Origin of the sequence: Rhizocola hellebori (assembly GCF_016862955.1) — a bacterium.
GTDB classification, from domain to species: Bacteria; Actinomycetota; Actinomycetes; order Mycobacteriales; family Micromonosporaceae; genus Rhizocola; species Rhizocola hellebori.
The window spans coordinates 1-55,200 of sequence record NZ_BONY01000007.1; the positions used below are offsets into that span (position 1 = coordinate 1).

Annotated in this window: 59 protein-coding genes (1 of these 59 only partly in view); 31 read left to right on the plus strand and 28 right to left on the minus strand. The window is 68.2% G+C overall.

The genetic code is table 11. The features are described from left to right. The first annotated feature begins 658 nt into the window (after positions 1-658). Both scpB and Rhe02_RS06895 read left to right on the plus strand, forming a co-directional pair. On the plus strand, positions 659-1,321 hold the full coding sequence (gene scpB / locus Rhe02_RS06890; RefSeq protein WP_203907403.1) for an SMC-Scp complex subunit ScpB: 663 nt from the start codon (positions 659-661) through the stop codon (positions 1,319-1,321). Then, positions 1,314-2,069: a pseudouridine synthase gene (locus tag Rhe02_RS06895; protein WP_203907245.1), complete on the plus strand. Its 756-nt coding sequence runs from the start codon at positions 1,314-1,316 to the stop codon at positions 2,067-2,069. The genes scpB and Rhe02_RS06895 overlap by 8 nt, the downstream gene beginning before the upstream one ends. Here Rhe02_RS06895 and Rhe02_RS06900 read toward each other — a convergent pair. Beyond that, on the minus strand, positions 2,017-2,838 hold the full coding sequence (locus tag Rhe02_RS06900) for a GNAT family N-acetyltransferase (protein WP_203907246.1): 822 nt from the start codon (positions 2,836-2,838) through the stop codon (positions 2,017-2,019). The genes Rhe02_RS06895 and Rhe02_RS06900 overlap by 53 nt on opposite strands. 80 nt (positions 2,839-2,918) lie before the next feature. Here Rhe02_RS06900 and Rhe02_RS06905 point away from each other — a divergent pair, with 80 nt between their 5' ends. Further along, positions 2,919-3,929: an ArsR/SmtB family transcription factor gene (locus Rhe02_RS06905; RefSeq protein WP_203907247.1), complete on the plus strand. Its 1,011-nt coding sequence runs from the start codon at positions 2,919-2,921 to the stop codon at positions 3,927-3,929. A gap of 17 nt (positions 3,930-3,946) precedes the next feature. After that, the gene (locus Rhe02_RS06910; protein WP_203907248.1) at positions 3,947-6,418 is read left to right on the plus strand and encodes a DEAD/DEAH box helicase; all 2,472 of its coding nucleotides are present in this window, start codon (positions 3,947-3,949) and stop codon (positions 6,416-6,418) included. Here Rhe02_RS06910 and Rhe02_RS06915 read toward each other — a convergent pair. The 3 genes from Rhe02_RS06915 to Rhe02_RS06925 form a co-directional block, all read right to left on the minus strand. Then, positions 6,388-7,536, minus strand: a complete 1,149-nt coding sequence (locus Rhe02_RS06915; protein WP_203907249.1) for a cytochrome P450 — start codon at positions 7,534-7,536, stop codon at positions 6,388-6,390. The two genes, Rhe02_RS06910 and Rhe02_RS06915, sit on opposite strands and share 31 nt — an antisense overlap. Positions 7,537-7,700: 164 nt before the next feature. Beyond that, a complete protein-coding gene (locus Rhe02_RS06920) occupies positions 7,701-8,915 on the minus strand; it encodes a glutamate-cysteine ligase family protein (RefSeq protein ID WP_203907250.1) in 1,215 nt (404 codons plus the stop codon). Positions 8,916-8,997: 82 nt separating this feature from the next. Further along, entirely contained in the window at positions 8,998-10,287 is a 1,290-nt protein-coding gene (locus Rhe02_RS06925) for an NB-ARC domain-containing protein (protein ID WP_203907251.1), read from the minus strand. Positions 10,288-10,515: 228 nt separating this feature from the next. Here Rhe02_RS06925 and Rhe02_RS06930 point away from each other — a divergent pair, with 228 nt between their 5' ends. Further along, the gene (locus tag Rhe02_RS06930) at positions 10,516-11,106 is read left to right on the plus strand and encodes an RICIN domain-containing protein (RefSeq protein ID WP_203907252.1); all 591 of its coding nucleotides are present in this window, start codon (positions 10,516-10,518) and stop codon (positions 11,104-11,106) included. A gap of 59 nt (positions 11,107-11,165) precedes the next feature. Further along, complete coding sequence (locus Rhe02_RS06935) at positions 11,166-11,657, plus strand: aminoacyl-tRNA deacylase (protein WP_203907253.1); 492 nt, start codon at positions 11,166-11,168, stop codon at positions 11,655-11,657. Here Rhe02_RS06935 and Rhe02_RS06940 read toward each other — a convergent pair. After that, positions 11,623-12,504: an LLM class flavin-dependent oxidoreductase gene (locus tag Rhe02_RS06940; protein WP_203907254.1), complete on the minus strand. Its 882-nt coding sequence runs from the start codon at positions 12,502-12,504 to the stop codon at positions 11,623-11,625. The two genes, Rhe02_RS06935 and Rhe02_RS06940, sit on opposite strands and share 35 nt — an antisense overlap. Before the next feature lie 42 nt (positions 12,505-12,546). Next, positions 12,547-12,903, minus strand: a complete 357-nt coding sequence (locus tag Rhe02_RS06945; protein ID WP_203907255.1) for a hypothetical protein — start codon at positions 12,901-12,903, stop codon at positions 12,547-12,549. 149 nt (positions 12,904-13,052) lie between these two features. Between Rhe02_RS06945 and argS the strand changes: the two genes are divergently transcribed. From argS to Rhe02_RS06985, 8 genes are read left to right on the plus strand one after another with little or no spacing between them, the layout of a single operon-like run. Continuing rightward, entirely contained in the window at positions 13,053-14,762 is a 1,710-nt protein-coding gene (argS, locus tag Rhe02_RS06950; RefSeq protein ID WP_203907256.1) for an arginine--tRNA ligase, read from the plus strand. 10 nt (positions 14,763-14,772) lie between these two features. Next, the gene (locus tag Rhe02_RS06955; RefSeq protein WP_239123485.1) at positions 14,773-15,399 is read left to right on the plus strand and encodes a GNAT family N-acetyltransferase; all 627 of its coding nucleotides are present in this window, start codon (positions 14,773-14,775) and stop codon (positions 15,397-15,399) included. Between the two features lie 45 nt (positions 15,400-15,444). Beyond that, complete coding sequence (gene cmk, locus Rhe02_RS06960) at positions 15,445-16,101, plus strand: (d)CMP kinase (RefSeq protein WP_203907257.1); 657 nt, start codon at positions 15,445-15,447, stop codon at positions 16,099-16,101. Continuing rightward, positions 16,101-17,513, plus strand: a complete 1,413-nt coding sequence (gene der / locus Rhe02_RS06965; RefSeq protein WP_203907258.1) for a ribosome biogenesis GTPase Der — start codon at positions 16,101-16,103, stop codon at positions 17,511-17,513. The genes cmk and der overlap by 1 nt, the downstream gene beginning before the upstream one ends. A gap of 10 nt (positions 17,514-17,523) precedes the next feature. Continuing rightward, entirely contained in the window at positions 17,524-18,576 is a 1,053-nt protein-coding gene (locus tag Rhe02_RS06970) for a type III polyketide synthase (protein WP_203907259.1), read from the plus strand. Between the two features lie 3 nt (positions 18,577-18,579). Continuing rightward, the gene (locus Rhe02_RS06975; protein ID WP_203907260.1) at positions 18,580-19,092 is read left to right on the plus strand and encodes an isoprenylcysteine carboxyl methyltransferase family protein; all 513 of its coding nucleotides are present in this window, start codon (positions 18,580-18,582) and stop codon (positions 19,090-19,092) included. After that, positions 19,085-20,089, plus strand: coding sequence for an NAD(P)/FAD-dependent oxidoreductase (locus Rhe02_RS06980; RefSeq protein ID WP_203907261.1), 1,005 nt, complete (start codon positions 19,085-19,087; stop codon positions 20,087-20,089). The genes Rhe02_RS06975 and Rhe02_RS06980 overlap by 8 nt, the downstream gene beginning before the upstream one ends. A 7-nt stretch (positions 20,090-20,096) precedes the next feature. Next, positions 20,097-20,606: a nucleotidyltransferase domain-containing protein gene (locus Rhe02_RS06985; RefSeq protein ID WP_203907262.1), complete on the plus strand. Its 510-nt coding sequence runs from the start codon at positions 20,097-20,099 to the stop codon at positions 20,604-20,606. On the opposite strand, the gene Rhe02_RS06990 is transcribed toward Rhe02_RS06985, so the two are convergent. Genes Rhe02_RS06990 through Rhe02_RS07000 form a run of 3 tightly spaced genes read right to left on the minus strand, consistent with a single transcriptional unit; the run spans position 20,588 to position 22,512 of the window. Continuing rightward, entirely contained in the window at positions 20,588-21,193 is a 606-nt protein-coding gene (locus Rhe02_RS06990; protein ID WP_203907263.1) for a hypothetical protein, read from the minus strand. The two genes, Rhe02_RS06985 and Rhe02_RS06990, sit on opposite strands and share 19 nt — an antisense overlap. A gap of 16 nt (positions 21,194-21,209) precedes the next feature. Next, positions 21,210-21,590 carry an ester cyclase gene (locus tag Rhe02_RS06995; protein WP_203907264.1) on the minus strand — a complete coding sequence of 127 codons (381 nt, stop codon included), beginning with the start codon at positions 21,588-21,590 and terminating at the stop codon, positions 21,210-21,212. Between the two features lie 4 nt (positions 21,591-21,594). Beyond that, positions 21,595-22,512 (minus strand): aminoglycoside phosphotransferase family protein, encoded by a 918-nt coding sequence (locus tag Rhe02_RS07000; protein ID WP_239123486.1) that lies wholly within the window; start codon positions 22,510-22,512, stop codon positions 21,595-21,597. A 118-nt stretch (positions 22,513-22,630) separates the two neighbouring features. Here Rhe02_RS07000 and Rhe02_RS07005 point away from each other — a divergent pair, with 118 nt between their 5' ends. Together Rhe02_RS07005 and Rhe02_RS07010 are read left to right on the plus strand one after the other, a co-directional pair. After that, positions 22,631-23,140 (plus strand): SigE family RNA polymerase sigma factor, encoded by a 510-nt coding sequence (locus tag Rhe02_RS07005; protein ID WP_239123487.1) that lies wholly within the window; start codon positions 22,631-22,633, stop codon positions 23,138-23,140. Positions 23,141-23,222: 82 nt separating this feature from the next. Then, positions 23,223-24,542 (plus strand): hypothetical protein, encoded by a 1,320-nt coding sequence (locus Rhe02_RS07010; RefSeq protein WP_203907265.1) that lies wholly within the window; start codon positions 23,223-23,225, stop codon positions 24,540-24,542. A 55-nt stretch (positions 24,543-24,597) separates the two neighbouring features. On the opposite strand, the gene Rhe02_RS07015 is transcribed toward Rhe02_RS07010, so the two are convergent. Next, positions 24,598-25,653, minus strand: a complete 1,056-nt coding sequence (locus Rhe02_RS07015) for a hypothetical protein (RefSeq protein ID WP_203907266.1) — start codon at positions 25,651-25,653, stop codon at positions 24,598-24,600. 135 nt (positions 25,654-25,788) lie between these two features. Here Rhe02_RS07015 and Rhe02_RS07020 point away from each other — a divergent pair, with 135 nt between their 5' ends. Next, a complete protein-coding gene (locus tag Rhe02_RS07020; RefSeq protein ID WP_203907267.1) occupies positions 25,789-26,133 on the plus strand; it encodes an ArsR/SmtB family transcription factor in 345 nt (114 codons plus the stop codon). Between the two features lie 53 nt (positions 26,134-26,186). Continuing rightward, positions 26,187-26,876, plus strand: a complete 690-nt coding sequence (gene imuA', locus Rhe02_RS07025) for a DnaE2-dependent mutagenesis accessory factor ImuA' (RefSeq protein WP_203907268.1) — start codon at positions 26,187-26,189, stop codon at positions 26,874-26,876. Positions 26,877-26,878: 2 nt separating this feature from the next. On the opposite strand, the gene Rhe02_RS07030 is transcribed toward imuA', so the two are convergent. From Rhe02_RS07030 to Rhe02_RS07040, 3 genes are read right to left on the minus strand one after another with little or no spacing between them, the layout of a single operon-like run. Next, complete coding sequence (locus tag Rhe02_RS07030) at positions 26,879-27,604, minus strand: Type 1 glutamine amidotransferase-like domain-containing protein (RefSeq protein WP_203907269.1); 726 nt, start codon at positions 27,602-27,604, stop codon at positions 26,879-26,881. Between the two features lie 32 nt (positions 27,605-27,636). After that, positions 27,637-28,062 carry a PPOX class F420-dependent oxidoreductase gene (locus tag Rhe02_RS07035; protein WP_239123519.1) on the minus strand — a complete coding sequence of 142 codons (426 nt, stop codon included), beginning with the start codon at positions 28,060-28,062 and terminating at the stop codon, positions 27,637-27,639. Between the two features lie 14 nt (positions 28,063-28,076). Continuing rightward, on the minus strand, positions 28,077-28,538 hold the full coding sequence (locus Rhe02_RS07040) for a nitroreductase/quinone reductase family protein (RefSeq protein WP_239123488.1): 462 nt from the start codon (positions 28,536-28,538) through the stop codon (positions 28,077-28,079). Between the two features lie 86 nt (positions 28,539-28,624). On the opposite strand from Rhe02_RS07040, the gene Rhe02_RS07045 reads away from it, so the two are divergent. Beyond that, positions 28,625-29,095, plus strand: a complete 471-nt coding sequence (locus tag Rhe02_RS07045) for a MarR family winged helix-turn-helix transcriptional regulator (protein ID WP_203907271.1) — start codon at positions 28,625-28,627, stop codon at positions 29,093-29,095. Between the two features lie 20 nt (positions 29,096-29,115). Here the strand turns inward: Rhe02_RS07045 and Rhe02_RS51125 are convergent, their stop codons facing one another. From Rhe02_RS51125 to Rhe02_RS07055, 3 genes are all read right to left on the minus strand, one after another. Further along, positions 29,116-29,616: a DUF7668 domain-containing protein gene (locus tag Rhe02_RS51125; protein WP_444544523.1), complete on the minus strand. Its 501-nt coding sequence runs from the start codon at positions 29,614-29,616 to the stop codon at positions 29,116-29,118. Further along, entirely contained in the window at positions 29,516-30,040 is a 525-nt protein-coding gene (locus Rhe02_RS07050) for a hypothetical protein (protein WP_203907272.1), read from the minus strand. The genes Rhe02_RS51125 and Rhe02_RS07050 overlap by 101 nt, the downstream gene beginning before the upstream one ends. Positions 30,041-30,117: 77 nt before the next feature. Further along, entirely contained in the window at positions 30,118-30,870 is a 753-nt protein-coding gene (locus Rhe02_RS07055) for a GNAT family N-acetyltransferase (protein ID WP_239123490.1), read from the minus strand. A gap of 115 nt (positions 30,871-30,985) precedes the next feature. Between Rhe02_RS07055 and Rhe02_RS07060 the strand changes: the two genes are divergently transcribed. After that, positions 30,986-32,512, plus strand: a complete 1,527-nt coding sequence (locus tag Rhe02_RS07060; protein ID WP_203907273.1) for a DNA polymerase Y family protein — start codon at positions 30,986-30,988, stop codon at positions 32,510-32,512. A gap of 22 nt (positions 32,513-32,534) precedes the next feature. Beyond that, entirely contained in the window at positions 32,535-33,983 is a 1,449-nt protein-coding gene (locus Rhe02_RS07065) for an FG-GAP repeat domain-containing protein (RefSeq protein ID WP_203907274.1), read from the plus strand. A 94-nt stretch (positions 33,984-34,077) separates the two neighbouring features. On the opposite strand, the gene Rhe02_RS07070 is transcribed toward Rhe02_RS07065, so the two are convergent. From Rhe02_RS07070 to Rhe02_RS07085, 4 genes are all read right to left on the minus strand, one after another. Next, complete coding sequence (locus Rhe02_RS07070; protein ID WP_203907275.1) at positions 34,078-34,704, minus strand: LysE family translocator; 627 nt, start codon at positions 34,702-34,704, stop codon at positions 34,078-34,080. Positions 34,705-34,821: 117 nt separating this feature from the next. Next, positions 34,822-35,028: a S1 RNA-binding domain-containing protein gene (locus Rhe02_RS07075; protein ID WP_203907276.1), complete on the minus strand. Its 207-nt coding sequence runs from the start codon at positions 35,026-35,028 to the stop codon at positions 34,822-34,824. A 147-nt stretch (positions 35,029-35,175) separates the two neighbouring features. Then, positions 35,176-35,556 (minus strand): YrdB family protein, encoded by a 381-nt coding sequence (locus tag Rhe02_RS07080; RefSeq protein ID WP_203907277.1) that lies wholly within the window; start codon positions 35,554-35,556, stop codon positions 35,176-35,178. Between the two features lie 48 nt (positions 35,557-35,604). After that, complete coding sequence (locus Rhe02_RS07085; protein ID WP_203907278.1) at positions 35,605-36,597, minus strand: golvesin C-terminal-like domain-containing protein; 993 nt, start codon at positions 36,595-36,597, stop codon at positions 35,605-35,607. A 146-nt stretch (positions 36,598-36,743) separates the two neighbouring features. Between Rhe02_RS07085 and Rhe02_RS07090 the strand changes: the two genes are divergently transcribed. Then, entirely contained in the window at positions 36,744-37,655 is a 912-nt protein-coding gene (locus Rhe02_RS07090; RefSeq protein ID WP_203907279.1) for an NADP-dependent oxidoreductase, read from the plus strand. Positions 37,656-37,687: 32 nt separating this feature from the next. Here Rhe02_RS07090 and Rhe02_RS07095 read toward each other — a convergent pair whose 3' ends face one another. The 5 genes from Rhe02_RS07095 to Rhe02_RS07115 all read right to left on the minus strand — a co-directional run bounded on the left by Rhe02_RS07095 (position 37,688) and on the right by Rhe02_RS07115 (position 43,153). Beyond that, positions 37,688-38,347, minus strand: a complete 660-nt coding sequence (locus Rhe02_RS07095; RefSeq protein WP_239123492.1) for a hypothetical protein — start codon at positions 38,345-38,347, stop codon at positions 37,688-37,690. An 85-nt stretch (positions 38,348-38,432) separates the two neighbouring features. Then, the gene (locus Rhe02_RS07100) at positions 38,433-39,284 is read right to left on the minus strand and encodes a siderophore-interacting protein (protein WP_373320608.1); all 852 of its coding nucleotides are present in this window, start codon (positions 39,282-39,284) and stop codon (positions 38,433-38,435) included. A 20-nt stretch (positions 39,285-39,304) separates the two neighbouring features. Continuing rightward, positions 39,305-41,347: an iron ABC transporter permease gene (locus Rhe02_RS07105; RefSeq protein WP_239123494.1), complete on the minus strand. Its 2,043-nt coding sequence runs from the start codon at positions 41,345-41,347 to the stop codon at positions 39,305-39,307. Next, complete coding sequence (locus Rhe02_RS07110; protein ID WP_239123496.1) at positions 41,344-42,318, minus strand: ABC transporter substrate-binding protein; 975 nt, start codon at positions 42,316-42,318, stop codon at positions 41,344-41,346. Before Rhe02_RS07110 ends, Rhe02_RS07105 begins: the two co-directional genes overlap by 4 nt. 16 nt (positions 42,319-42,334) lie before the next feature. Continuing rightward, entirely contained in the window at positions 42,335-43,153 is an 819-nt protein-coding gene (locus Rhe02_RS07115; RefSeq protein WP_203907281.1) for an ABC transporter ATP-binding protein, read from the minus strand. Positions 43,154-43,214: 61 nt separating this feature from the next. Between Rhe02_RS07115 and Rhe02_RS07120 the strand changes: the two genes are divergently transcribed. Both Rhe02_RS07120 and Rhe02_RS07125 read left to right on the plus strand, forming a co-directional pair. After that, a complete protein-coding gene (locus tag Rhe02_RS07120; RefSeq protein ID WP_203907282.1) occupies positions 43,215-46,523 on the plus strand; it encodes an error-prone DNA polymerase in 3,309 nt (1,102 codons plus the stop codon). 102 nt (positions 46,524-46,625) lie between these two features. After that, on the plus strand, positions 46,626-47,399 hold the full coding sequence (locus tag Rhe02_RS07125; RefSeq protein ID WP_239123520.1) for a DUF6193 family natural product biosynthesis protein: 774 nt from the start codon (positions 46,626-46,628) through the stop codon (positions 47,397-47,399). A gap of 13 nt (positions 47,400-47,412) precedes the next feature. On the opposite strand, the gene Rhe02_RS07130 is transcribed toward Rhe02_RS07125, so the two are convergent. Next, the gene (locus Rhe02_RS07130) at positions 47,413-47,964 is read right to left on the minus strand and encodes a hypothetical protein (RefSeq protein WP_203907284.1); all 552 of its coding nucleotides are present in this window, start codon (positions 47,962-47,964) and stop codon (positions 47,413-47,415) included. A 94-nt stretch (positions 47,965-48,058) separates the two neighbouring features. On the opposite strand from Rhe02_RS07130, the gene Rhe02_RS07135 reads away from it, so the two are divergent. After that, positions 48,059-49,222, plus strand: a complete 1,164-nt coding sequence (locus tag Rhe02_RS07135) for an FAD-dependent monooxygenase (protein WP_203907285.1) — start codon at positions 48,059-48,061, stop codon at positions 49,220-49,222. Positions 49,223-49,565: 343 nt separating this feature from the next. Here Rhe02_RS07135 and Rhe02_RS07140 read toward each other — a convergent pair whose 3' ends face one another. Both Rhe02_RS07140 and Rhe02_RS07145 read right to left on the minus strand, forming a co-directional pair. After that, positions 49,566-50,123 carry an EF-hand domain-containing protein gene (locus Rhe02_RS07140; protein ID WP_203907286.1) on the minus strand — a complete coding sequence of 186 codons (558 nt, stop codon included), beginning with the start codon at positions 50,121-50,123 and terminating at the stop codon, positions 49,566-49,568. 71 nt (positions 50,124-50,194) lie between these two features. Continuing rightward, positions 50,195-50,821: an SRPBCC family protein gene (locus Rhe02_RS07145; protein ID WP_203907287.1), complete on the minus strand. Its 627-nt coding sequence runs from the start codon at positions 50,819-50,821 to the stop codon at positions 50,195-50,197. A gap of 79 nt (positions 50,822-50,900) precedes the next feature. Between Rhe02_RS07145 and Rhe02_RS07150 the strand changes: the two genes are divergently transcribed. The 6 genes in view from Rhe02_RS07150 to Rhe02_RS07175 are tightly spaced (at most 49 nt apart) and all read left to right on the plus strand, a layout consistent with a single transcriptional unit that may run on beyond the window. Beyond that, a complete protein-coding gene (locus Rhe02_RS07150; protein ID WP_203907288.1) occupies positions 50,901-51,590 on the plus strand; it encodes a hypothetical protein in 690 nt (229 codons plus the stop codon). Between the two features lie 49 nt (positions 51,591-51,639). Continuing rightward, on the plus strand, positions 51,640-52,230 hold the full coding sequence (locus Rhe02_RS07155; RefSeq protein WP_203907289.1) for a phosphatase PAP2 family protein: 591 nt from the start codon (positions 51,640-51,642) through the stop codon (positions 52,228-52,230). A 10-nt stretch (positions 52,231-52,240) separates the two neighbouring features. Then, on the plus strand, positions 52,241-52,774 hold the full coding sequence (locus Rhe02_RS07160) for a hypothetical protein (protein ID WP_203907290.1): 534 nt from the start codon (positions 52,241-52,243) through the stop codon (positions 52,772-52,774). A 10-nt stretch (positions 52,775-52,784) separates the two neighbouring features. Continuing rightward, positions 52,785-53,150 (plus strand): hotdog fold thioesterase, encoded by a 366-nt coding sequence (locus Rhe02_RS07165; RefSeq protein WP_239123499.1) that lies wholly within the window; start codon positions 52,785-52,787, stop codon positions 53,148-53,150. 5 nt (positions 53,151-53,155) lie between these two features. Further along, positions 53,156-54,325, plus strand: a complete 1,170-nt coding sequence (locus Rhe02_RS07170; protein WP_203907291.1) for a threonine synthase — start codon at positions 53,156-53,158, stop codon at positions 54,323-54,325. 45 nt (positions 54,326-54,370) lie between these two features. Further along, positions 54,371-55,200, plus strand: partial view of a S1C family serine protease gene (locus Rhe02_RS07175; RefSeq protein WP_203907292.1) — the 5' portion only. It continues 100 nt past the right edge of the window; the window shows 830 of its 930 coding nt (coding positions 1-830); it begins with the start codon at positions 54,371-54,373; its stop codon lies beyond the right edge, outside the window.

Here is a 55,200-nt window from a genome sequence, read left to right on the forward strand (position 1 = left end):
CTCTTCCGGGCGCTCCGACTCTTCCGGGCGCTCCGACTCTTCCGGGCGCTCCGACTCTTCCGGGCGCTCCGACTCTTCCGGGCGCTCCGGCTCGCCGAAAGCCGCGGCTGACGAGCAAGCGGCCACGGCAGGCGCGCCGGATTCGACTCGCTCAGCCGCCGACGCGCCAAGCGCCCGCGCCGCGACCGGCGGCCATGCAGGCACCGCGACCGGGGCCGGCGAAGGCCGCGCTGCGTCCGAGCCAGACGGCGCGCCCAGCGATACCTCCACGCCCAGCGGCGTGCCCGCGTCGAGTGGTGCCCCTGAGGCTGGCGGTGCGTCTGCGGCAGGGGATGACGGTGCTGGCACCGGCGGAAGATCGTCGCGAATTCCGGGAAGTCGTGGTGTCGAGCAAAACGGATCCCACGAATTCGGGGAAATCGCGGACTCCGTCGAAGGCGAGCGCGCCCACCGCCAGAGCGGCGACGGGCAGAGCGGCGACCGGCAGAGCGGCGAGCACGGCGGTCTGAGTGGCACGGCGGGCGGCGCGGCGGCTGGGGCTGGCGGCGACGGCGGGTCTGCGGCCGGTGGCGAGGGTGGGTCTGCGGCCAAGAAGGGGCGGAGCAAGCGGGCGACCGGCGAGGGGGCGTCGCTCAAGGACGGCCTGGCTGTGGCGGAGATGCTGGCGAAGGCGTTGCCGGAGCAGCGGTCGAAGCCGCGCAAGGCCGACGACGATGCTGACGCCGAGGCCGACCTGGAGGCCGAGGAGGATGACGAGCCGGAGAACTATCGCGAGTACGAGCCGGGCGAGTTCAAGGGCGCGCTTGAAGCGATCCTCATGGTGGTGGACGAGCCGGTCAGCGAGCTCGTGCTGGCGACCGTGCTGGAGGTGCGGGCCGAGGATGTGGCCAACGCGCTCATGGAACTTTCGGCCTCCTACACAAGCCAGGGGCGCGGGTTCGATCTGCGGCGCGCGGCGGGTGGGTGGCGCTACTACACGCGGGCGGAATATTCGTCCTTTGTGGAGAGATTCGTCCTGGATGGACAGCAGCTGCGGCTCACCCAGGCGTCGCTGGAAACGCTGGCGGTGGTGGCTTACAAGCAGCCGGTGACCCGGGCGCGCATCGCGGCGATCCGGGGAGTGAACGTCGATGGCGTCATCCGGACTTTGATCACCAGGGGTATGGTGGAGGAGTGCGGGTCGGACCCGGACTCCGGGGGCCATTTGTACAGAACGACCACGCTCTTCCTGGAAAAGATGGGCTTGGATTCCGTGGAGCAGCTGCCGCCGCTCGCGCCCTTCCTTCCGGACAATCTTGAGGAGCTGGCCAACGGTGAGTGAGGAACGGCTACAGAAGGTTCTCGCCGCCGCGGGGGTCGGATCGAGGCGGGCCTGTGAGGACCTGATCGATCGCCGCCGGGTCACCGTCGATGGCAAGGTCGCCAAACTGGGCGACAAGGTCGACGCGGAGACCGCGGTGATCCATGTCGACGGGCAGCGGGTCGTCACCGATACCAACCTTGTCTATCTGGCCATCAACAAGCCGCGTGGCGTGGTCTCGACCATGGCCGACGAGCGGGGCCGGGAGGCGATCGCCGACTACATCGGGGATCTGGGGGTGCGGGTCTATCACGTGGGCCGGCTCGACGCCGACACCGAGGGCCTGATGCTGCTGACCAACGACGGCTCGCTTGCCCACAAGCTGACCCACCCCTCCTACGAGGTGCCCAAGACGTATCTGGTGGAGGTGCCGGGGCCGTTGCCGCGTGCGGTGGGCCGTGCTCTGCTCTCCGGTGTCGAGCTCGACGACGGCCCGGCCCGGGTCGACGCCTTCAAACTGGTGCAGGCCATAGATAAGAGCGCCTTGGTCGAGGTGGTGTTGCACGAGGGGCGCAACCGGATTGTGCGCCGGCTCTTCGACGAGCTCGGCTTTCCGGTGCAGCGTCTGGTGCGCACCTCCATCGGGCCCATCAAACTGGGCGATCTGAAGGCGGGCCGGCATCGGCGGCTCAACCCTGGCGAGATAGCCGCGCTTTTCAAGCTGGTAGAGCGGGGCGATAAAGATCCCGCTGCTCGCCCACCACAGTGAACCCGGCGGACTTGTAGAGCGCCACAGCGGCCGTGTTGGTGGACGGGGTGATGACCGCGACGGCCGACGCGCCGCGTTCCACCAGACCTGAGCAGAGACGGGCGAGAGTCTGCCGCCCGTAGCCGTGACCGCGGTGGTCGCTATGGGTGGCCATCGGCTCGACCAGAGCACACCTGCCGGGACCGGCGAGCCAGCCCGTCGCGGCGGAGGCCGCCTCCCCGGCGGGGGTGCGCACGAGCACCTCGAAACAGCCCGCGCCCGCCGGTGAGCGCCGCATCGTTTGCCAGCGCTCAACGGTGAAGGTGGAATTCTCGAAACCGGAGCGCTGCACGGCAACCCGGTCGGCTACGTCGGCTGGGTCGAGGTCTGGGGTGGGGCCGTCGACCCTGATCGCGCTTGCCGCAATGACCATCCGCACCCACGGCTCGTCGTGGCGGGTCCAGCCGAGCTTTTCCAGCGCGTCCACCCCGTCGCACCACGCCTCGGCGGGGCCGACGAGTTTGTCGACATCGTCGGCCAGCAGACCCTGATCGGCTCCGGGCGCAACAGAAACACGCATCACTGGGCCGTCGAGAAAGCCGACCGCGATCGGGGTTTGACCATCGAGCCACAGGTGGGTGATCAGCTTGCCGTGGCGCAGCTCCCAGCCGAGGTCGCCGCTGTGCAGCGGGCCGGGCAGGGCGTCGGCCGGGGTCCAGGAGTCTAATGCTTGCAGCGCCTGGCCGACTTCGGCTGGGCTGAGATCGAGGCGGCGGGGCGTCGTGGTCACAACTGCGCACGGTAGGCGAACGAATGCGATGACGCCATCCAATTGCGGCAACACGTTCGGACCGCAATTATGGACCCATCATGCTGACGATTTCTTTCACCAGCGTTGATCTGATGAAGACGCGGCTGGCCAGTGCGCCCGACCCGATGTGGGAGCTGACGCTGAGCCTGCACCGGTTGCGCAGCCCTGGCCCACAGATTTTTCAGGAGTGGCGGCGCTCGACGTTGTCCCGGTTGCAGCACCCGTCGGGCATGCAGTCGTTACAGCTTCTCCTCGAGTTGGTACCAGTCACAGGTTATTTTCCCGACTTCCTCACCCCGGCCGAGGCCGAGCAAGGCTTCGAGGCCGGCGTGCAGGCCATCCTTTCCACTCCGGTGCAGCGGCTCGGCGCAGACATGGAAATCCTTGCGCAGCAACGCAAACTCCCGGCGTGGGCGGGTCAGCTGGCGCGCGGTGAGCCAGAGTTGCTGGAGCGGCTGGGCCTGGCGTTGCGCGACTATCACGCCGCGGCGATCGCCCCCTTCCAAACCGAGATCCGGGCGAGCGTCCACATTGACCGGTCGCGCCGGGCCCGGAGCCTGACCACCGGCGGCTACGAGCAGATGCTCGCCGGGATGCGTCCGGCGTTGCGATGGACCGATTCGGCGATCGAAGCGGACTATCCGCACCGGCATGTCTGTGAGCTCGACGGCCGGGGGCTGGTGATGGTGCCGTCGTTCTTCTGCTGGGGCAGGCCGATCGCGTTGAAGAACACCGAGTTGCCGCCGGTGCTCGTCTTCCCGATCGAGGGCGACGCCCGTTATTTGGCCCTGGGCAAGGCCATCCGCGAGAACGCCTCCAGCCGCAGCCTCGCCGCGCTGCTGGGCAAGACCCGCGCGGCGGTGCTGGAGACCATCGCCGACGGCTGCACCACCGGGGAGATAGCCCGGCGGCTGGATGTGTCGCTCGCCACTGCCAGCGAGCACGCCACCGTGCTGCGCCGGGCGGGTCTGGTGGTCAGCGTCCGGGACGGAAACTCGATGCTGCACGCGCTCACCCCGGTCGCCACCGCGTTGCTGGACAGCTCCGCTCAAGGGTTGCCCGCGATGTAAGGCATGATGGGGGCATCATGACGCTTACAGACCGCCTCCCCGACACCCATGACCCTGAGGTGTTGCTCGACCTTTTCTCAAGCTGGGCCAATGAGAAGGGCATTTCGCTCTACCCGGCACAGGAGGAGGCGCTGTTCGAGGTGGCCGTCGGCTCGAACGTGATCCTGAGCACGCCCACCGGTTCGGGTAAGAGCATGGTCGCGTTAGGCGCTCATTTCTTTGCAATGTCGGAAAATATTCGAACGTTCTACACGGCGCCCATCAAAGCGCTGGTGTCGGAAAAGTTTTTCGCACTGTGCGCGGCCTTCGGGCCGGAGAACGTCGGCATGATGACCGGTGACGCGAGCGTGAACTCCGACGCGCCGATCATCTGCTGCACGGCCGAGATCCTGGCCAACCTCGCACTGCGCGACGGCGCGGAGGCCGATGTGGGCCAGGTGGTCATGGACGAGTTCCACTTCTACGCCGAGCCCGACCGCGGCTGGGCGTGGCAGGTGCCGATTATCGAGCTGCCGAAGGCACAGTTCATCCTGATGTCGGCAACGCTGGGCGATGTCACCCGGTTCAAGGAGGACCTCGAGCGGCGCACCGGCCGGTCCACCGCGGTGATCAGCTCGGGCGAGCGCCCGGTGCCGCTGATTCACTCCTACGTGATGACTCCGCTGCACGAGACCATCGAAGAGCTGCTGTCCACCAAGCAGGCGCCCATCTATATCGTGCACTTCACGCAGGCCGCCGCGCTGGAACAGGCGAGCGCGCTGATGAGCATCAACATGTGCACCCGCGCGGAGAAGGATGCCATCGCCGAGCTGATCGGCAACTTCCGGTTCACGGCCGGCTTCGGCAAAGCGCTTTCACGTCTTGTCCGGCACGGCATCGGCGTGCATCACGCGGGCATGCTGCCGAAGTACCGCCGCTTGGTTGAGTTGCTCGCCCAGGCTGGCTTGCTCAAGGTGGTCTGTGGCACGGATACGCTCGGGGTGGGCATCAATCTTCCAATCCGGACGGTCCTGTTTACCGGGTTGAACAAGTTCGACGGCATCCGGATGCGTCTGCTCAAAGCGCGTGAGTTCCATCAGATCGCGGGAAGGGCCGGGCGGGCCGGTTTCGACACCCTCGGCACGGTCATCGTGCAAGCGCCAGATCACGTCATCGAAAACGAGAAGGCGGTCACCAAAGCGGCCGGTGACGCGAAGAAGTTGCGCAAACTGGTGAAGAAGAAACCTCCCGAGGGTTTCGTCGGCTGGGGTCAGCCCACCTTCGAGCGCCTGGTCGCCGCCGAGCCGGAGCCCCTGACGTCGAGCTTCAAGGTCAGTCATGCCATGGTGCTCAACGTTATCGAGCGCGGCGGGGACGCCTTCGGCCACATGCGGCATCTGCTCACCGACAACCACGAGTCGCCTTCCGCGCGCCGCGGCCACATCCGGCGTGCGATCGCTATCTATCGCGCGCTGCGCTCGGCGGGCATCGTGTCGCAGAGCGAAGACGGCCGGGTGGCGGTGACCGACGAGCTTCAGCTCGGCTTCGCTCTCAATCAGCCGCTGTCGCCCTTCGCCATCGCCGCGATCGAGTTGTTGTCGCCGCAGGAGCCCGACTATCTGCTCGACGTAGTCTCCATCATCGAGTCCACTTTGGAGGATCCACGCCAGATCCTCTACGCGCAGCAGGACAGGGCCAAAGGCGAAGCGGTGGCCCAGATGAAGGCCGACGGCATCGAATATGAAGAGCGCATGGCGCTGCTGGAGAACATCACCTATCCCAAGCCGCTGGCGGAACTGCTCGAGGTGGCCTTCGAGACCTACCGGCAGAGCCATCCGTGGGTCGAGGATCAGCGGCTGTCGCCCAAGTCGGTGGTGCGCGACATGTACTCCGGCGGCATGACCTTCACCGAATACGTCAGCTTCTACGGGCTGGCGCGCTCGGAAGGACTGGTGCTGCGCTACCTGGCCGATGCCTACAAGGCGCTCAAGCAGACGGTGCCCGACGACGCCAAGACCGAGGAGCTCAGCGATCTCATCGAGTGGCTGGGTGAGGTGGTGCGGCAGGTCGACTCCAGCCTGCTCGACGAGTGGGAGCAGCTGCAGAACCCGGGCGAAAAGGGCCTCGACGTCACGCCGCCCGCGATCACCCGCAACGTGCGGGCGCTGCGGGTGCAGGTGCGAAACGCTTTGTTCCGCCGGGTGGAGCTGGCCGCGCGCCGGCGGGTGGATCTGCTTTCCCAGCTCGATCCCGATATCGACTGGGCCGACGCGCTTGACGCGTATTTCGCCGACTACGACGAGATCGGCACCGACGCCGCCGCCCGCGGCCCGGCCATGTTCGTGCTCGAGGAGGGCAAGGAAATCTGGCGGGTCAGGCAGATCCTGGCCGATCCGGAGTCCAATCACGACTGGAACATCGGCGCCGAGGTCGACCTGGCCGCCTCCGACGAAGCGGGCGAAGCGGTGATTAAGGTGACCTACGTCCAGGTGATGGGCAGCGACTCGTAGCCGCGAAGCACCAACCTGTTGCGCCGCAACGGCTCTCCCGCTAGGGCCAGCTGCGGTAGGCGGCGCAGCAGAAGCGGGAAGGCGATCCGCGCTTCCAAGCGGGCCAGCGCCGCGCCCAGACAGAAATGCGCGCCCGCGCCGAAAGAGATCGAGGTGTTGCCGGGCCGCTCCGGGTGGAAATGGTCTGGGTGCACGAAACGATCCGGGTCGCGATTGGCCGAGCCGATGAGCGCCATCAGGTAGGTTCCGGCCTCGATGCGCTGTCCCTCCAGCACGGTGGTCTCCTTGGCCTCCCGTGAGGTCAGCTGAACCGGCGGATCGAAGCGAAGAAACTCCTCGACATAGACGTCGACCAGCTCGGGTGCGCCGGACAGCCGGGCCAGCTGCTCGGGGCGCTGCAGCAGCGTCATCACCCCGTTGCCGATGAGGTTGGTGGTCGTCTCGAATCCGGCGAGCAGAAGCAGCGCAAGGTTTCCCAGCAACTCAGACTCGGAAAGCTCCGCCGCGGAGACCAGCTCAGAGATCAGATCATTTTGGCGGGTACCACGCCTGCTGCGCACCAGATCGGAGAAGTAGGCCTCGAACAGCTCGGCCGCGGACTGCGCGGCAGCGGCCTCGTCCAGGGTGAAGGTGCCCTCCAGCGCGATGGCGAAATCGGCGGCCACCGGCCTGAACCAGGAGCGGTCCTTTTCCGGTACCCCCAAAAGCTCACAGATGACACCCAGAGGCAGGCGATAGGCGAAGTCGTCGATCAGGTCGGCGGGGGCACCCTTCTGGGTGATCTCGTCGATCAGGGCGTTGGCCTGGCTTTCGATCGCCACAGCCAGCTCGGCCACCCGCCTGGCCGTGAAAGCGCCACTCATCAGCCTGCGCACCCGCGTGTGCTCGGGCGGGTTGGTGCTCAGGATCGAGCTGGAAAGCAGCAGGAACGAGGCGTCCTGGGCAGCGAACGTGGGATCCCTGAGCAGCCCGTTGACCGCGTCGAACGAGGTGGCCACCAGGTATCCGGGCTCGACGGTCACCAGGGTGCCGTGCTCACGAAGCTCGGCATAGAGAGGATAGGGATCTTCCCGGCCCTCTTCGCTCAGCAACGTGGTGATCAGCTCCAGCGGCTTCATCGCCTCATCGTGCCAGGGCCGCGCCAGCGCGGGGTGGGCTGCGGGGTCGGGGTCGCGCCAGCGCGGTTGACTGCCGGGGGTGCAGGGTCGGGGTCGCGGTGGCGCGGGGTGGGTGCGGGGCTGCGTCGGGTGGGTGCAGGGGCGGGGTCGCGGCGATGCCGGGGTCAGGGCCAGTCGAGGGTCTGCGGATCGTCGGCGGGGCAGCGGCCGCGATAGGTGTAGGTGACCGCGAACCGTTCCACCGCTTCACAAACCCAGGGCGGGGCGCTCAGCCGGGCGAGCGCGTCGATCGCGATGCGCAGGCACTCGCGGGCCGCGGTGGCGAGCCTCGGATTGAGCAGCCCGCGCCGGGCGGCGGTGACCCAGATGTCACGCCGGTCGGGAATCGGTTGCCGCGAAACGAGTTCGAAGGTCTCGTCGGAGGCGCGGGCATCGTCGAGCAGCGCCGCCACCACGGCAAGGGGCACCACCCAGCCCTGGCCGGGCTGCGAGTCCACCATCCGGATCTCCAGATAGCCGCACGGGCGCACCGGCGGGATCACCGTTTTGACGTGGCGGACAAGGTCGTGGATCGTCGCCGTGCGCAGATCGGCGTCGCGCAGCCAGCCCCGCATGGTCAGCCCGCGCGGTGGGGGCGACCAGGGCCGCGGTGGGTGCTCCGGAATCCCGACCACCAGGGCGTCCATCGCGTACCGGGCCCACGCTCGGCGCGGATCGATGTCCAGGGCCATCGGGTCTGTCCGGGTCGGGTCGGTCTGGAACCGGATCACCTGACGCCGCGACCGGGCCGGGCTGCTGGGCGGTCCCGCCGAATTGGCGAAGATCGCCGTGAGCAGCGGGCCGAGACAGTTGGCAAGCAACCAGCGCCGAGAACGCCCGCGCCACCCGTCGGTGGCGTCGCCGGCGTCCACATTGATCTGTATCGAGGCGGAGTTGGCCAGCATCAGCCGCCCCATCGACCCGAAGTGGCTGTAATGCGATTCGAGCGCGGCGTGGCGGGGATGTTCGGTCATCATCTGCGGCTTGCGCGGGTCGAGCCCGGTGCCGTAGAGGATCAGGCCGGCCGAGGCCAAACGCGATTCGACGGCATGGGTGTCGGTGCGCGCGGCGTTGATGCAGTCGGCCAGATTGCCGAACGGCCGGGTGCTCAGCTCCAGCTGTCCGCCCGGCTGGAAGGAGATCAGGCTGCCGCCCGGCAGCGCGGCGCGCTCGGTGTCGAGCAGGCTCACCAGTTCCTTGACCGCTATGCGGCGATGGAGGTCCCGGGGATCGAGCACGATCCACTCCAGCTCGGTGCCGATCCGGCCGACCTGTTCCCGGTCGAAACCCGTACTGAAGATGATCTCTTCCGCCTCGGTTTCGGAGAGCGCCTTATTCACGCGCTACTCCTCCCCTGCGGGCACATCTAGCATTGTCAATAATTAAGCCAGATGACTACTCGCGGTGTCTAGTCACTCACTTTCAAGTGATCTGGCGGGCGGGTCGGCTGACCGCACGCCGATCGAGGTGCCGCCGGGCCTGTTCGACCGTGCTGTCGGTCAGCCCGGCGATCGCGTGCGTATCCAGGTCTGGGCCGGAGCGCACGCCGACCAGCCGGAAGATGTGGCCCATGGCGGCGGGCAGGTGCCGGTACGACCAGGACAACATGGCGCTCACCGCGGCGCGTTCGCCCGTGCCCGCGGCGAGAAGCCTGAGCACAGTGGACCCATCGAGCTCGGCGAGCAACTGGGCCAGGGTCCGCTCGGGCCGGCTGGCGACGTATTCGGCGACCACCCGCAGGGCGAGCGGCAACCGGGCGCACCGCTCGGCGAGCTGGCGCGCGGCACCGCTCTCGGCGTTAACGCGCTCGCCGATGAGTGCCGCCAACAGCTTGACGGCGTCTTCGAGCGGCAGCAGGTCCAGGTCGATACGGCGCGCGCCGTCGCGGGCGACCAGACCGACCAGGCTGTCGCGGCTGGTGACGATCACCAGACAGCTGGCGGTGCCGGGTAACAGCGGCCGGACCTGTTCCACCGAGCGCACGTTGTCGAGAACGACGAGCATGCGCCTTCCGGCCACCAGCGAGCGGTAGAGCGCCGCACGTTCGCCCACCTCCTTTGGGAGCTGCCGGTCCGGGCCTTCGATGAGGCGCAGCAGGGTCGCTGCCGCGTCGCCGGGCGACATCGGCTCCGCGGCGTCGTAGCCGTGCAGATCGAGGTAGAGCTGCCCATCGGGGAAGTGGCTCAGGTGTGAGTGTGCCCAGTGCAGAGCGAGCATCGTCTTGCCCACCCCGGACAGCCCGGCCACCACCCCGATCCTTAGATGGGTGGCCTGGTGGTCGCGGGTTTCCAGCAGCTTGTCCAGCTCGGCGAGCTCGCCTTCCCGCCCGGCGAAGGCGAACACGGCGGAGGGCAGCTGCCGCGGAATGTGACGAGGCGCCGGCGCTGGGTCGGCCGGCTGGCTGAACGCGTGCTCCACCATCGCGTAACGCGGCCGCCAGTACTCGTCGACCCCGGAACTGATTGACAGGCAAGGCAATCGGCCGCGCTGGCGGGCGTGCAGGTAGATCGCCTCGACCATGGCGCGCAGCACCTGCCAGTCAGGCGGCCGGCGGATGCGGCCACGCAGGATCGCTCCCACCTGACTCTTGCCGAGCCCGACCGCGATGGCCAGGCAGCGCACGCTGGGTCCGCCGGCCTGCTCCCACACCAGGCGAAGGTCGCGGCAAAGCGTGGCAAGCACGTCATGCGCGACGCTCGGGCCGATCGGCATGGGGTCAGACTACGAAGAAGCGGCCCCGGCCGGTGTCCGGGAATGGACGGACACCCATCGCCACCACGTTCCGGGCGTCCGGTGCTGTCCGGTACGGGTCCGCCCTTCCGGCGGGGTGACGAGCGCGTTGCGGGCGTGGGATCACCGGCTGTCCGGATTCGGGACAGCGGCAGGGCTGTGCGCTGCCACAGTGGCGGTCTCATCCACCCAGGTCGAATTGGAGGCAACATGCCACACCCGGAAATGTCGCGCGGCGGGGGCCGTGGGCGATGGCTCGCGGTACTCGTGCTGATCGGTGTCATGGTGGGCACCGGCGCCAGTGCGCAGGCGGTGGCGCAGCCGGTCGAGGTGAGCGCATTGCCCGCGCAGTGGAGCGATCTCGGCCAGCACATCGTGAGCTTCAGCTCGGGCAAGTGTCTGCAACCGCAGTCGTTCGCGTCGCAGGCTCGCATCGAGCAGCGCACCTGCTCCAGCCCATCGTCCCTGCAGCGGTGGAAAGTCATCGACGCTGGAGACGGTCACGCCATGCTGGTCAACCAGGGCAGCCGGCTGTGCCTCGATCTGTTCGCCAACACCGAAAGCGAGGTCGTCGTGGGAACGCCGATCCAGCAGTTCTCCTGTTGGGAGGGCTACCCGACCGAGCATTGGGGACGTTCGCACGGTTCACGCTACGAGTTTTTCCAGGTGTTCACCCATATCAAGGCGCTGTGCCTGGAGGTGCCAGGCGCGTCAACGGGTGACGGCGCTCAGCTTCAGCTAGGCGCGTGCTCGCTGTTCCAGAACGCCCAGCAGTTCAAGTTCGTCGACGCCACTCCGTGACGCCTCCGCGGCGCGCCCGGTGACCCGCGGGCGCGCCGCACCTGGAAGGATGGCAAGGCGTGGAGCAGTCTGAAGAGCTTGGCGCGGTGGCCGCGGTGAAAGCGGCCGGCCTGAACCACCGCGTGATCCGTTATGGCGCGGTGCGCAGCGCCGCGGAAGCGGCGGCGGCCCGCGGTGTCGAGGTGGCCGATGTGGTCAAGACGATCGTTGTCCGCAGAGCCGACAACGACTACGTCTTCGTGCTCACGCCCGGCGACCGGGTCATCTCGTGGCCGAAGCTGCGCACCCTGCTGGGGGTGAACCGGCTTTCCATGCCCGACGCCGAGGCGGCCAAGGTGGCCACCGGCTATGAACGCGGCACCATCACGCCCTTCGGCTCGGCCACCGCCTGGCCGGTGATCGCCGACGAGCGCATCCGTGGCCGTGAGATCACGCTGGGCGCGGGCGAGCACGGGGTGGCCGTGGCCCTCAGCGCGGACGAGGCGGTGGCCGCGCTGGAAGGGGCCTTCGCCGACGTCACCGATCCCGAACCAGCGGCGCCACCTCGGTAGCGGCGAAACGCACGAACCCTTCCGGGTCCGGGTCGTCGGGCGTGGGCTGCAGCACGACCGTGGTGGCGCCCGCCTGGGCCCATCGGGCGACCGCTTCGGCGATGGTGGCGGCGTCACCGGCCACGCCGATGTCCTGCATGCTGGGGTAGCCGAACCGAACCCTTTCCCGCTCAAGGCGTTGCGCCGCGTCCTTTCCGGTCGCCGCGTGCGCATAGACCACCACCGGGAAGGACTCGTGCTCGCGTCCGCTCGCGGCACGCCCCTGCGACACGTGCCGCAGCGCTTCAGCGATCTGCTTGGGCGAGGTGCCGCCGGTGAGAATCACGCCGTCGGCCGCCTCACCGCACAGCCGCAGCGAGCGCGGGCCGGTGGCACCGGCGAAAAGCGGCGGTGCGGGCTCGGGCGGCCAGTCGAGGCGGACCCGGTCCAGCTTGACGTAGCGGCCGTCGACGGTCACCTCGTCGCCGGCGAGCAGGGCGCGCAACGCCCAAAGATGCTCACGCAGCAACGTCATCGGCGACTCGGGCCGCGCGCCGACCTGCTCCATCCAGCGCTGCACCCCGTGGCCGACGCCGACCAGCGCCCGGCCGCCGAACATCCGGTGCAGGGTGGCCAGCTCCATCGCGGTGACCGCGACATTGCGCAGCGGCACCGGCAACAGGCCCAGGCCCACCTTCAGCTGCCGCGTCCACGCCAGAGCCGCGGCCGCACTGGTGAGGCCGCCTTCCAGAAAGCAGTCCTCCCACAGCCAAAGCTCGGCCAGCCCGGCCTCGTCGGCCGCCACAGCGACGCTGCGCAGTCGCTCCGGTGGCAGCTGCGGCAGGAACACCACGCCCAAAGTCGTCATGGGAAAAACCTTGCCACGGGTGGCCGCTTCGCTGGGGGCGCCTCACTGTCCACTGTGGAGTGCGTGGGCGGCCAGCGGGTTGAGGGTGAGGGTGCGATCGGTGGGACAGACGGTGAGCCAGCCGGTCAGGTCGGCGGCGGGCAGCAGGGCGGGCCAGTCGATCCGGTCGCGGGCCGGCGTGCCGGGCGCGACGAAAAGGGTGAACTGCCAGTGTTCCTGGCCGCTGCGCCCGCAGTAGGCGCGGCCCCGGATGCAGGGCGGGTCGCCGGCCAGGTCGTAGTCCGCCGGGATCAGCCCGTCGCACCAGTGATGGCGCAGGCTATGGTCGGCGAGCCCGGCGAGCTCGGCCGTGACTCGATATTCGAGTGCCTGCCAGAAGTTGGTCTCGGCGCTAATCACGAGCGTTGCCTCCCGGAGTAGATGGTAAGGTGTGCGCGTGATCCATGGGGTAGAGCAGCGACGAATCGAGACGGCCGGCTGAGCCATCGCTCGCCGTGCTGTCTGTGCCGACCTCGTCAGCGCTTACCCTCTCCCTCATTGGTGGATCCATGAATATCGAGCATGCTCTTGTCTGTGTTTTTTCGGCCGCCCTTGCTGAGGTGGCCGGGTTTGACGTCGATCCGGCCGTGCGGCGCTCGCCGCGGGCCGACTTTCAGGTCGATGGCGCGCTGGCCTTGGCGCGCCGGCTGGGAAGGCCGCCTGTTCAGGTCGCGCAGGAGGTGCTGGACCGCGTCGATTGGGCCGGGCTGCACGCCACCGCGCAGGTCGCCGGGCCGGGATTCATCAACGTCACCCTTGACGACCGGTTTTTGGCGCAGGAACTACACAGGGTGGCCACGGACGAGCGGCTCGGCGTCGCGGCGGCCACGCCCCAGGTGGTGACGATCGACTACTCCGCGCCCAATGTCGCCAAGGAGATGCACGTCGGTCACCTGCGCTCCACGGTGATCGGGGACGCGGCGGCCCGCCTGCTGAGCTTTCTCGGACATCAGGTGCGGCGGATGAACCACGTCGGAGACTGGGGCACACCGTTCGGCATGCTCATCGAGCACCTGTTGGACATCGGCGAAACCGAAGCGGCGCATGAGCTTTCTGTCGGTGATCTGACCGCTTTCTATCAGGCCGCGCGGGCCAAGTTCGACAGCGACCCGGGATTCGCCCAGCGGTCCCGGCTGCGGGTGGTGGCGCTGCAGGCCGGCGACGAGCAGACGCGGCGGCTGTGGCGGCTGCTGGTGGAGGAGTCGGAAAAATACTTCCTGGCGGTCTACGGCAAGCTGGGCGTGACACTGTCCGATGCCGACTTCCTTCCCGAGTCGTTCTACAACGACGAGCTCGCCCCTCTGGTAAAGGAGCTGGATGAGCAGGGGTTGCTGCACGACAGCCAGGGTGCCAAGTGCGTCTTCCCGCCCGGGTTCGCCGGGCGTGACGGCGAGCCGCTGCCGCTGATCGTGCGCAAGAGCGATGGCGGATTCGGTTATGCGGCAACCGATTTGGCCTCAGTGAAGTATCGTACCGGCCCGCTGGCCGCCGACCGGATGCTCTACTTCGTCGGCACGCCGCAGCGGCTTCATTTTGAGATGGTCTTCGCGGCCGCGCGGCAGGCGGGCTGGATCGGCGAAAAGGTCGAGGTGAGGCATGTCAACTTCGGCTCGATCCTGGGCGAGGACGGCAAGATGCTCAAAACCCGGGCCGGGCAAACCATCAAGCTGATCGAGCTGCTGGACGAAGCGGTGAGCCGCGCGGCGGCGATCGTCGCGGACAAGAGCCCACATCTGGAAGCGGAGACGCAGGCGCAGGTGGCGTGGGCGGTGGGCATCGGTGCGATCAAATATGCGGACCTGTCCAGCGACCGGGTGAAGGACTACGTCTTCGACTGGGACAGGATGCTTGCCACCAACGGCGACACGGCCGCGTATCTGCAGTACGCCTGCGCGCGGATCGGTTCCATCTTCCGCAAGGGCGCGGTGGTGCCCGACCCGGCCGCCCCGGTCACGCTGGCCCATCCGGCAGAGCGGGCACTAGCCATGGAGCTGCTCGCCTTTCCAGCGGTGCTCGACACGGCCGCGCGCACGGTGGAGTTGCATCGGCTGGCCGGATATCTGTTCGGGCTCGCCGGGTTGTACACCGAGTTCTACAGCCACTGCCGGGTGCTGGGCAGCGCCGAGCAGGCGGGCCGGCTGGTGCTTTGCGACGTGACCCGGCGCACGTTGGTGCTTGGGCTCGATCTGCTGGGAATCGTGGTGCCAGAGCGCATGTAGGGTACCCGGCGTGACTGTCGATGGGCTGGTGTCGATTATCGCGGCGGTGGAGGCGGGCCAGCGCCTGCCCACGCAACCTTGGTATCGGGTGGTGGCATTTCCTGGTACCGAGATGGTGATGGGCTTTCCGGGTTTGAATGTGATCGTCACCGCGCTGCCGCCCGAGTGGGTGGAAAAGCAGCTCCCGTTCGAGGATCTGTCCCTGCCGCTGAACCCGCCGTTTCTGCGCGCGATGGAGGAGCAGACCGGCCGCCGGGTCAACAACATCGACATCATCATGCTCGCGCCCAGGCTGACCGGTGCGCCGCCGATGGAGTTGACCAGGGTGACCGACACGGATCACCCGAGGGTTCGGCGCGCCCTGCGCTACCGCACCGAGGTGGCCGTCTATCAGGCCGACGGCGGCGTGCTCGTCATCGGGCGCGGCGTGGGCGGGCGCTGGGAGATCGGGGTGGAGGTCGCCGAGCACGCCCGCGGGGCCGGGCTCGGGCGCTCGCTCGCGCTCGCGGCCCGCCACCTGGTACCGGAGGATCGCCCCATCTGGGCACAGATCGCCCCCGGCAACGCCACCAGCGTGCGGGCCTTCCTGGCGGCCGGCTACGCCCCGGTGGGTGCTGAAGCTCTCCTCGTTGCCTGAGGGGTCCGCTGATCCGATCGGCAACCCGGCGGGCAGAATAGGGTCATGAGTTTGGCGCAGTGTGTGGTGGCGGTGGATGGGCCGTCCGGTTCGGGCAAGTCGACGGTGTCGCGGCGGCTGGCTCAGGCGCTGGATGCCTGTTACCTCGACACCGGCGCCATGTACAGGGCGGCGACCTGGGCGGTCCTGCTGGCCGAGGTGGACCTTGCCGACCAGGAGTCCATCTTCAAGGTGGTCATCGACACCGAGATCATCATCGGGATCGACCCGGCCCAGCAGGCGGTGGAGGTCAACGGCACGGCCGTGAACGCGGAGATCCGCGGGCCGCAGGTGACCGCCGCCGTGTCGGCCGTCTCCGCGGTGCCGATGGTGCGCCAGCTGCTGGTGAGCCGTCAGCGCGAGATCATCGCCAGCGCGCAGCGGATCGTGGTCGAGGGCCGCGACATCGGCATGGTGGTCGCCCCGCACGCCGACCTCAAGGTCTATCTGACCGCATCGGTGGACGAGCGCGCGCGCAGGCGCAGCAGCGAGACCGACGCCGATCACGCCGCGACCGCGCAGGACCTGGCGCGCCGCGACCATCTCGACTCGACGCGGGCAACGGATCCGCTGCGTAAAGCCCCCGACGCCCTGGTCATCGACTCCACCCAGATGGACATCGACGAGGTAGTCGCCACACTCAGAGAGCTGTTGAACAACTGATGAAAGACACCGAGCAGGAGCTCGCTGGCCTGCCCGACGATGCGCCCGTGGGTGACGAGAACGAGATCGTTGCCGTTCCCGTGGTCGCGGTCGTCGGAAGGCCCAACGTCGGCAAGTCCACTTTGGTCAATCGCATCATCGGCCGGCGGCAGGCCGTGGTCGAGGATGTGCCCGGGGTGACCCGCGACCGTGTGGCCTACGACGCCAACTGGATCGGCCGTGAGTTCACTGTCGTCGACACCGGCGGCTGGGAGCCCGACGCCAAGGATCGGGCCGCGGCCATCGCCCGGCAGGCCGAGGCCGCCATCGCCACCGCCGATGTGGTCCTGTTCGTGGTCGACGCGATGATCGGCGCCACCGATGACGACGAGAAGGCCGTGAAGATGTTGCGGCGCAGCAAGAAGCCCGTGCTGCTGGTCGCCAACAAGGTGGACAACCAGGCGCGTGAGCTTGAGGCGCACGCGTTGTGGTCGCTGGGTCTGGGGCAGCCGTATCCGATCTCGGCCCTGCACGGGCGCGGGTCGGGGGAGTTGCTCGACGCGGTGCTGGCCGCCTTCCCGACCGACGCGCCGCTGATGCGGGAGCAGAAGGAGCGCGGGCCGCGCCGCGTGGCGCTGGTGGGCCGCCCGAATGTGGGCAAGTCCAGTCTGCTGAACCGGCTGGCCAAAGAGGAGCGCTCGGTGGTCGACTCGGTGGCGGGCACCACCGTCGATCCGGTCGACTCGATGGTCACCGTCGGCGGCGAGGTCTGGCAGTTCGTCGACACGGCCGGCTTGCGCAAGCGAGCGGGTCAGGCCAGCGGCACCGAATACTATGCGTCGCTTCGCACCTCCGCGGCGATCGAGGCCTCCGAGGTCACCGTGGTCCTCTTCGACGCCAGCGAGGTGATCAGCGAGCAGGACCAGCGTCTGCTGTCCATGGTCTCCGAGGCCGGACGCGGCGTGGTGCTGGCCTTCAACAAGTGGGATCTGGTCGACGACGACCGTCGCCACTACTTGGACAAGGAAATCGACCGCGAGCTCAAGCGCATCCCGTGGGCGTTGCGGGTCAACATCTCCGCGCTGACCGGGCGGGCCGTGGACAAGCTGGCCCCCGCGCTGCGGACGGCGTTGCGCAGCTGGGAGAAGCGCATCTCCACCGGGCGGCTCAACCAGTGGCTCACCGCGCTGGTTCAGGCCACCCCGCACCCTGTCCGCGGGGGGCGTGCGCCGCGCATCATGTTCGCCACCCAGCCCGGGTCCTGCCCGCCCAAATTCGTTCTGTTCACGACCGGCCAGCTCGACGCGGGATATGTGCGCTTCATCGAGCGCAAGTTGCGTGAGGAGTTCGGATTTGAGGGCAGCCCGATAGAAATCGCGGTAAAGCCCCGCAAACAGCTCGGTCCGGGGGGCAGAGGCAAGGCGCACGGCTAATGTCGTAACCGTGAACCACAGCTGGGCGAACGCGCCCGCAGTTGCCGCGGTCGAGGTGGCCCTGCCATCCCATGTGCACAGTCAAGAAGAGATAATTTCGGAGCTTTCCCGCTTTGGTGGGCCGGTGTTCGAAAGGTTCGCCCGCACGGCCGGCGTGCAGACCCGGCGTTTGGCGATGCCGCTGGCCCGCTATGGACGGCTGAGTGGCTTCACCGAAGCCAACGAAACCTATCTTGAGGTGGCCCTCGAGCTTGGCGAGCAAGCGCTGACCGCCGCCTTGAAGAAGGCGGGGATACAGCCCGACGAAGTGGACCTGATCGTGTCCACCACGGTGACCGGGCTGACCGTGCCGTCGTTGGAGGCCCGCCTGGCCAACCGGATGGGGCTGCGCCCGGACGTGAAACGGGTGCCCCTTTTCGGGCTCGGCTGCGTGGCCGGTGCGGCCGGAATCGCCCGCATGCACGACTATCTGCGCGCCTTCCCCGATCAGGTAGCGGTGTTGCTCGCGGTGGAGCTGTGCTCGCTGACCATCCAGCGCGACGACACGTCCGCGGCGAACCTGGTCGCGTCGAGCCTTTTCGGCGATGGCGCGGCCGCGGTGGTGGCCACCGGCGCGGCGGTCTCCGGTGCGGGCCCGCGCGTGCTGTCCAGCCGCAGCCACCTCTACCCGGACACCGAAGGCGTGATGGGCTGGGACATCGGCACGCAGGGTTTCCGCATCATCCTGTCCACGGAGGTCGCGCCGATCGCGGAGAAGTATCTGGCCGAGGGGGTGGAAAGCTTCCTTGCCGCGCATGGTCTGTCCACTCACGACATTTCGGCGTGGATCTGCCACCCGGGCGGGCCGAAGGTTATCGAGACCATCCAGCGGGTGCTCTCGCTGCCGCCGCAGGCCCTCGCGCATACCCGAAACTCGTTGCGCGACAAAGGAAACCTTTCCTCGGTCTCGGTTCTCGACGTGCTGGGTGAGACAATGGCGCAACCGCCCGCGGCGGGTGGCTACGGGCTGATGATTGCCATGGGTCCGGGGTTCTGTTCCGAGCTCGTTCTGGTGCGGTGGTGAGACATGTACTACCTCCTGATCCTGGCCGTCGGCGTGGAGCGCCTGATCGAGCTGGTCATCTCGAAGCGGCATGCGAAGTGGGCGCTGGCCAACGGCGGGCGTGAGCACGGCCGGTCGCACTATCCCTACATGGTGGCCATCCACACCGCGCTGCTGATCGGCTGCGCGGTCGAGGTGTGGGCGCTGGATCGCCCCTTCCTGCCCTGGCTGGGCTGGCCAATGCTGGCCGTTGTGGTGCTGAGCCAAGGGCTGCGCTACTGGTGCATCGTCACGCTCGGCAAGCGCTGGAACACCTTGGTCATCGTGCTGCCCGGGGTGCCGCTGGTGGATCGCGGGCCCTACCGCTTCCTCAAGCACCCCAACTATGTGGCGGTGGTGGCCGAGGGGATAGCGCTGCCGCTGGTCCACTCGGCCTGGATCACAGCGCTGCTGTTCACTCTCGCCAACGCGGCCGTGCTCGCTGTGCGCATCAGCGTGGAGAACACCGCGCTGCGGGCCGCGCAGGCCAATGTTTGACGCCGATCTCCTCATCGCCGGCGGCGGCCCGGCTGGGCTGGCTACCGCATTGCACGCGCTCCAAAGTGGACTGTCGGTGGTCATCGCCGAGCCCCGGCCACACCCGATCGACAAGGCGTGCGGGGAGGGCCTGATGCCCGGCGGCCTGGCCGCGCTGGCCCGGCTGGGCATCGATCCGCCGGGGGTGCCGTTTCAGGGCATCGCCTACCTTTCCGGCAAGCGCCGCGCCGAGGCGCGTTTCCAGCACGGGCCGGGCCGGGGGGTGCGGCGCACAGCGCTGCACGCCGCGCTGACCGGCGCGGCGCACGAGCGCGGCGCCAAGTGGGCCGCGGTGCGCATCGATCAGATCGAGCAGGATGCCACCGGGGTCACCGCGGGCGGGCTGCGGGCGCGCTGGCTCGTCGCCGCCGACGGGCTGCACTCCACGGTGCGCCGCCGCCTGGGCATTGCGGCTGTGCCCGGCCGGCCCCGCCGGTTCGGGATGCGCTGGCATTTCAGTACCCCGGCCTGGTCTGAGTTTGTCGAGGTTTGGTGGTCTGACCGGGGCGAGGCATACGTGACCCCGGTGGCGCCCGGCCAGATCGGGGTGGCCGTCCTCAGCTCGCAGAAGCCGGATCTGGCTTGGTTTCCGGCCCTCGCCGAGCGGCTCGGCGAGCCTGCGGCCCCGCGCGGTGCGGGCCCGCTGCGTCAGGTGGTGCGAAGGCGCGTAGCAGGGCGGGTGCTCCTGGTCGGCGACGCGGCCGGATATGAGGACGCGCTGACCGGCGAGGGCATCAGCCTGGCCGTCAAGCAGGCTCAGGCGGCGGTGGAGGCGATCGTGGCCGGGCGGCCGCAGGCCTATGAGCATGCCTGGCGTGGCCTCACCCGCGACTACCGGCTGCTGACCCGCGGTCTGGTGCTGGCGACCCGGGCGCGTGCCATGCGGCGTGCCATTGTGCCAATCTGCGGCCTTGCCCCGGCGGTGTTCCGTGGTGTCGTCAATATCCTCGCTAGATAATTCATCGATGCGGCATCTCGACATCATCGAGGAGATCTTCGCGCTGGCCGCCGAGGCGGACGCGGCGCTGTGGCTGCGCGGGGGCTGGGCGATGGATTTCGCCCTGGGGCAGGTGACCCGCGAGCATGTGGACATCGATCTGTTTGCGTGGGCGGTCGACGCCGAGCGGCTGACCCGGGTGCTCACCGACCATGACTACGACCGCACCCCCAACGACCATCCATTGCTGCAGCTCGACTTTTCCCGGCACGGGGTGGAGATCAACATCGGGCTGCTGGCCCGCTCCGCCGACGGGCAGGTCGTGATCCCGCACGGGGAGTCGGCCGGCGCGGCATGGCCGGAGGGAATGCTCGACGGCCCACCGGGACGTCTGGGCGGCCTGGTGTGCCCGATGGTCAGCGTGCCGGCACAGATCGAAATCAAAGAGAAGATGCCTATCTGGGTACCGGCAAGGCCGCGCCGGGAGAAGGACACGCTGGACATAGAACGGCTGCGCGCCTACATCTCCAACACGTAGACGTCGCCTTCCCGTTTGAAACCTATGCGGCCGTAGTAAGGCGAGACCATGCCGGGCGGGGTCACCACCCGGCGGAAGCCGCGCTCGGAGAACAGCCCGCTTCGCCGGTAGACGAACTCGCCCGGGGTGAAATCGCGGAACCGTTGCGTCACATAGTCCAGCTCGATCTGAGCCGTCCCGCCGCCCCGATCGAAAATCAGCACCACCCCGGCGAGTTCGTCGTCGTGCATGACCACGAAGGCGAGCTCGTCGCCGCTGCGCTTGAACCCGGGGTTGAACCTTTCGATATCCGCGGCGTGGATGTCGAGCACATAGGTCAGGAACGCGTCGTCGGCGTGGACCTCCACCGCCGTGTAGGCGTGGTCGTCATGGCGGGTCGCCAGCATCTTGCGCAGGTAAACGACGTTGATGATGGCCAGGACGACATTGAGCCCGACCATCGGCCACACCGCGAGCGCGGCGTTGAAGAAGATCAGCACGAAGCAGCCGATGAGGTTGAACACGCGCAGACGCAGAATCCGCGTCTGCAGGAGCGACCAGACCAGCAGCGCCGAGCCTGCCCAGCCGATGAGGTCGAGCCAGTTCACGTGACCAGGCTAGCGGTCAGAAGACGACCTCAGCCGGAACTTTGCCGAGCTGGCGCAGCAGGCCGTAGAGGTCGGTCTCACCCCACATCTGCACGATCCTGCCCGCGTGCAGCCGGTAGAGCTTCAGGCCGGTCATGCTGAGCTGCTCGCCGGTGGCATCGTGGCGCAGGTGCTGTCTGAAATAGACGCTGACCCGGTCGCCGTGCTCGAACAGGTCGATGACCTCGATCTCGGTGCAGGTCAGGCCGGGCGTGTTGATCGCCCCTTCCACGAAGTGGCGTCCGCGTACGTGATTGCCGGCACCGCGGATCTCGATGTTTTCGTCCACCACCGCGGCCAGCTCGGCCAGGTCGCGGGTGACGAAGACGCGCAGATAACGCCGAACCGTTTCCTGCATCTGGCTACCCCTTCCCCGTGAGGGCTTGCGCGATGGCCACCTGGACCTGCTCCAGATTCTCGTCGCCGTCCTCGACCGTCCACAACGAGTTCTGCAGCACCCGGGCGATGGTGTAGCCGACGGCCCGCTGCCTGTCCAGGCCGAGCACCTCGGTCATGATGTCGAATCGGCGCAGCACGGCCCGGGCCACATCACCGGTGGCGAGCACCTCTTCCCAGCGGTTGTGCAGGGCGGGCATCAGGTCGAAGCCGGGGTCGCCGGCCAGCGGCTTGGGATCGATGGCCAGCCACGGCTCGCGCTGCCCGGCCAGCACGTTCTCGTAGTGCAGGTCCCAGTGCAGCAGCCGGTCTCCCGCCTGCCCGGCCAGCTCGCCGACCTGGCTCGCCCAGGAGCGCAACAGCTCACCCTCTTCGGGCCGGAGCTTGGCGGCGGCCTCGGGCGCGTAGTCGAGCATGCGGTCTACCACATAGTTCAGCGGCCGGATCTCCGCCGGCGCGGTGTGCGTGTGCAGGCGGGCGAGCAGCTCGGCGATGATCTGCACAGCGCGGTCGATGTCGGGCTCGGCGGTCAGCATCCGGTCACCGGCAAGGCGTTCCAGCAACAGGATCGAGCTGCCCGCCTCCTCGAACTCGTTGAGCAGCAACACCGTGCCCTGCCCGGCCCAGGTGCGCAACGCCGTTCCCTCGCCCAGATGCTCCGGGTCGAGCGGTTGCAGCTTGAGCGCTGCGGGCGTGCCGTCAGCACAGCGCACCGGCACCACCAGCCCGACCACGCCGTGCATCAGCGCCCCGTCGATCGACAGCTCCCACCGGTCGAGGTAGGTCGCGGCCAAGTCAGGAAGGTTGGCGATCCACTCCTTGCCCTTCTCCCCGTAGAACTTCTGGTGATAGCCGGCCAGCTTGGGCGGCACCTCGATACTCACCCGAGAAATGATGGCAGATCCGCCACCGTGGCGTGGGGTAGGTCAATTTGTAACCTCGTGCGCTCAACCTTCAAGCCCGGCCTGGGGTGAGGATGGTGACGATGAAGGAGGAACCCGCGTGACCGAGCCAGACAGGTTCCGTGAGTTCATGGAACTGCGTTACGGGGACCTGCTCCGAACAGCCTTCCTGCTCACCGGCTCCACCCACGCCGCCGAGGATCTGGTGCAGACCGTGCTGCTCAAGGTGTACAAGCGGTTTCACACCATCGAGGAGCCGTACCCCTACCTGCGCCGGGCGATGGTGAACCATCACATCAACCTGTGGCGGCGCATCGGTTCGCGGGAGCTGCTCAGCGTCTTCACCCCCGACCTCGCCGAGCCGGACATCTCCACGGCCTTCGTACAGCGGGCAGAACTGATGGAGGCCCTCGCCCAGCTGCCGCCCAAAATGCGCGCGGTGCTTGTGCTTCGGTACTGGGAGGACCTGTCCGAAGCCGACACGGCCGCCGCGCTCGGCTGCTCGCTCGGCTCGGTGAAGGCCCAGGCCAGCCGCGGCCTGGCCCGCCTGCGCGACATCCTGCGCGCCGAACAAGTCACCACGACCCGAGTCGCGGAGGGATGGGCATGAGCGAGCTTGTCGAGCTCATCGTGAAATTGGGATTCGCTCATGCTTTCGCCGCAGGCGATGGCCGACGTGAGGAGGCCATGGCATGAGCGAGCAGGAGTTGCGGAATGCTTTTGCGGAGCTGGCGGGTGAGGTCAAGCCGGCGCCGGAGCCCTACGCGCGGTTGATGGCCCGCTCGCGGCGGCGGCGTTTTTCGCGCTGGGCCACGGGTTTCGCGGCCGCGGTGGCCGCTGTGGTGATCGCGCCGGTGGCGCTGAACGCCGCCAACGATCCCGGCCCCGATCTTGGGATCATCGACAACAGCGTGCTGATGATCACCCCATGGACCCGCAAGCTGATCGACGCCCCGGTGCGCGGTGGTCTGGCCGGCGATCCCAAGCTGGTCGACGAGGCCGGGAAAGCATTGCGGGTCAACAAATCCGGGCCCATGTCCGGGTACCCCATAAAAGTGCTCTTCATCGAAGACGTCGGCGACAAACGGATCGTGGTGGCGGTGCGCCACAGCAAGACCCATCAGGTGGGCTTGGTGATGGCTGCCCCCCGGGGCGCTCGCGGTGAGCAGCTCATCACCGCCGAGGTGCGGATCAAGTCGCTGAGTCCGTTCACCGCCACGGAGTTCGGCTTCGGGCTGGCCCATAACCTCACGCACGTCGGGATAGGGCTGGCCCCACCCGGTTGCGAGATCGACCTGGCGACGCTGGCTTCCGGTGCCCCGAAATGGCGGGCATCGGGTGACTATGTCGTGTGGTCGCAGTCGATTGCCGATCAGCTGGTACGCGTGACATGCGCGGGCGCTGTACGTTTTCAGGGTGCTCTATTGGATCTGAGCAACATGATGCAGATAACCGGTGATCTGGAAGGTTTCCGGACCGCGACCACCGCCGGGTCGGGATTCGTGATTCCGGGCGCGATCCTCGAGCAGATGTTGCAGGGCACCTATCCGCCGCAGTCTGTCGGTCAGCTTCGGGCGATGTTCGCCGGGGCGGCTTCAGGGATGGCCAATCCGGCTTATGTCGCCGCCGACCCGGTCGACAAGGATCGATGGCGGGTGCAGATCTTCTCCGGGTCTTCCAGCGCTCGGCTGCTGACCTCCGCCAATGTGCTGGCGCCTGATGCTGTGGTGGCTCTGGATGTTCCCGACAGCGGATCGGTGGACACCATGCTCGTGCTGGGCCCGCCAAGCGCGGTCAAGCTGGAGATCCGAGACCTGTTCTCCGGGGTTCTTCTGCAGTCTGTGCCACTGGCAAATGGTGTGGCCGTGGTGCGGATGCGGGCGGCCGAGGACATGTGGCTGCACACTTTCAACGCCGCCGGGGAGCTCGTCGGCTTCGGGGTGACGCCGTTGCCCAAACCCGAGGGTCCGTCGGAGCTGTCCATGCCGGAGACGACGGAGAACTGGGGCTGAAGACGCCAAGCGCAGCGGTGGCGGCCCGAGGTGCCGCCACCGCTGCTTGGTGCGATTAGATGCGTGAGGAGTGGCTGGCGAAGAAGCCGGAGGAAACCGGGACGCCGGCGTTGGTGAAGCAGTTCACGTTGGCGATGAGGGTCGTTCCCGAAGGGCCCCAAGGCTTGTGCAGACCGCAGAAGTCCGAGGTGGTGCCGAAGGCCGTCACCTGGGTGTTGCTGGGCGCGGTGGTGTAGAGGTTGGCCCAGGCGATCGTCCATATCGGAGGACCGGCGGCGAATCCGACCGCGCCACCGGTGGAGTTGAAGACCGTGGAGGGTCCGCCGAGCGGCGGAACGTTCCACACGTAGCCGAAGCGGCCGGGCGGGAACGCCGGGCCGTAGAGCGAGCGCCGGAATTGGTAGGTCACCGTGAACCGGGTGTCGGCCCAGGCGCCTGCCGAGTTGAAGCAGTAGATCCGGGCGAACTGGCCGTTGGCGGAGGAGTTGAAGGAGGCGACCTTGCAGCGTGCGCCCACGGCCGGGTTGGCCGCGGTCACCTGGAGGCTGCCGTCCTGCGGGCCGGGGGTGCCCAGGCCGATGAAGGAGACCGAGTAGGCGCCGACACCCGCGTGGATCACGTTGTTGGCGAAGCCAAGGGAGTTGTACTGGTCGATGATCGCACCGGCCGGGGTGCTGTCGATGTAGCCGTAGAACCCGGGGGGCGCGACACCGGAGCTGCGGGCGAACTGCACGGAGAATCCGGGCTGGGCATCGAGGAAGCCGCCGGGCCGGTAGCAGGCCACTCTGACGACTTCGTTGCCTGCGACATTGCCCCAGGCTTCGGCCTGGCACCAGCGTCCGGGCGGGAAGGTGAGCGCGTCGTGCACCGCGGTCACATGTACCACGCCACCGGCGATGCCCTGGCCGGGGAAGGTGACCGTCCAGCGCCCGGGGATTCCGGGGACGACAGTGGTGCCGGCCGGCTGTGCCTGTGAAACGACTCCGCCGGACCATAGCGCGAAGCCGAATCTGTCCGGCACGGCCGCGGCGGCGGGCTGTGCCAGGAAGATGGTTCCCCCGGTAGCGAGCAACGCCGCGGCAGCCCACGACGCCAAGCGCCTTATCTTCATTGATGCTCCCTCTCTGCGAAACGGGCCATTAGCGTATCGCTATAGATCTATTAATGGACGCGCTGTGAGCAGTCGGATCACGGACCGTGCTCGTTAGAAATTACTTATATAAGTACCAAGTGATACTCTTGCGGGGTGCATGCCTTCGATGTTCTCGGCGATCCGGTCCGGCGCCGCATTCTCGAGCTGCTGGCCGAGGGCGAGCAGGCGGCAGGGGAGATCGGGGCGGTGGTCCAGGAGGAGTTCGGGATTTCCCAGCCCGCCGTCTCCCAGCACCTAAGAGTGTTGCGTGACAACGGGTTCACCACCGTAAGAGCGATGGGCACCCGCCGCCTCTACTCGGTCGACCCCTCTCCGCTACGCGAGATCGACGAGTGGCTTGAGCGCTATCGCCGCTTCTGGAGCCAGCGCCTCGACGCCCTGGGTACCGAGCTGGCCCGGGGCAAGCGCCAGCGGCGGCTTTCTGCGCCCTCTTCGTGACCCTGACCAGCGTGTCGGTTGCTTCCCGAAGGCTTTAGAACTAGTGTTCTAACGTGCGAGGGGAGTTACCCGGCCTGGTCCGGCGTGCCAGCGAGCTCACCACCGAGGTGGCGGGGCTGGGCGCCGACCGGGTGCTGCCGGTCCTGCCCGAGCTGCGCGAGCTTTTCGCCGGGCAGGGGCTGCGCCGGGGGAGCACCGTGGCGGTGCGTCCCGTCCCCGGGGTCAGCGGCTCCACCTCGCTGCTGCTGTGCCTGCTCGCCGCCGCGTCCCAGGGCGGCTCCTGGTGTGCCGTGGTGGGTCTGCCGCAGCTGGGCCTCGTCGCCGCCGCGGAGATGGGGGTCAGCTTGGAGCGGCTGGCCCTGGTGCCCTACCCCGGTCCACAGTGGACGGGAGTGGTGGCCACCCTGCTCGACGGCTTCGACATCGTGGTGGTGGCCGCGGCCGGGCCGGTCGCGGCTTCGGTGCGCGCCCAGCTGGCCGCCCGCGCCCGGCAGCGGGGCAGTGTGCTCATGCCGTTCGTGGCCAACCCGTGGGAGGGCGCCGACGTCAGCCTCAGCCCGGAGAAGTCGGTCTGGCACGGTCTGGGCTGGGGCAGGGGAAGACTGCGCAGCCGCGAGCTGACCGTCTGCGCTCGCGGCCGCGGCTCGGCGGAACGCCCGCGCCGCAGCACTTTCTGGCTGCCGGGCCCGCCCGTCCCGCCGCCCGAGGCGCCGCAGCGGATCCGCCTGTCGGTGGTGCGCTGAGGTCAGATCAGCCGCGGGATGATGGCGTGCTCGAGATAGCCGTCGTGCCCGTCCGGTTCGACATACCAGGCCCGTTTGCCGGGCACCATGGTTATCGCCTCGTGCAGCTGCTCGCCCAGGTAGTGCAGCCCGACCCCGTCCTCGGTGGCGTATCCGGCGGGCAGGACGCCCTGGGCCACCATCGCGCGGTAGGTGTCGCGCCGCGGCTGGGCGTCGAAGTCGTCGTGGACCCCATTGCTGAACGGCAAGAAACCCAGGCCGTTGGTGAAGGGATCGAGCTCGTCGCGAAAGGAGTCGGTGGGCCCGCCGGTATGCCAGCAGAGACTTCCGGCGCTTGGCCCGGCGAGCACCACTCCGGCCTGCCAGCAGTCACGCAAAATCTGCGGCAAGCCGTGCGCGGTCCAGACTGCGACCAGGTTAACGACGCTGCCGCCTTCGACCAGAATGACGTCCTGGGCGAGCAGGTGCTCCCGCATGCCGGCCACGTTCGGCTGCGGGAAAAGCTTGAGAACGCTGAATTCCACATCGTCGCGGTCGGCGAACCGATCAGAGTGGAACTCGATCGCCTCACGGGAGTCGCCCAGCGCGGTGGCCAGATAGGTCAGCCGGACCCGCTCGGAGCGGCGGCCCAGCTCTATCGCAAAGTCGACCAGCACGGAGGAGCCACGCTCGCCCGGCTCTCTTGTCAGCACGCCCGAAAAAGCGAAGATCTGTCGCGATGGTGGCATCCGGCCACTCTAGGGGATCCGCCGGTCGAGGTTCAGCCCACTTTCCGGCTGTGCGGCGGGCCGAACGCGCTGGAACCTATTCCCCACGAAGTGATCCGCGTCGGGACGAGCTCGATCCAAAGGGGATCGAATCCTCGCCCGAGCCGTTCTTCGCCGCCCTGCTCGTGTATCACCGCCCGGCCCTTGACGGTCACCCCGCGCGGGGTCCACGGGTTCACGGTCGCCAGATCGTCGACCACGAACGCGACCCACGGGTTGGCCTCAATGTTGCGCAGATAAAGCGGTCTGCGCGTGGTCAGGTTATGGCCGCCGATCTCGATGGTCGTGTGCTCGCCGTTGAGACGGAACCCGGTCGGGATCACATGTGCCCGGCCTTGCGGCGTGACGGTAGCCAGCCGGCCGAGCCGCTGGCCGGTCAGGTATTCGGTTTCCTGCTCGGTGAACATCGCGCCTTCCATTTCTGCCAACGGTTTTAGGCTGATCGGGGAACCAGATGGATTATCGGCAGTTCACGGTCTGTCTTTTCTTGGTACTCGGCGAAGCGCGGCGCCGCGGAGACGATCTGCCGCCAGGCCTCGTCGCGTTGTGGGCCGTGCAGTTCCTTTGCGGTTACGGCCGTCTTCTGGCCGCCGGTCTCGATGTGGACCCTTTCGGGATGGGCGGCGAGGTTGTAGTACCAGGCTGGATTCCTTGGCGCGCCAGCGGCGGAGGCCACGATCAGCCAGCCGCCGTCCTTGCCGGGGAACCAGCCGACCGGAGTGGCGCGTTCGGCTCCGCTCTTGCTGCCGATGGTGTTCAGCACGAGGGTGTTCATCCCGCCGAAGCCGCCGCCCTTCTTGCGGCGGATCTGCCTCACCACCAACTTGTTCACCCATCGGACCACCGCACCGGGCTGGCGGGCGCCGCGGGTCCCATTGCGGGTATCAAAGCTCACGTCTGTGCCTCCGTATGTCGAGCAGATCGTATGTTTCACAGACTATCTCACAGGCAACTCGTCGGCGAGACCGATAGAGTGTGGGCATGGGAAGTGCCGACAACGTCACTGAGCTGGGCCCCGCGCTGCTTACGCTCGGGCGCGCCTACCTCGGCGTGGCGGGCGCGATCCTCGACAAGGTGCCGCACGGCCCGCGCGGATACCACACCCTCGCCGCCGTGATCCGCGGCGATCATCCGAGCCAGCTGGTGCTCGCCGGCCGGCTGGGCATCGACCGCACGGTAATGACCTACCTGATCGACGACCTCGTCACCGCGGGGCTGGTCGAGCGTCAGCTAAACCCCACCGACCGCCGGCAGCGACGGATTGTCGCCACCCCCCAAGGCATCCAGACCATGGCCGAGCTCGACCGCCGGGTAAGAGAAGCCGAAGAAGAACTGCTTGGAGCGCTCGACCTCGATGAGCGCGAAGCATTCCGCGACCTGCTCCGCCGAGCCGTCAGCGGCCTGCGCGACAGCGACGGCCGCCTCTGCTACCCAGGCGGCGACGGCTGTTAGGGCGCTTTGCGCACGATCGCTCAGGGGACCAAGACTAGGTTCACGTAGAAGCGGTATCCAGAGCCGTTCTCGAAGACATCGACATCGAGAACCAGATCGCTCCTGCCTTCTTCTTTCGTCCAGAGGTCGACAAGGCAGCGCCAGCGATCGCCGAACCACAAGGCAACCGACGTATCCCAAGCCTCCCTTTTGGCTTCAAGGCATCCGATTCTCATCGCTGCTGGAGGGGTTCGCGGCGACCGCGCTTGTCCTGGTCCGCCTAGCCGGTTACGACGTTGCGGCTCTGCATGAGGTGCCATCGCTGGACTACCGAGACATTTCCGTTGGGCCGGCCGGCGTCGGACCGCTCGGCGACGCGGCCCGTCTGGGCATGCTCGCAGACCAGCATGCCCGCTCGATGCCCTACTAGCTCGAGATGGGCTAGCGCTTGAGCCGGGCGACGTGGTCCTGCCATGCCCACTCGGCGCTGCCCGCAATGAACGGGCCCGGCCGGGGCAACGGGATGTCTGCTTGCTCGACATGGGCCAGGCAGAGCACCCGTCGGCCCAGCGACAGGGCGCGCCAGGCACAGCTGGCCACGATGTCGAGCAGGGTCATGGCATCGCCGTACCGGTGCCCCGCGTAGACGCCGAAGTCTTTGAGGACAAGGACGACACCGGTGGCCCCCGCGGGAGCGTCGAAGAGGATCCCGCCCACCGATCCGCTCAAGCACTGCCAGCATCCATCGGAGCTGCAGTCGTTCTGCGACATTGCCGTCAGATCGCGGATCATGTGCGCGGAGATCAGCCAAGAGGCCTGCACCTCGATGAGGTGATACCCCTCATCCTGCAGCCAGCCCGTCAGGTTGGCCAGCACCTCGGCTGTGCCCACCCGGGCGATCGGTGACTTGGTCAGCAGATGGTAGTCAGGGCGGTGCCCGTCCCTGTCCTGGTCGAAGGCGGCCATCCGTACAGGATGTCGCCGGACCAGGTGACACGCACGCGGATTAAGCGGCCGCTACCGCGCGGTGGGCTTCTGGACGATTAAGGGGTCAAGCGGTGGTGGACCCATACGCATGGCTCGCAATAGACGGCGTAATCCTGGGCGACGTCGCAGTGCACCGGAATGAGCGCTTCGGGAACATGTACCGGACCCGTGACGTCGAACGGCAGACCGGTCCATTCACGCCACTGTGCCAGAGTGCCGGCCATGGTCATGGCCCGGGCAGCGACCCCGACGATCGCGCCGCCGGCGCGGACGTGCACCCGCAGCCAGGCGTCGGCGGGGAGGCCGTCTTCGCGGCGCAGGGCGGCGTACTCCTTGATGGAGAGGTCGGGGTGCAGGTGCTTCTGGTTGGGGCGCACCGGCGCGACCAGACTGGGAAAGCCTAACGTGCGGGCGTTGTCGCGCATCGCGCTGAGCATGATGGCGGCGAGCCCGTGGCCGCGCAGGTCGGGCCGGATGGAGATCTCCAGCGCGGACACCAGATTCCCGCGCCGCCCTGCGAACCGGTCAAGGGCGGACCAGACGATGACGTCGTCCCATCCACCCTCAGGCAAGGACTCTGCCGGGTCGCTGTTCCAGGTAAAGGGAACGCTGTACCCCTTGGCGACGAGCTCGCCGGGGCGGTCGCGGTCGAAGGCGACCAGGACGTACTCGGGGTACGCCGCGGCCGGGTCCGCGTAATACACGGAACCCACCGGGTCCTGGCGCATGAACGTCGGCCACGAGTTGAAGTCATTGAGCCGGGCGGCCAGGTCGGGCCGCTCGGCGGCGGTCGCCGTCAGAATGTCCACGCTGCGCTCCCTCCATCGGCCCAGCACCGTATCGCGGGACGGCCGCCGCTCAAAGCCGTTTTCGCGGCCCGCCGGACCCCTCGCGCCATACGAACAGGTGTTCTATAGTGACGGGGTGCGTTCCACGAGAACGATGTTGGTGTGGTGTCCGGACTGGCCGGTGGTGGCAGCCGAGATCGTTGATGGGATCCCGGCTGGGGGTCCGGTGGCGGTGATGCACGCCAATAAGGTGGTGGCCAGCTCGTCGGCGGCGCGGGCGCAGGGGGTGCGGCGCGGGCTGCGCAAGCGCGACGCGCAGTCGCGGTGCTCGCGGCTGATTGTGGTGGAGCACGATCCGGGGCGGGACATGCGCGCCTATGAGCCGGTGGTGGCCGCGGTGGAACAGCTCGCCGCGGGGGTGGCGGTGCTGCGGCCGGGGGTGTGCGCCTTCGCCGCGCGCGGCCCGGCGCGCTATTTCGGGGGCGAGGCCGCGGCTGCGGAGAAGCTTGTCGACCAGGTGGCCAACGAGTGCGGGGTGGAGGCCCAGATCGGTGTCGCCGATGGGGCTTTCGCCGCGCTGCTGGCCGCGCGGGCGGGCAAGCTCATCGGGGAGGAGGAGACCGCGGAGTTTCTGGCCGGGCTGTCTGTGTCTACTTTGGAGCGACCAGAGCTGGCCGACCTGTTGTGGCGGCTCGGCGTGCGCACCCTGGGCGACTTTGCCGCGCTGCCGCCCGGCGACGTGCTGGCCCGGTTCGGGCTCGACGCGGCGCTGGCGCAGCGGCTCGCGGCGGGCCGCGATGACCGGCCGCTCGCGGTGCGCCAGCCGCCGCCAGATCTCGATGTGCAGGAACGCTTCGCCGAGCCGGTGGAGCGGGTGGACATGGCCGCCTTCGCGGCGCGGGCGCTGGCCGAGCGGCTGCACGAAAAGCTGACCGGCTACGGCCTTGTCTGCACGCGGCTGGCGATCGTGGCGATCACCGCGGACGGGCAGGAGCTGGAAAGGGTATGGCGACACGACGGCGTGCTCACCGCGCAGGCCATCGCCGACCGCACGCGCTGGCAGCTGGAGGGCTGGCTCACCTCGCGCAAGCTCGCCTGCGGCATCATCGCGCTGCAGCTGATCCCCGAGGGGGTGCTGGCCCAGGTGGGGTTGCAGCCCGGGTTGTGGGGTGAGGCGGGCGCCGAGCGCGACCGGGCGCATCGCGCCATGCATCGGGTGCAGGGCATGCTCGGCCCGGAGTCCGTGGTGACTGCGGTGCTGGGCGGCGGGCGCGACCCGCTGCTGCAGGCGACCATGGTGGCGTGGGGAGACGAGCGCAAGCCGGCGCTTGCGCAGGGGCCGTGGCCGGGCCGGCTGCCGCCGCCCTCGCCCGCGGTGGTGGCGCAGCAGGAGCAGCCGGTGGAGGTGATTTCCGAAGCGGGCGAACAGGTTCGGGTCGATGCCCGGCTGGCGCTGAACGCCGACCCGGGCTTCGTGGTGATGGGCCGGTCCAAGGTGGAGATTGTGGCGTGGTCCGGGCCGTGGCCGGTCGACGAAAGATGGTGGGTGGTTGAGCAGCGGCCCCATCGGCTGGTGCGCCTGCAGGTGTTGCTCGCGAATGGACAGGCCTTGCTTTTGATTCTTTCCGGCGGCGAGTGGAGCATCCCGGCCGAGTTCGATTAGGTTAACATCGCAAACTATGCGCATGTGGATCATCGTGACGGTCCTGGCCGGCTTCGCCCTGGCCATCACCCCGGCCCCAGCCCGATCCGCCCCGGCGACACCGCTTTTCGGCCCCACCATCGACGATTACGCCGACTACTACGGTCAGGACACCTGCGACCCCACGCCCAAGCCCGGTGTCGTCAGCTTCAAAGATCTGCTTCAGCAGACCTACGGCGTGCACTCGTGGGGCATCACCCGTTCCTGTGACACCGCCGGTGTCAGCGAGCATGAGGAAGGACGGGCGCTGGACTACCACTTCGACTATTACAGCGACGTGCAGCGCGCCCAGGCCGACGATCTGCTCGGCTGGCTGCTGGCCACCGACATCTTCGGCAACACCCATGCGATGGCCCGCCGGCTCGGGCTGATGTACATCATCTGGAACGGCCAGATCTGGGAGTCCTACCGGCCTTTCGACGGCTGGCAGGCCTACAGCGGCTCGAACCCGCACACCGACCACATCCACTTCAGCTTCAGCTGGCCCGGAGCGCTCGCCCAGACCACTTGGTGGACCGGGGCGCTCATCCCGTCCCCGCCGCTCGGCCAGCTCGGCGACGTGGACGGCGACGGCAGGCTCGACGTGGCCACCTTCGGCGTTCAGCTGGCGATCAGCCGCAATACCAGCACCGTCGGAGCCCCGGCAAGGCTACCGGCGCAACAGATTCCGGGCGACTGGTCCGCGGTGGCCGACCCGGTGCTCGCCGACTGGAACGACGACGGCAAGGCCGACATCCTCGGCCGTCAGGGCGGTCAGCTGAACGTGTGGCTCAGCGATGGCACGCTGAATTTCGCCGCGCCCGTGCCGCTCGGCCCGATCGAGCGCTACCTTCAGCCCGCCGACTTCGACGGCGACGGCCGGGTGGACCTGGCGAGCCTGAGCGCTGACGGGGCAACACTTTCCATCACCCGCAACACCCTGGACGGGCTGTCCACTTTGGACGCTGAGATGGCCGGGCTGGCCGCCGCGCGCCAGCTGACCGCGGTCGACTGGGATGCCGACGGCAAGGCAGACCTGCTGGGCCAGGAAGGCGGGGCGCTGAAAGTGTGGCTCGGCCGTGGCGACGCCACCTTTGCCGACCCGGTGATCCTCGGCGCGGCCGCGCGCTACCTTCCGCCCGCCGACTTCGACGGCGACGGCAAGCCCGATCTGGCTGTGCTCACCGACGACGCCTCGCACCTGGTGGTCAGCGGCAACACCAGCACTGCCGGTCTGCCGTCACTGGCCGCCGGGCAGCCCGTCATCGGCGGCTGGGCCACCATGCATCAGCTCCTGCCCGGCGACTTCGACGGCGACGGCCGCGCCGACATCACCGGGCGCAGCGGCGGCGTGCTGCAGGTCTGGCTCAGCAACAGCACTTCCGCCGCTTACGACTTCATGTCCTACGTCGCGCTCACCCGGCGCCCGGCACCGGCGGGGGAGCTCGGGTGAGCCCGCGCTGACTCGACGGCCCGCGCTGACGCGACGGCCCGCGCACGTGGGGGAGCTTGGATGAACCCAAGCTCCCCCACGCACTGCACGATTTCTACTGCACGATGATGCGCACCGCGAGCGCGCCCAAAACCGTTGCGCTGAGCCATTGCTGAAGGCGCACCAGCCGCGGCCGATCGGTGAGCCAGCCGCCGATGCGGCCCGCCGCGAGCACTATCAGGCAGTTGAGCGTGACCGTGATGACGATCTGCACCAGGCCGAGGATGACCCCCTGCAGCGCCACATGGCCGCGGCGGGCATCGATGAACTGGGGCAGCAGGGACAGGTACAGGATGGCGATGGTGGGGTTGAGCATGTTGGTGGCCAGGCCCATCAGGTAGAGCCGCAGCGGTGAGCTGGCATGGGGGGCTGGATGGATATCGATCTCCGGGTGACGCCCTGACCGCCAGGCCTGCCACGCCAGCCAGAGCAGGTAGGCGGCGCCGGCGAACTTGACGCCGTCATACAGGAACGGCACCACCGCGAACAGCGCGGTCAGCCCGGCGGCGGAGCCGGCCAGGTAGACCAGGAAACCGGTGGCGATCCCCAGCAGTGACACCAGCCCGGCCGAGCGTCCCTGGGCGACCGTGCGTGACAGCAGATAGATCGTGTTCGGACCGGGCGTCAGCACGAGGCCCACCGCCACCAGGGCGATCCCCAGCACTGCCACCCAGCTGACCATGATGCATGACCCTCCAATGTCCAGGCGTTTGTCGAGGCAAGCCGTCATAGTACACCTGTACGAATCGACGGGCATGACAAAAGGGGGTGGTTTTCGCCACCCCCTTCTGCCTATCTGCTAAGCCCTGGCGAGGCTGGCACGAAGCCTCTCCCGATCGATGTCAAGGATGCGCACCGTGACGCTGGATCCCTCCTGCGGCCCGGTTTCGCCGTGCAGCAGACCATCGGCGTCGTCGGCTATGCGGACGAATACGCCGAAGGGCACCACCTTGGTCACCTGTCCAACCAGGACATCGCCAACGTTGAGTTCTTCAAAGCGGGACATGCGATCACCTCCTTCCTCAGCAGGCTCCGCTCAAGCGGGCAACGCTTCGAAGGAGGGCGGGCCACGGGCCCGCCAGGTGATCACGGCACAGCCGGATGCCTCATCTGTTCAAGGCTTTGGGCCGACCCGGCAGTCACGTGACCGACCCTAGTGCCGGTCACCGTGCAGCGGCAAGCCTTTGCGGACGCGCTCATCGTCACGGTGCAGGTGGACCAGGATCGAGTTGGCCGAGGCGAGCACGGCGAGATTGACCGCGAGCACCGGGTTGCCCATGCTGATCAGCGCCACGACGGCGCCGCCGAAGACGAGGGCCTCCACGGCCAGCCGGCCGCCCAGCGGCAGGAACCAGCGTGCTTTGGGCGCCACGAATGCGCCCCACAGCACGGCTGCCAGCAGCGGCAGCGCGATGGCCAGGAGGATGCCGCCGGTGCGCCAGCCCCAGATCGCCAGCACGGCCAGGGCGGTCAGCTCGAGGGCGAAGCGCAAGAAGGCGTTGAGGTAGATAAACCATTTGGGCACACCGGTCATTTGCAGAAGTGTAGGTGGCCCGCGTCGGCGGCGAGCCACCGACAACCACTAGACCCGGGTGAGCTTGACCGCATCGGCGATGACCAGACCGGTACCGGAGGTCCAGCGGCTCACGGCCACAGCGTTGTAATCGCCGCCGGCGAAGGTGAAGGTGCCCAGGTTGCGCCAGGCTCCGCCGCCGGAGCGCTGGTCGACGTACACGACCTGGTTGCCCGTCGTGGTGGCCATGATGTAAGGCGCGGCGGTGTTGTAGCCGGGCAGGGCCGGGTACCACGCCTCGACCCGGTACGTGGCCGTGGCCGGGACGGCGAACTTGTACCAGGCCGCGTCGGAGATCGCCTCCGGGTTGGCGTAGCGGTAGTCCGCGCCGAAGCGCTGGGTGGAATAGCTGGAGGTGCCCCAGTTATCCGACGCCGTGAAGCGGCCCGCCGTCGTGTTGTCCACAGTGGACGTCCAGGCCGGCGGCGGTGTGGTCTGATTCACCAGGGACATGAAGTAGGACCAGTTCCAGCGCGGACCCGGGTCGGTGTGGGTGGCGGTCGGCACCTCGCTGTGGCCGATGATGTGGGCGCGGTCCTTGGGAATGGCGTACTTCGCGCAGACCGAGCGCACGATCGCGGCCGAGGACTGGTAGAGCGCCTCGGTGTACCAGCCGTCCTGCTCGACGAAGCCCTCGTGCTCGATGCCGATGGACTGGGTGTTGTAGGTCCAGTTCGCCGCGTGCCAGGCGATGTCCTTCTCCCGCACCATCTGGGTGACCGCGCCGTTGGAGCTCTTGACCACGTAGTGGGCGCTCACCTGGGAGGCCGCGTTCTGGATCCAGCTGATGGTGCCGTTGTACGAACCCTGCGTGGTGTGGATGACGACGTACTGAATGTTGTGGCTCGTTTCCCGGTTCGCGACGGTGAAGTTCGCCGAGTTCGCCGGAACCCAGGCCGCGGGGCCGTAGTCGGTGCTCGCCAGCGCTATACCCGGTGTGGCCAGGACACCGCCGGGCACCAGAGCCGCCGCGCCCGAGGCGAGCAATGTTCTTCTACGCATCTAAATCCCTCCCTTGAGTCCGCCACATAATGGCCCGAATACGGCATGTCGCGACGCGAGCTTCGGTCTGCGCCGAAAGGCCCAGGCCAGGACGATGCGCTCACGCTCCGGTCGACTTTGGACCACGCAGCGGTCACCATGGATAGATGTGGGGGATGGTAGTCACCGCCCTGGGCGGACCCGAGGTGTTGCAGGCGGCTGAGTTGCCCGATCCGGTTCCCGAGCCGGGACAGGTGGTGGTGCGGGTAAGGGCGGTCTGTGTGCACCCGGCCGACATCGCCGGCCGCATCGGCGTGATGCCGGGTGGCCCGGTGCCGCCACCCTTCCTGCTGGGCTGGGACATCGCCGGTGAGGTGGCCGCGATCGGCGCGGATGTCAGCGAATTCCAGCCCGGCGACCGTGTCGTCGGGATGATCCCGTGGTACCTGACCCGCGGCGCACCCGGCGGCTACGCTGAGCTCGTGGCGGCTTCCTCGGACTGGCTGGTGCCACTGCCGCCCGAGGTTGACTTCGCGGCTGCCGCCACGCTGCCGCTCAACGGCCTCACCGCGTGGCAGGCGCTGCAGCTGTTGTCCATTCCGGACGGTTCGCGGCTGCTCATCACCGGCGCCAGCGGCGGGGTCGGCGGCTTCGCCGCTCAGCTGGCCGCGCATCGCGTGCTGGCGGTGGCCAACGCCGGTGATGAGGAGTGGGTGCATGGCCTCGGCGCGAACGAAGTGATCTCACGGGACACCGAGCTGGCCTCGCTGCGGCCCCAGCCGCAGGCGGTGCTGGACGCTGTCCCGATCGGTGACGCCGCGGCCGCCGCCGTCTGCGATGGCGGTGTGGTGGTCACCACGCGGCCGACGCCGCCGATCGATCCCGCGCGCGGCGTGCAGCAGCGGCTCGTGCTCATCACCTCCGACCGTGAGCGGCTGGCCATGTTGGTGGGGCTGCTGGCTACCGGCGAGCTGCGCACCCGGGTCGCGCAGACCCTGCCGCTGACCGAAGCGGCCCAAGCCCACCGCCTCGTCGAAGCGGGTGGCCTCCGCGGAAAAATCGTCCTGCTCCCCAGCTGACCGCAACGCGCTGAGGCTGCGTGGGCGAGCGGTCAGCTGGAAAACGCTGCGAGGTGGGCGGAGAAGTGTTCGGCGACAAGGTCTGCGACGCTTTCGGCAGCGCGGGTGCCGTCGACCTCGATGACCCGGATGCCCAGCCGGTTGGCTTGGTTGACCGCGTCCTGTGCCACTATCCGGTCGCGTTCCATGCGGTTGCGCACGGCCAGTTCCGGATCACTCACCGCATAGCTCAGCTGGCCCGCGCGCGGCAGCGTGGCCAGCTGATGCGCGCGAAACTCCGCCGAGGGCACCATCACCACGACCTGTTGCAGTGATGGGGCTATCTCGGCCACCAGCTGCGGGCGCAGGCCCCAGCCCTCGGCGAGGATCGGGCGGCCGGAGACCAGGGCGCGCAGATCGTCGAGGGTGTACTCGAAGCGCTCGATGAAGGTGCCCAGGGTGAACTCCGCGGACTGTTGCGGGGTTTGCCGCACGAACCAGCTTTCCGGATCCACCACCGGGGCGGGCCGGTCGTTGGTCAGCGCGGCGGCCACCCGCCTGTCCCAGTGCCCGCGCGCATCGGGGTAGTCGTAGTGATAGCAGGTCAGGCCGAGGCGCTGGGCCAGCAGCCTGGCCACCGTGGACTTACCCGCCCACTGCCCGCCGCCGATCCACAGGGTCTGCGCCAACGTGCCAAACGGATCCCAAGTCATGATGGGCAGTTTTGTCGGTACCCGACAAAAAGATCAAGTCTTGTTCTTTGGCTGCGGAACTGATGTATTAGGGGAGGGGAGAAGTTCAGCCGTTGTTCTCGGCCCGCCCGGCCCGCCAGTAGCCCAGGAAGGCGGCGCTGCCCCGGTCCACCCCGTGCTCGGTGATCAGCAGATGGCGCAATGCGCGCACCATGGCCGCCTCGCCGGCCACCCACACCCGTGAGGTGTTGTCGACCTCCCACAGGATCTGTTCGTCCACGTCGACGTCCTCGACCTGTTCCCCGGTGCGCTGGGGCAGAAGCCTTGCCGCGGTTGCCTTGACGGCGGCAAACAGCAGGCTTCCGTGCGGCTGGCCCTCGCGGGCGAGCCAGGTCACCGTCACCCCGGGCGGGGCGCCGATGGGCAGGAAGTCCTCGGCGTGGGGAACCTCCAGCACCGCCTCGCCCTGGGTGCCGGCGTCCAGCCGCTGCAGGATTCCGGCCACCGCCGGTACCGCGGTCTCGTCCCCGGCCAGCAGAATCGCCGAACCCGGGGCCGGGGCGTGGAAGTCGATCCCGCCGTGGTCGCCGTCGTGATTGGCATTCGGGCCCAGCAGCGCCAGCTTGTCTCCCACCGTCACCGATTCCATCCAGCGGGCGGCAGGCCCGGTGCCGCCCTCGTGCACCACGAAGTCGACGTCCACTTCGGACACTGCCGGGCGCACATGCCGCACGGTGTAGGTCCGGATGGGGTTGCGCTCATGCTCGGGCAGCGCCCGCCAGCGCTGGTGCCAGTCTTCGCCGGTGGGCAGATGGGCCACCCCGGCGCCGGGTAACGGCACGATGACTTTTATGCGCTGGTCGAAACCGTTGTCGGCGAAGGTGTTCAACTCCTCACCGACGAAGGTCATCCGCAGAAACGAGGGGCTGAGCCGTTGCAGCGCAGCGACTTCCACCATGAAGAACCGCCAAGGCGTGTTCAATTTCTTCCTCCCAGGGTGCGCGACCGCCATAGCAGCCAGACGAAATAGGGGGTACCGATGAGCGCCGTCACCAGCCCGGCCGGTATCTGAGCCGGGGCGATGACGGTGCGCCCGAGCGTGTCGGCCAGGCTCACCGCGAGCGCGCCGAGCAGGGCGGCCATCGGCAGGGTACGGCTGTGCCGCGCCCCGACCAGGGCACGTGCCGCGTGCGGGGCGACCAGCCCGACGAAACCGATGACCCCGACCGCCGACACGGCCGTGGAGGTGACCAGTGCGGCCCCGCCGAGCAGGAGCAGCCGCGCCCGTTCCAGCGGCACGCCGAGCACACGTGGGGTGTCGTCGTCGAGGGCGAGCAGGTCCAGCTCGCGCCGCGCGAGGACGGCGACCGGGGTGAAGACCAGCAGGGCCAGTGCGACCGGCACGATCTGTTCCGGGGTGCGCCCGTAGGTCGAGCCCGACAGCCAGGTCAGCGCTTTGCCGGTGTTCCACGGGTCGAAGCCGACGATGAGGAAGGTGATGATGGCGAAGCCGCCCGACCACACCCCGATTCCCATGAGCACCAAGCGATCCGAGCTCAGGCCGCCGCGCCAGGACAGCCCGTAGACGATGGCGAAGGCGATCAGGGCGCCCGTCCCGGCCACGGCCGACATCATCCAGACCCCGGCCAGCGGCACGAGGGTGATCAGCGTGACCGCGCCCACGCCCGCCCCGGCGGTGATGCCGAGCAGACCCGGTTCGGCCAACGGGTTGCGGCACACCGCCTGTACCACGGTTCCGGCGACGGCCAGGGCCGCCCCGGCGAGCATCGCGCCGAACACGCGCGGGTAGCGCTGATCCAGAACGAAGGTGATGGCGCGCCCGGTTCGGCCCTGCAGCCAGTTGACGATGTCCCCGGTCAGCAGCCAGGTGTCGCCGGCGAGCATGCCCAGCACCACGGCCCCGGCCAAGGCGATGGCGCAGCCGGCGATGACGGCGGTGACGAAACGGCCTGAGCGCACGGCGGCGAAGTGCCCGCTGGGGGCGCGCCGGGCCGGTGGGGAGTCGCGATGCCGCCGCGCCAGGGCGATCAGCACTATCGCGCCGAACAGGGTGGTGACTACGCCGGTCGGGATGTCCACGCCCGCTTGCGCGCCAAGGCCGGAGCGCAACAGGATGTCGGCGCCGAGCACGATGGCGATTCCGGCCAGGCCTGACATCGGTACCAGGAAACGATGCTTATGAAGCGCGGGAAGCCAGCGGGCGGCCAACCGCACGATGACCGGCGCGCACAGCCCGACGAAGCCGACCGGCCCGGCCAGCGTCACCGCGCAGGAGGCCAGCAGCACGGCGAGCACAGTGGTCTGCACCCGGGTGCGCCGCACCGACACGCCCATGACTTGAGCGGTATCGTCGCCCAGCGCCAGGATGTCCAGCCTCCGTCCAATCAGGACGACAAGCAGCCCGGCGGCGGCGATGATCGGTGCCAGCTGCCGGACCGCGTTGAGGTCGGTCTGCACCAGCGACCCGTTGCCCCAGGCGAAAAGCCCGATGGTGGCCTGTTCGAAGAGCAGCATGAGCACGGTGGTGACCGAGCCGAGCGCTATCGCGACGGCGGAACCGGCCAGGATCAGCCGGGTCGGCCCGGAGCGCCCGCCGGCCGAGAGCACCATCACCAGCCCGGCCGCGGCGAGCCCGCCCACGAAAGCGAACAGCCCGGAGGACAGCACGGGAACGGTCAGGCCGAAGGCGGCGGCGGTGACCACTGCCAGGTACGCCCCGGCGTTGACCGCGAGGGTGTCCGGGGAGGCCAGCGGATTGCGGGCCAGCGATTGGAATGCCGCGCCCGCGATGCCCAGGGCCAGGCCGACCGCGAGCCCGGCCAGCATGCGCGGCAGGCGGGAGGCGACCAGGATGCGGGCCGCCTCCTCGTTGCCGCTGCCGAAGGCCAGGCCGATCAGGTCGGCGGCGCCGATGCCCGAGGTGCCCTGGGTCAGGTGGACGGCCGCGATCGCGATCACGGCCGCCACGCCTGCGCAGAAGGCGGCGACTGTCCGGCTCAAGCCGTGAACGCCTTGACGATCGCGTCGATGTGCTGGCGGCACGACAGCGGGCCGCCGAAGGTCCAGATCCCGTTGGGCATCTTGTACAGCTGCTTGTTCTTGACGAAGGCCAATGAGTCCCAGATCTGGTTGCCCGCCAGGCCGTTGGCGAAGACGTCGTCTCCGTCCGAGGCGTTGTAGAAGAACCGGATGTCGGAATCCTTGAGCGGGCTCAATCCCTCGACATCGGTGGTGCCCAGGCCCCACGCCGCGTCGACGTCGCCGTTCCAGGCGTTCTTGAGGCCGAGCGCGATCGCGGTCTGCGACACCAGGGCGCCCTGGCCGAACATCCGGATGGAGATGGTGCTGCCTTCCTTCCACCCGTCGGCGACGGCGAAGCCCTTGCCCGCGTGGCCCGCTGCCGCGATCTTCGCCTTGGCGTCGGCAATCGCCTGGTCGAAGTCGGCCAGCGCCCTGCGGGCCTCCTGCGTCTTGCCGACCGCGGTCGCGATCATGTTGAAGTCCTCGCGCATGCGCTCCAGGTTGCGGCTGGCGTCGCTGCCCTTGGTGACGATGACGGGCACGAACTTCTCCAGCTGGCCGATCAGCGGCGAGTCGCGTTCGGCCTCCATCACCACCAGATCCGGTTGCAGGGCCACGATCGAGTCGACGCTGGGCTCGCCGCGGGTGCCGACATCCTTGACGCTCGCGTCGAGTTTGGCCGCGGTCACCCAGGTGCCGTAGCCCTTGGTGTCGGCCACGCCCACCGGCATCACGCCAAGCGTGACAAGCATTTCCGCCTCGCCCCACTCCAGCGCCACCACCTTGCGCCCGGCCGCGGGCAGGGTGACCGCCTTGCCCCGGCTGTCGGTCACGGTGACCGGACCCGAGCTGGCGGCCGGTGTCTCCGACGGGGATTCGGTGGTGCCGCAGGCGCTCATCAGCGCCGCCGCGGCGAAAATGGGCATGGCAAAGCCAAGCATTCGTCTCATGGGGTCTCTTTCCGATTTAGAGGGTCGTGACGAGGGTGTGGGTGTGCCGCCCGATGGGCTGGCAGTGAATCCGGCCGGTGTCAGGGTCGGTGAGGATGTCTATGCGGATGTCGTAGGTCTGGCTCAGATGCTGCGCGGTGAGCACTTCGGCGGGCTTGCCGCTGGCGGCGACCCGTCCCCGGTCAAGCAGGACAACGTGATCGGCGACCGCGGCGGCCTGGTTGAGATCGTGCAACACGACCCCGACCGCCACCCGATGCTCATCGGCCAGATCCCTTATCAGGTCAAGGATCTCCACCTGGTAGCGCAGGTCGAGAAACGTGGTCGGCTCGTCGAGCAGCAGCACCCCGGTGTCCTGAGCCAGACAGGTCGCGAGCCACACCCGTTGCAACTCGCCGCCGGAAAGCTCATCCACCGGCCGGTCCGCCATTTGCTGGGTACCGGTGACAGCCATCGCCCATTGGATAGCCCGCGCCCCATCGGGGTCGCCCGTGCGCCAGCGGCCGCGGTGGGGATGACGGCCGTAGCCGATCACGTCGCGCACGCTCACCCCGGCCGGGGTGGGGCGGCTTTGCGCGAGCAGGGTCACCCGGCGGGCGAAATCCTTTGCGGACAACGCCAACGCGGATGCGCCATCGGCGAGCAACACCTCTCCGCTGCCCGGCCGATGCAGCCGGGCCAGCGCCCGCAGCAATGTCGACTTTCCGCTGCCGTTGGGCCCGATCAGCACCGCGACCTCGCCGCTGCGCAACGCGATGCTCGCGTCGTGCACAACGGGCCGCTGGTGGTAGCTCAGGCTGAGGTCAACCCCCAGCAAGCACGCATCATCCGCCACGCCGTTAGGTTAGCCTAACCTTCTCTGGTGTCAAGTTCGGATCTCTAGTACAATTGTTCGAATGGGGTTTGACAGCCAGCACGACCGGTCCTGGAGCCAGCTGCAGCAGCAGATGGTGGGCCGAGTCGTCGATCCCCTCGCCGAGGCCGACGGTGGCGACGCCCCCGGCTTCAGCCGCAAACGACCGGCCTACGAGCCCGAGCCGCTGGAGCCCGGCCGCAGCGAGATCCCTTACGCAGAGCTGCACTGCCACACCAACTTCAGTTTCCTCGACGGGGCAAGCCATCCCGAGGAGCTGGTCGACGAGGCCTATCGGCTCGGGCTCAACGCCTTGGCCATCACCGACCACAACGGCTTCTACGGGGTGGTGCGCTTCTCCGAGGCGGCCCGCGAGCGGGGCCTGAAAACCATCTTCGGCACCGAGCTGACCCTGACCTCGGGCGAGGTCATCGAGCGGGCCGGCCAGCCCGACCCGGTGGGGGAGCACCTGCTGCTGCTGGCGCGCGGGCCTTCGGGCTACGCCAGGCTTTCCGCCGAGATCGGCAAGGCCCACCTGCGCGGCGGGGAGAAGGGCCGCCCGGTCTACCACCTGGAGGAGCTGGCGCGAGCCCTGCACGGCCATGTGGTCGTGCTGACCGGGTGCCGCAAAGGCCGGGTGCGCCAGGCCTTGGTGAGCGACGGAGTGCAGGCCGCGGCGCAGGAGCTGTCCTATCTGGAGAAGCTGTTCGGCGCGGAGAACGTCTATGTCGAGATTTTCGACCACGGCGACCCGCTCGACGGCGAGCACAATGAGGCCTTGGCCGCCCTGTCGCCAAGGGTGGTGGCCACCAACAACGTGCACTACCACGCGCCCGCGCGGCGGCGTCTGGCCACGGTGACCGCGGCGGTGCGCGCCCGCGCCAGCCTCGACGAGATCGACCCCTATCTTCCCGCTGCGGCCACCGCGCATCTGCGCTCCGGCGACGAAATGGCTGCCCGCCTTGGCATTGAGCCGGTTAGCGCCGCCTACCGGCTGGGCGAGGAGCTCGCCTTCGACCTGCAGCTGATCGCCCCCAAGCTGCCGCCCTACGAAGTGCCGGCCGGGCACACCGAGTCGACCTGGCTGCGCCACCTCACCTATGAGGGTGCGGCCCGCCGCTACGGCCCGCGCACCGCCAGCCCGGTCGCCTTCCTGCAGATCGAGCGGGAGCTGGACATCATTGACGACCTCGGTTTCCCCGGCTATTTCCTTGTCGTGTACGACATCGTGGATTTCTGCTACCGCAACGGCATCTACTGCCAGGGCCGGGGTTCGGCGGCCAACTCGGCGGTCTGCTACGCGCTGCGGATCACCAATGTGGACGCGGTGGAGAACAGGCTGCTGTTCGAGCGGTTCCTGGCCGCGGAAAGAGACGGGCCGCCCGACATCGATGTGGACATCGAGTCCGACCGGCGCGAGGAGGTCATCCAATACGTCTTCAAGAAATACGGCCGTCACCACACCGCGCAGGTGGCCAACGTCATCTCCTACCGCCCCCGCTCCGCGGTGCGAGACGTGGCAAGGGCTTTCGGCTACTCGCCGGGCCAGCAGGACGCGTGGAGCAAACAGATCGACCGCTGGCACGGGGTTTCGGCGCAAGACGTCGACGGCGTGCCCGACCACGTCCTGCACTTCGCCGACGAGTTGCTCAAAGCGCCTAGGCATCTGGGCATCCACTCCGGCGGCATGGTGATCTGCCACGGCCCGGTGATCGAGGTGTGCCCGGTCGAGCACGCCCGCATGCCCAACCGCACCGTGCTGCAGTGGGACAAGGACGACTGCGCCGCCATCAACCTGGTCAAGTTCGACCTGCTCGGGCTCGGCATGCTCTCCGCCCTGCGCTACGCCTACGAGTTCATCGACAACGAGTGGGACCTGGGTAACATGGACTGCAACGATTCCGAGGTCTACGACATGCTCTGCCGCGCCGACACCGTCGGGGTGTTCCAGGTCGAGTCGCGGGCCCAGATGTCGACGCTGCCCCGGCTGCAGCCGCGCGAGTTCTACGACATCGTGGTGGAGGTGGCCCTGATCCGTCCCGGGCCGATCCAGGGCGGCTCGGTGCATCCGTTCATCCGGCGCAAAAACGGGCTCGAAGAAATCACCTACGCCCACCCGCTGATGGTCAACTCCTTGTCGAAAACCAAAGGGGTGCCGCTGTTTCAGGAGCAGATGATGCAGCTGGCCATCGACACGGCCAACTTCACCGCCACCGAGGCCGACCAGCTGCGCCGGGCCATGGGCTCCAAGCGTTCCCCGGAGAAGATGGCCAAGCTGCGCGACCGGCTCTACGAAGGCATGGCCGCCAACGGCATCGGCACCGAGATCGCCGACGACATCTACGGCAAGCTGCTGGCCTTCGCCAACTACGGCTTCCCGGAAAGCCACGCGGTCAGTTTCGCCTACCTCGTCTACGCCAGCGCCTGGCTCAAGCGCTACCACCCGGCCGCTTTCTGCGCCGCTTTGCTTGGCGCGCAGCCGATGGGCTTCTACTCGGTACAGTCGCTTGTGGACGATGCCCGCCGGCACGGGGTCCGGGTCGACCGGGTCGACATCAACCTGTCCGCGGTCAAGGCCACGCTCGAAGGCGACCGCTGGGTCCAGGCCGGCGGGGCCGGGACACCCCCGTCACAGTGGGGGCTGGGTGGGCCTACCGTGCGGCTGGGGCTGGATTCGGTACGCACGATAGGAGAGGACAAGGCCAAACTCATCTTCGAGGAACGCGAGCGCGGCGGCCCCTACCGCGACTTGCCCGACCTCGCCCGCCGCACCGGCCTGCCCGCCACCCAGCTCGAAGCGCTCGCCACCGCCGACGCCTTCGCCTGTTTCGGCCTGACCCGCCGGGAAGCCCTCTGGGCCGCCGGCGCTGCCGCGCAGGACCGCCCCGATCGCCTACCCCACACCATTTCCGGCGCGGTAGCGCCCATCCTGCCCCGCATGGACGAGGTCGACCAGCTCGTGGCCGACGTGTGGGCCACCAGTGTGTCACCCGACAACCATCCGATCCGGATAGTCCGCTCCCAGCTCGACGAGCAGGGCGCGCTGGCCGTCTCCCGGCTGCCCGGAATCCCCGCCGGGGAAAGGATTCTGGTCGGCGGTCTGGTCACCCACAGGCAGCGCCCGGCCACCGCTTCGGGCATCACCTTCCTCAACCTGGAAGACGAGACCGGCATGCTCAACGTCGTCTGCTCGCCAGGCCTGTGGCAGCGCCACCGCAAGGTCGCCCTGACCAGCAGCGCCCTGGTGATAAGGGGAAGGCTGGAAAGCGCCTCCGGCGTGATCGCGCTCGTCGCCGACAAACTGATCCCCCTGAAAATCGCCACCAAACCCGCCTCCCGCGACTTCCGCTGACCCGTGGCAGAAACCTCAGTCTGCAAGTCTGCGGCGGCCACGCTGATGGCGAAGCGAGCCCAGCCACACCGTGACCAGCGGCTCTCCGGCACACTGGTGCTCATGAGCGCGGAATCTGATCCGGCAGCCCTCTATCCCGACATCGCGGTCGAGGGCAGCCTGGCAACAGCGTTGCAGGCTGCTGGGGCGTCGCAGGGTTTGTCGCTGACCGCTTTGTCGTCGGAGTCCGACCCTCTGCGCCATGCCTCGATCGCGAGCACTGCGCCTGGCCGTGAACCACTGATCGTCAGCGGCTGGAGCTGGAAGCGGAGGTGGTCGATCACCGGCTTGGGCAGGGGTCGAAGCTCTGGGCCGAGCCTCATCTTGATCTCCGGCAACACCGACCAACTGGGCGCGATCGCGCAGGTGGCGGCGGCATGGCGCGACGGCATGGCACTCGCCGGGATCGAACAAGTAGCGGGTTTCGTAGAACTGTCCGGACGCTACGAGCCACCCGACGACGACCCGAGACACGTGATTGCCTCGCAGTGGGGCTACCTGCGCCAGGAAGCCCGAGCCGCAAACTGGCCCACGCAAGTGGAACTGATCGAAGCAGCCTACGCGCGGCCCGAGCTGCGCCGGCTTTATGCCTTCACCAGTCACTGGACACTACGGTTCGCCACCGTCCTGCCACCTGAGCGTCCGGAAGTCAGCGACGGTGAAGTCTCGTTGAACACGGTCTGCATCGCGGCGTCCGGCGAGGATGGCTTCACCGTTCGAGCACGGTGGACGGAACTCAAGGACGGCGAACATACTCCCGGCGCGATCATCGCGAACACCAATACGGCGGATGAGGCTGTCTACCTCGCCCTCCGCTCCGCCGCATGCTGGGGCTGACTCTGGATATAGCTCATGTGGTGGTAGCGGTGTAAAGCGTTAGGTAGAAGCCCATCGGCACCTGTTGTCGCCGAGACTGCCCGAGAACCCGATAGGCCACCGTGAGCGTGTCAAATGATGTCGATGACCCCGGGGCTCTTTCGACGTCCGGGAGGGTGATCGTGGCGAAAATCGTCAGCTCTTCACCCTTGCCCACTTTGGCTGCCCCGAACGGTACGGATGCAGAGGACCTGAAGTCCCTGGTGTTCTCATCGACATGAATCATCGTCAGCTGAGCTATCTTGAGGTAGTCCACACCTGTCGTGACATCGGTGATTGTCACTGGCCAAGGGCCGGGGTTGCGGATGGATGCCACAAGACTGACCTGGCCGCCGCGAACGAAGGGCTGGCGCGCCTCGGTCAGCGGCCCCACACTGCGGATCTCGGCGTTGATGGACCCCCAGGAGCTGCCGTTCTCAAGACGGTGGCTGTTGACAGTCCACACATCTGCGCCAGCCAACACCGCGGCAACCACGACCACGGCGAGGACGAGTTTCCGGCGGCGCGTCACAGCGATCGCGGTCATGCGGCGCAGCGTACCTGCGCCTCGCAAAACCCGCTGTCCCACATGGAAGTCCTGCCTCACCGGCGGATGCCGCGCTTTGCGTATGGTGACAGCCATGCACGGGACAGCGGTGGTGGTGGGTGGCGGGATCGGTGGGCTGGCGGCGGCGGTGGCGTTGCGGCGTGCCGGGTGGACGGTCACTGTGCTTGAGCGGGCGCCGCAATTCGGTGAGGTGGGGGCCGGGTTGACGCTGATGAGCAATGCGCTGCGCGGCCTTGAGGCACTGGGGCTGGGGGAGGCGGTGCGCGCGGCCGGGGTCGTCGACGCGCCCGGAGGCACGAGAAGCGTTGATGGGAAATGGATTTCGCGGGTCGACAGCACGCAGATGACGCGGATGCTTGGCATCGCGGCCTTAGGCATCCACCGAGCCACCCTGCACCGGATTCTGGCCGCGGCGCTGCCGCCCGAGTCGCTGGTGACCGACGCGCTGGTGACCGAAGTCGAGCCGGGGCCGGCGCGGGTGCACTATCTGCGCCGGGGGGATCGGGTGACGGCACAGGCGGATCTCGTGGTGGGCGCGGACGGCATCAACAGCGGGGTGCGGGCGCAATGGTGGCCTCAGGCACCGGCTCCCGTTTACCAAGGGTCGACGGCGTGGCGGGCGGTGACCCGGGCGCGCTGGGAAGGCGACCTGGCGATGAGCATCAGCTGGGGGCCGGGCGCCGAATTCGGCATGGTGCCGTTGGGTGACGGCCGCGTCTACTGGTACGGCGCGGTCAATTCCCCGCCGGGGCAACGCAACGCCGACGAGATGGCCGCGGTGCGGCGGCGTTTCGGTTCGTGGCATGAGCCGATCCCGGCGCTGATGGCGGCCACCGATCCGGATGCCTTGCTGCGAAACGATATTTACTATCTGGGTACCGAGTTAGCCACCTACGTCAAGGCAAACGTCGCCCTGCTGGGCGATGCCGCGCACGCGATGACCCCCAACCTCGGCCAGGGCGCGGGGCAGGCCATCGAGGACGCGGTGGTGCTCGGCGTGGCGTGCGCGGGGGCCAAGGACGTGGAGTCGGCATTGGCTTGGTATGACAGTCAACGCCGCCCGCGCAGCCAGTCGGTGGCCAGGGCGGCCAAGATGGTGGGGCGCATCGGCCAGCAGCTGCACAACCCGGTTGCGGTGGCGTTGCGTGACACGCTCATGCGGCTCACGCCGCCGCGGGCCGCGCTGCGCTCCATGGCCCGCTACGCCGATTGGACCCCGCCGACCTGGCCCGGCTGATCCGCCCAGTCTTGCCGCAACGCCAGTCTTGCTCGGCTGATCCACCGTCTTGCCGCGATGCCGGTTTGGCTCGGCTGTTTCGCCCAGTCTTGCCGTGGCGCCGGTCTTGCTCGGCTGATCCACCGGTCTTGCCGTGGTGCCGGCTGGGCTCGGCTGTTTCGCCTGGTCTTGCCGCGATGCCGGCTTGGCTCGGTTCTTCCGCTGGTCTTGCTGCGGCTCCGGCGGTGAAGCCCGGTGGTTTCGGCCAGCGCTGACGCCGTTGTCGACGCTAGCCACGCACGATCCTGCCCGCCACCATGGGCGCATCGGCAAACTATTTCATGTCATTTCAGCCTTTCGGCTGTCAGTAGTAGCGAATCGGTTTTGGTTCCAACCCGCCGAAAAGCCAATTGCCGGGCGCAAACAGGTCATCGCTGAGCATGAACTCGCGTACCGCGGCGAGGAGGTCTTCGACCCCGATGACTCCGTCGGCGTCACGGTCGAGCGCGAGCAACGCGATTTCGGCTTTGTCCCTGGATACGCCAGCCGCGGTTTGCATGGCCAGGAACTCCTCGCGGCTCACCCTGCCGTCGCCGTCGCGGTCGTAGAGCGCCAGCACCGCGTAGGGCATCTGCGCGATCACCTCGTCGAACCCGGTCGAGGTCTTCATCAGCCTGTCCAGGCCCTCGATGAACTCCTGCCGGGTCATCCTGCCCTCTGGATCGATGCCTACCTCGCCGGCGAGGCTGTTCCAGAAGTGCAGATAGGCGTCGTACAGGCTCTGGTCGTGGGTCTTGTCCGCTGCCTGGGTCAGCCGGGTGGCTATGGCTTCGAAGTCGGCGCGGGTCAGGTACCCGTCGTCATCGATATCGAAAAGGTCAAAAGTCTGCCCATGCTTCTCGGCAGCAACCGCGCTAACCATGACAAACCCCCTGCGCGACAGTCTAGCCCGGGGCTAGGCCGCGCGTAGGGGGTTCGAAGGGCGACCGGTCGCTACGCGGGGTCGGGCGCGTAGAACTGCGTCGTGTTGTGCACAGCGGCTTCGACTTCAGCGGCGTCGGCCCCGGCGGCCAGGTGAGCGCCGCCCCAAAGAGTGCTGCTGCGGGTCATGAAGGCCCGCGCCTCGGGCGTGCTCTGCCAGGCGTTGGGATCGCCGACACTCTGGCCCTGGAAGTGCAGGCCGAGGCCGAGCAGGGTGAGGTCCCAGCCGACGCCGACCGCGCCGGGCCCGAACTGGCCCCACATATTGGGGTCGACGGTGGCCGCGTGTTCAAGCTCCAGATGGGTTTCCTCGTCGCCCTTGGTGGACAGGCGCACCGAAACCTCGTTGATGTCCGACTCAGCCGGCACGCCCATCACCCAAGTGATCTTCAGCAGGGTGGGTGCTTCGCAGACCAGGATTTCGCCGCCCGCGTTGCCTTCGATCTGATACTTGCCGCCGACGCGGAAGTCTCCGCTGACCGGAAGGAACCAGCGCTTGAGGCGCTCAGGATCGGTGAGGGCCTCCCAGACGTCCTCGATCTCCGCGTCATAGGTGCGGCTCAGGGTGATCGTGCGCGCCTCGCCGGCCACCCCTGTCCTGCGATCAATGAGGTCAAGATGGTTGGTGAAATCAGACATGGGCCGAGTATCTCAGCCGCAGCTTATATAAGTCAAACCTGATACTGTCTTCCCGGGGCGGGCACGATACCCTGCGGCGGTGAGCGACCCCCGAACCGAGCCGCTTCCACCCGCCGCCGACCCCTGGGAGGGCCGGGCCTCGGTGCCCAGCGGCGCGGGCATGCCACCCACCGGCGTCATGCCGCAGGTCATCTTCGTCGAAGTCGCGCGCAAACGGCGCTGGCCGTGGGTGCTTGGCATCTTCGGCCTGCTGAGCCTGATCTGCTGCGGCCTATGCGCTTTCGCCACCATCCCGGTGTGGGAGCAGTACCCGTCAAAGATTTCGCCTATGCCGCAAGACGTGGCCGGCCTGCAGCGGGACAAGAACGGCGCCGTGCGGCTGATCGCGCTGGCCGCGGCCGACCGGATCCGGCTGGAGTGGAACATCGACGACGCGTTCGCCGACAACTTCGTCGACCCGAAGTCGGCCCAGCGCAACATCATCACCTTCGGGGCCACCCTGCTGGTGTGGAATCCGGGCGGCGATCTCGACAACGCCATCAAGGGTCAAGGCAAGAGCCTCACCAACGTCACGCCGTTCCCCGCGGGCCGGATGGGCGGATACCTCAAGTGCGCCAACGGCCAGGACGACAAGGGCGTGCCGATCGTCATCTGCGCCTGGATCGACCACGGCAGCATGGGCATGAGCCTGTGCTACGGCCAGCGGCCGATGCCCGAGTGCGCCGCATTCCTGCGAACCTTGCGCGAAGCCATCATCGTCCGTCCCTAGGCCACTCGCCCAGAAACATGCGGCAAGAGCATGCACTAACGTTAGGGCTGTGCGGCTGGTCGGTTGCGCGCTGGCGTGGCTGGCCCTCACCCTCGGGGTGGCGCTCAAGCTGCCCTTCCTGATGCAACTCGACGTCGATGCCCGGCAAGCCTTGCGGGTGCCCGGGTTCGTGGCGTCCTCGCGTGTGCTGACCAACGCCGGTGATCCGCTGGTGATGCTCGCGCTGGCCCTGTGCCTGCTCGCCGTGCTGGTGTCGTGGCGCGAATGGGAGAAGGCGAAGCTGGTCGCCGGGGCGTTTCTGGCGGTGGCCCTGTTCCGGTGGGGCGTGCTGTGGCTGGTGGAGCGCGGCCGGCCCGCCGATGCCGACGCCGATGCGCTCGGCTGGTCCTACCCGTCGGGGCACACCGCCTACAGCCTCACCGCCGCCATGCTGCTCTACCTGTTGGTAACGCCCACGCTGCGTCAAACGTGGCAGCACACCGCGTTACTGGTGGTGGTGGTCGCTTGGCCGACGACCGTTGCCCTGACCCGGGTTCAGCTCGGCGTACATTGGCCCATCGATGTTCTCGCGGGCTGGCTGCTGCCGCTGATCATTGTCCCGACGGTGGTAAATATCGCCAACTTTGAGGCCCGCCGCTAGGCTGCGCGATGTGAAAAGGTGGCTGCGGCCCGCCGGCTTCGTCCTTGCCGGGCTGTTCTTGTTGATGCCGTTCATCGCGGTGTCGTGTGACACCCCGGGCGGCTACGGCCGGGCCGCGCCCGGCGGCACCACCACCTACACCGGCACCGATCTCATTACGGGCGGCTCCCCCGACGTCACCGCGGACAAGGTGCGCGAGGGCGTGGATGAGAAGCTCGATCCGCAGCCGCTGGCCATGGCCGTCGCGCTGCTCATCCTCGCCGGGGCGGTGATCGCCCTGATCTTCGAGCACCAGCTGCTGCGCCGCGCCATCGGCACCGCGGTCGCCGGCGCGGCCGCGATCTTCCTGATCGCCAACCAGCTGACCGTCCAGTCGCTACTGCGATCCCGGCTGCGCGAGCAGATCACCGAGCCGGTGCCGCCGGACAAGCAGATCAGCGATTTCGTCCAGAACCAGAGCGGGTTCTGGCTTTGCCTGAGCACCCTGGTGGTACTGGTCATGCTCAACGGGATCGGCTGGCTGCGCTCAGCTACGCGTGAGTAGCATCGGGCTCGTGGATCTCTTGGAGCGGATGGGCATCATCATCAAGGAAGCGACGCCGGAGCGTGTGGTCGCCACCATGCCGGTGGAGGGCAACACGCAGCCGTTCGGGCTGCTGCACGGCGGGGCTTCGTGTGTGCTCGCCGAAACGCTCGGCTCGGTCGGCGCGTCCTTGCATGGCCAGAGCATCGGACGCCCCAAAGCGGTCGGCATCGACATCTCCGCCACCCACCATCGCGCGGTCACCGAAGGCACCGTCACCGGCGTGGCTACACCGCTACATCTGGGCGGAACGGTCGCCAGCTATGAGATCGTCATCTCTGACGAAGAGGGAAACCGGGTCTGTACGGCACGGCTGACCTGCCTTATCCGAAAGTAGCCCCGATGTTTGTCTCCGGACTGGACTGCCCACGCTGCGGCGCCCAACACGACGCCGCCAAGCCGCAGAACCTTTGCGACTGCGGCTCGCCGCTGCTGACACGATATGACCTGGGCGCGGTCCACAACGCCGTCACCCAGGCCGAGATCGCCACCCGCCCGGCCGACCTGTGGCGCTATCGCGAGCTGCTGCCGGTCGTGGCGATGGACAACCAGACCAGCCTCGGCGAGGGCTGGACTCCGATGTGGCCGGCCGAGGCTTACGGCAAGGCCATCGGCCTGTCCAATCTGCTCCTCAAGGACGAGGGCCTGATCCCGACCGGGTCGTTCAAGGCGCGCGGCGCAGCGGTCGGCGTGTCGCGGGCCAAGGAGCTCGGCGCAAGGCACGTGGCCATGCCCACCAACGGAAACGCCGGTGCCGCCTGGGCGACCTACGCCGCCCGCGCCGGGCTGCGGTGCACCATCGCCATGCCCTACGCCGCGCCGGAGATCTGCCGCCAGGAGATAGTCGCCGCCGGAGCCGAGCTGCACCTGGTCGACGGGCTCATCAGCGACGCCGGCAAGCTGATCGCGAAGCTGATCGCCGAGTCGCAGGGCGAGATCTTCGACGCCTCGACGCTGAAGGAGCCCTACCGCCTCGAGGGTAAAAAGACGATGGGCCTGGAAATCGCCGAGCAGCTCGGCTGGCGCACCCCCGACGTCATCATCTATCCCACCGGCGGGGGAGTGGGGCTGATCGGCATCTGGAAAGCGTTCGAGGAGCTGCGCGAGCTCGGCTGGATCACCGGCCGGATGCCGCGCCTGGTCGCGGCGCAGTCCAGCGGCTGCGCGCCGATCGTGCAAGCTTTCTCGCGCGGCGAAAAGCAGGCCCAGCCATGGCCCGATGCGCAGACCGTCGCGTTCGGCATCACCGTGCCTGCCCCGCTTGGCGACGAGCTGATCCTCAATTCGCTATTTGCCAGTGGGGGTACGGCGATAGCCGTCGACGACTCGGAAATCCTCGAAGACCTGGCCGAATTCGGCCGCCGCGAAGGCCTGCTGCTGTGCCCGGAGGGCGCGGCCTGCCTCAGCGCCGCCCGCAAGCTGCGCGCCAGCGGATGGCTGGCCGCCGACGAGGAGATCGTCGTGCTCAACACCGGTTCGGGCCTGAAGTACCCGGGCACGATTCAGCTGTAGGCGATCGCCGGGCATGCCCGGCCGGGGCGGCGTGTTGTCGGTGGCATGACAACCGAGCGAGAGGCGCTGGACGCCTACAGCCAGGTCGTCACCTCGGTCGCGGCCAAAGTGCTGCCGAGTGTGGCGGCCCTTGCCGTGCGCACGCCGCGGGGCGGGGGAGCGGGCTCCGCGGTCACCTTCACCGACGACGGTTTCCTGCTCACCAGCGCCCATGTGGTCACCGGCGCGGGTGGTGGCACGGCCACCTTCGCCGACGGGGTCGAGTCGCGCTTTGACGTGGTGGGCGCCGACCCGCTCTCCGATCTGGCTGTGCTTCGGGTGCTGGCGGCTTCCGTACCCAAAGCAGAGCTTGGCGATGCCGACAAACTGCGCGTTGGCCAGATGGTGGTGGCCGTCGGCAATCCCATGGGGCTGGCCGGTTCGGTGACCGCGGGGGTCGTGTCGGCGCTGGGCCGTTCGCTGCCCACCCGCGACGGTCGCCGGGTACGCCTCATCGACGACGTCATCCAGACCGATGCCGCCCTCAACCCCGGCAACTCCGGCGGCGCGCTGGCCGATTCGCTGGGCCGCGTCATCGGCGTGAACACCGCGATCGCCGGCTACGGCCTGGGCCTGGCCGTGCCCATCAACTCCACCACCCGTCAGATCATCAGTGAGCTGATCTCGACGGGCCGGGTCAGGCGCGCCTGGCTCGGGGTCGCCGGAGTGCCGATCCCGCTGCCGCCGCAGATAGCCGCAAAAGTGGGCCACCGCAACGGATTACGGGTGGTGGAGGTGGTGCCGGGCAGTCCGGCCGGCCTGGCCGGGGTCTACCTGGGCGACGTGTTCCTCAACGCCGGCGGGCAGCCGGTCCAGAGCGTGCAAGCGTTGCAGCG

Coding starts and splice junctions, on each gene's coding strand:
- Rhe02_RS07145 (WP_203907287.1), bottom strand. CDS start 50,821: ATGTCTGATTTCACCAACCATCTTGACCTCATTGATCGCAGGACAGGG.
- Rhe02_RS51125 (WP_444544523.1), bottom strand. CDS start 29,616: ATGTCGAGCAAGCAGACATCCCGTTGCCCCGGCCGGGCCCGTTCATTG.
- der (WP_203907258.1), top strand. CDS start 16,101: ATGAAAGACACCGAGCAGGAGCTCGCTGGCCTGCCCGACGATGCGCCC.
- Rhe02_RS07075 (WP_203907276.1), bottom strand. CDS start 35,028: ATGTCCCGCTTTGAAGAACTCAACGTTGGCGATGTCCTGGTTGGACAG.
- Rhe02_RS07120 (WP_203907282.1), top strand. CDS start 43,215: ATGGGGTTTGACAGCCAGCACGACCGGTCCTGGAGCCAGCTGCAGCAG.
- Rhe02_RS07045 (WP_203907271.1), top strand. CDS start 28,625: ATGGGAAGTGCCGACAACGTCACTGAGCTGGGCCCCGCGCTGCTTACG.
- Rhe02_RS07015 (WP_203907266.1), bottom strand. CDS start 25,653: ATGAAGATAAGGCGCTTGGCGTCGTGGGCTGCCGCGGCGTTGCTCGCT.
- Rhe02_RS06925 (WP_203907251.1), bottom strand. CDS start 10,287: ATGCCGATCGGCCCGAGCGTCGCGCATGACGTGCTTGCCACGCTTTGC.
- Rhe02_RS07035 (WP_239123519.1), bottom strand. CDS start 28,062: ATGGAAGGCGCGATGTTCACCGAGCAGGAAACCGAATACCTGACCGGC.
- Rhe02_RS07125 (WP_239123520.1), top strand. CDS start 46,626: ATGAGCGCGGAATCTGATCCGGCAGCCCTCTATCCCGACATCGCGGTC.
- Rhe02_RS07140 (WP_203907286.1), bottom strand. CDS start 50,123: ATGGTTAGCGCGGTTGCTGCCGAGAAGCATGGGCAGACTTTTGACCTT.
- argS (WP_203907256.1), top strand. CDS start 13,053: ATGAATATCGAGCATGCTCTTGTCTGTGTTTTTTCGGCCGCCCTTGCT.
- Rhe02_RS06995 (WP_203907264.1), bottom strand. CDS start 21,590: ATGCAGGAAACGGTTCGGCGTTATCTGCGCGTCTTCGTCACCCGCGAC.
- Rhe02_RS07065 (WP_203907274.1), top strand. CDS start 32,535: ATGTGGATCATCGTGACGGTCCTGGCCGGCTTCGCCCTGGCCATCACC.
- Rhe02_RS07080 (WP_203907277.1), bottom strand. CDS start 35,556: ATGACCGGTGTGCCCAAATGGTTTATCTACCTCAACGCCTTCTTGCGC.
- Rhe02_RS07100 (WP_373320608.1), bottom strand. CDS start 39,284: ATGGTGGAAGTCGCTGCGCTGCAACGGCTCAGCCCCTCGTTTCTGCGG.
- Rhe02_RS06985 (WP_203907262.1), top strand. CDS start 20,097: ATGCGGCATCTCGACATCATCGAGGAGATCTTCGCGCTGGCCGCCGAG.
- Rhe02_RS07110 (WP_239123496.1), bottom strand. CDS start 42,318: ATGAGACGAATGCTTGGCTTTGCCATGCCCATTTTCGCCGCGGCGGCG.
- Rhe02_RS06940 (WP_203907254.1), bottom strand. CDS start 12,504: ATGACGACTTTGGGCGTGGTGTTCCTGCCGCAGCTGCCACCGGAGCGA.
- Rhe02_RS07050 (WP_203907272.1), bottom strand. CDS start 30,040: ATGGCCGCCTTCGACCAGGACAGGGACGGGCACCGCCCTGACTACCAT.
- Rhe02_RS07010 (WP_203907265.1), top strand. CDS start 23,223: ATGAGCGAGCAGGAGTTGCGGAATGCTTTTGCGGAGCTGGCGGGTGAG.
- Rhe02_RS06905 (WP_203907247.1), top strand. CDS start 2,919: ATGCTGACGATTTCTTTCACCAGCGTTGATCTGATGAAGACGCGGCTG.
- Rhe02_RS07090 (WP_203907279.1), top strand. CDS start 36,744: ATGTGGGGGATGGTAGTCACCGCCCTGGGCGGACCCGAGGTGTTGCAG.
- Rhe02_RS07135 (WP_203907285.1), top strand. CDS start 48,059: ATGCACGGGACAGCGGTGGTGGTGGGTGGCGGGATCGGTGGGCTGGCG.
- Rhe02_RS07130 (WP_203907284.1), bottom strand. CDS start 47,964: ATGACCGCGATCGCTGTGACGCGCCGCCGGAAACTCGTCCTCGCCGTG.
- Rhe02_RS06910 (WP_203907248.1), top strand. CDS start 3,947: ATGACGCTTACAGACCGCCTCCCCGACACCCATGACCCTGAGGTGTTG.
- Rhe02_RS06975 (WP_203907260.1), top strand. CDS start 18,580: ATGTACTACCTCCTGATCCTGGCCGTCGGCGTGGAGCGCCTGATCGAG.
- Rhe02_RS07030 (WP_203907269.1), bottom strand. CDS start 27,604: ATGCCACCATCGCGACAGATCTTCGCTTTTTCGGGCGTGCTGACAAGA.
- Rhe02_RS07085 (WP_203907278.1), bottom strand. CDS start 36,597: ATGCGTAGAAGAACATTGCTCGCCTCGGGCGCGGCGGCTCTGGTGCCC.
- Rhe02_RS06915 (WP_203907249.1), bottom strand. CDS start 7,536: ATGAAGCCGCTGGAGCTGATCACCACGTTGCTGAGCGAAGAGGGCCGG.
- Rhe02_RS06980 (WP_203907261.1), top strand. CDS start 19,085: ATGTTTGACGCCGATCTCCTCATCGCCGGCGGCGGCCCGGCTGGGCTG.
- Rhe02_RS06930 (WP_203907252.1), top strand. CDS start 10,516: ATGCCACACCCGGAAATGTCGCGCGGCGGGGGCCGTGGGCGATGGCTC.
- Rhe02_RS07070 (WP_203907275.1), bottom strand. CDS start 34,704: ATGGTCAGCTGGGTGGCAGTGCTGGGGATCGCCCTGGTGGCGGTGGGC.
- cmk (WP_203907257.1), top strand. CDS start 15,445: ATGAGTTTGGCGCAGTGTGTGGTGGCGGTGGATGGGCCGTCCGGTTCG.
- Rhe02_RS07170 (WP_203907291.1), top strand. CDS start 53,156: ATGTTTGTCTCCGGACTGGACTGCCCACGCTGCGGCGCCCAACACGAC.
- scpB (WP_203907403.1), top strand. CDS start 659: ATGCTGGCGAAGGCGTTGCCGGAGCAGCGGTCGAAGCCGCGCAAGGCC.
- Rhe02_RS07095 (WP_239123492.1), bottom strand. CDS start 38,347: ATGACTTGGGATCCGTTTGGCACGTTGGCGCAGACCCTGTGGATCGGC.